At 72.2% G+C, this 43957-nt stretch carries 41 protein-coding genes and 5 pseudogenes; 17 read left to right on the top strand and 29 right to left on the bottom strand.

Annotated elements, in window-relative coordinates; translation table 11 throughout:
- The 3 genes from ACLU3S_RS15420 to ACLU3S_RS15410 form a co-directional block, all read right to left on the bottom strand.
- Positions 1-395 (bottom strand): hypothetical protein (locus tag ACLU3S_RS15420; RefSeq protein WP_413952404.1); only part of this gene is annotated, 395 nt, incomplete at its 3' end.
- 131 nt (positions 396-526) lie between these two features.
- Positions 527-1894 carry a S8 family serine peptidase gene (locus ACLU3S_RS15415; protein ID WP_413952403.1) on the bottom strand — a complete coding sequence of 456 codons (1368 nt, stop codon included), beginning with the start codon at positions 1892-1894 and terminating at the stop codon, positions 527-529.
- 134 nt (positions 1895-2028) lie between these two features.
- On the bottom strand, positions 2029-2901 hold the full coding sequence (locus ACLU3S_RS15410) for a helix-turn-helix transcriptional regulator (protein ID WP_413952402.1): 873 nt from the start codon (positions 2899-2901) through the stop codon (positions 2029-2031).
- Between the two features lie 101 nt (positions 2902-3002).
- Here ACLU3S_RS15410 and ACLU3S_RS15405 point away from each other — a divergent pair, with 101 nt between their 5' ends.
- From ACLU3S_RS15405 to ACLU3S_RS15395, 3 genes are all read left to right on the top strand, one after another.
- Positions 3003-4430: an MFS transporter gene (locus tag ACLU3S_RS15405; protein WP_413952401.1), complete on the top strand. Its 1428-nt coding sequence runs from the start codon at positions 3003-3005 to the stop codon at positions 4428-4430.
- A gap of 110 nt (positions 4431-4540) precedes the next feature.
- Entirely contained in the window at positions 4541-4765 is a 225-nt protein-coding gene (locus ACLU3S_RS15400; protein WP_413952400.1) for a hypothetical protein, read from the top strand.
- Positions 4766-4922: 157 nt separating this feature from the next.
- Positions 4923-5369, top strand: coding sequence for a hypothetical protein (locus ACLU3S_RS15395; RefSeq protein WP_413952399.1), 447 nt, complete (start codon positions 4923-4925; stop codon positions 5367-5369).
- Here the strand turns inward: ACLU3S_RS15395 and ACLU3S_RS15390 are convergent.
- The 3 genes from ACLU3S_RS15390 to ACLU3S_RS15380 form a co-directional block, all read right to left on the bottom strand.
- Positions 5356-5946 (bottom strand): TetR/AcrR family transcriptional regulator, encoded by a 591-nt coding sequence (locus ACLU3S_RS15390; RefSeq protein WP_413952398.1) that lies wholly within the window; start codon positions 5944-5946, stop codon positions 5356-5358. The genes ACLU3S_RS15395 and ACLU3S_RS15390 overlap by 14 nt on opposite strands.
- A 20-nt stretch (positions 5947-5966) precedes the next feature.
- Positions 5967-6977: an aldo/keto reductase gene (locus ACLU3S_RS15385; protein ID WP_413952406.1), complete on the bottom strand. Its 1011-nt coding sequence runs from the start codon at positions 6975-6977 to the stop codon at positions 5967-5969.
- 199 nt (positions 6978-7176) lie between these two features.
- Positions 7177-8559, bottom strand: coding sequence for a glycine--tRNA ligase (locus ACLU3S_RS15380; RefSeq protein ID WP_413952397.1), 1383 nt, complete (start codon positions 8557-8559; stop codon positions 7177-7179).
- A gap of 160 nt (positions 8560-8719) precedes the next feature.
- Here ACLU3S_RS15380 and ACLU3S_RS15375 point away from each other — a divergent pair, with 160 nt between their 5' ends.
- The 4 genes from ACLU3S_RS15375 to ACLU3S_RS15360 all read left to right on the top strand — a co-directional run bounded on the left by ACLU3S_RS15375 (position 8720) and on the right by ACLU3S_RS15360 (position 11830).
- Positions 8720-9679, top strand: a complete 960-nt coding sequence (locus tag ACLU3S_RS15375; RefSeq protein WP_413952396.1) for a metal ABC transporter substrate-binding protein — start codon at positions 8720-8722, stop codon at positions 9677-9679.
- 9 nt (positions 9680-9688) lie between these two features.
- Complete coding sequence (locus ACLU3S_RS15370) at positions 9689-10447, top strand: metal ABC transporter ATP-binding protein (RefSeq protein WP_413952395.1); 759 nt, start codon at positions 9689-9691, stop codon at positions 10445-10447.
- Between the two features lie 2 nt (positions 10448-10449).
- Positions 10450-11352, top strand: a complete 903-nt coding sequence (locus tag ACLU3S_RS15365; protein WP_413952394.1) for a metal ABC transporter permease — start codon at positions 10450-10452, stop codon at positions 11350-11352.
- Positions 11353-11413: 61 nt separating this feature from the next.
- Positions 11414-11830 (top strand): Fur family transcriptional regulator, encoded by a 417-nt coding sequence (locus ACLU3S_RS15360; protein WP_413952393.1) that lies wholly within the window; start codon positions 11414-11416, stop codon positions 11828-11830.
- A gap of 126 nt (positions 11831-11956) precedes the next feature.
- On the opposite strand, the gene ACLU3S_RS15355 is transcribed toward ACLU3S_RS15360, so the two are convergent.
- The 4 genes from ACLU3S_RS15355 to ACLU3S_RS15340 form a co-directional block, all read right to left on the bottom strand.
- Positions 11957-12808 (bottom strand): isoprenyl transferase, encoded by an 852-nt coding sequence (locus tag ACLU3S_RS15355; protein WP_413952392.1) that lies wholly within the window; start codon positions 12806-12808, stop codon positions 11957-11959.
- A gap of 18 nt (positions 12809-12826) precedes the next feature.
- Positions 12827-13573, bottom strand: coding sequence for a DNA repair protein RecO (gene recO, locus ACLU3S_RS15350; RefSeq protein WP_413952391.1), 747 nt, complete (start codon positions 13571-13573; stop codon positions 12827-12829).
- Positions 13574-13646: 73 nt separating this feature from the next.
- Positions 13647-13862 carry a hypothetical protein gene (locus tag ACLU3S_RS15345; RefSeq protein ID WP_413952390.1) on the bottom strand — a complete coding sequence of 72 codons (216 nt, stop codon included), beginning with the start codon at positions 13860-13862 and terminating at the stop codon, positions 13647-13649.
- The gene (locus tag ACLU3S_RS15340) at positions 13859-14077 is read right to left on the bottom strand and encodes a hypothetical protein (protein ID WP_413952389.1); all 219 of its coding nucleotides are present in this window, start codon (positions 14075-14077) and stop codon (positions 13859-13861) included. Before ACLU3S_RS15340 ends, ACLU3S_RS15345 begins: the two co-directional genes overlap by 4 nt.
- A gap of 115 nt (positions 14078-14192) precedes the next feature.
- Between ACLU3S_RS15340 and ACLU3S_RS15335 the strand changes: the two genes are divergently transcribed.
- Positions 14193-15026: a helix-turn-helix domain-containing protein gene (locus tag ACLU3S_RS15335; protein ID WP_413952388.1), complete on the top strand. Its 834-nt coding sequence runs from the start codon at positions 14193-14195 to the stop codon at positions 15024-15026.
- Positions 15008-15235, top strand: a complete 228-nt coding sequence (locus tag ACLU3S_RS15330; protein ID WP_413952387.1) for a DUF397 domain-containing protein — start codon at positions 15008-15010, stop codon at positions 15233-15235. Before ACLU3S_RS15335 ends, ACLU3S_RS15330 begins: the two co-directional genes overlap by 19 nt.
- 115 nt (positions 15236-15350) lie before the next feature.
- Here the strand turns inward: ACLU3S_RS15330 and ACLU3S_RS15325 are convergent, their stop codons facing one another.
- Positions 15351-16028 (bottom strand): hypothetical protein, encoded by a 678-nt coding sequence (locus ACLU3S_RS15325; protein WP_413952386.1) that lies wholly within the window; start codon positions 16026-16028, stop codon positions 15351-15353.
- Positions 16029-16404: 376 nt separating this feature from the next.
- On the opposite strand from ACLU3S_RS15325, the gene ACLU3S_RS15320 reads away from it, so the two are divergent.
- Positions 16405-17331, top strand: a complete 927-nt coding sequence (locus ACLU3S_RS15320; RefSeq protein ID WP_413952385.1) for a dihydrodipicolinate synthase family protein — start codon at positions 16405-16407, stop codon at positions 17329-17331.
- Positions 17332-17374: 43 nt separating this feature from the next.
- Here the strand turns inward: ACLU3S_RS15320 and ACLU3S_RS15315 are convergent, their stop codons facing one another.
- The 5 genes from ACLU3S_RS15315 to leuA form a co-directional block, all read right to left on the bottom strand.
- On the bottom strand, positions 17375-18049 hold the full coding sequence (locus tag ACLU3S_RS15315) for a response regulator (protein ID WP_413952384.1): 675 nt from the start codon (positions 18047-18049) through the stop codon (positions 17375-17377).
- Positions 18046-19269, bottom strand: coding sequence for a sensor histidine kinase (locus ACLU3S_RS15310; RefSeq protein WP_413952383.1), 1224 nt, complete (start codon positions 19267-19269; stop codon positions 18046-18048). Before ACLU3S_RS15310 ends, ACLU3S_RS15315 begins: the two co-directional genes overlap by 4 nt.
- A gap of 47 nt (positions 19270-19316) precedes the next feature.
- A complete protein-coding gene (locus tag ACLU3S_RS15305; RefSeq protein ID WP_413952382.1) occupies positions 19317-21389 on the bottom strand; it encodes an MMPL family transporter in 2073 nt (690 codons plus the stop codon).
- A gap of 143 nt (positions 21390-21532) precedes the next feature.
- Positions 21533-22228, bottom strand: a complete 696-nt coding sequence (locus ACLU3S_RS15300) for a TerB family tellurite resistance protein (protein WP_413952381.1) — start codon at positions 22226-22228, stop codon at positions 21533-21535.
- A gap of 195 nt (positions 22229-22423) precedes the next feature.
- Entirely contained in the window at positions 22424-24145 is a 1722-nt protein-coding gene (gene leuA / locus ACLU3S_RS15295; protein WP_413952380.1) for a 2-isopropylmalate synthase, read from the bottom strand.
- Between the two features lie 329 nt (positions 24146-24474).
- Here leuA and ACLU3S_RS15290 point away from each other — a divergent pair, with 329 nt between their 5' ends.
- The 3 genes and pseudogenes from ACLU3S_RS15290 (at position 24475) to ACLU3S_RS15280 (ending at position 27204) form a co-directional block, all read left to right on the top strand.
- Positions 24475-25545 carry a M4 family metallopeptidase gene (locus ACLU3S_RS15290; protein WP_413952379.1) on the top strand — a complete coding sequence of 357 codons (1071 nt, stop codon included), beginning with the start codon at positions 24475-24477 and terminating at the stop codon, positions 25543-25545.
- 21 nt (positions 25546-25566) lie between these two features.
- Positions 25567-25833: a protealysin inhibitor emfourin gene (locus tag ACLU3S_RS15285; RefSeq protein WP_413952378.1), complete on the top strand. Its 267-nt coding sequence runs from the start codon at positions 25567-25569 to the stop codon at positions 25831-25833.
- A gap of 58 nt (positions 25834-25891) precedes the next feature.
- Positions 25892-27204 (top strand): annotated as a pseudogene (locus ACLU3S_RS15280) (GH1 family beta-glucosidase).
- 159 nt (positions 27205-27363) lie between these two features.
- Here ACLU3S_RS15280 and ACLU3S_RS15275 read toward each other — a convergent pair.
- Positions 27364-27459 (bottom strand): annotated as a pseudogene (locus ACLU3S_RS15275) (NAD(P)-dependent oxidoreductase); the annotation flags it as partial.
- Between ACLU3S_RS15275 and ACLU3S_RS15270 the strand changes: the two are divergent.
- Positions 27458-28027 (top strand): annotated as a pseudogene (locus ACLU3S_RS15270) (transcriptional regulator); the annotation flags it as partial. The pseudogenes ACLU3S_RS15275 and ACLU3S_RS15270 overlap by 2 nt on opposite strands.
- A 25-nt stretch (positions 28028-28052) precedes the next feature.
- Here the strand turns inward: ACLU3S_RS15270 and era are convergent.
- A complete protein-coding gene (era, locus tag ACLU3S_RS15265; RefSeq protein ID WP_413952377.1) occupies positions 28053-29006 on the bottom strand; it encodes a GTPase Era in 954 nt (317 codons plus the stop codon).
- Between the two features lie 139 nt (positions 29007-29145).
- Here era and ACLU3S_RS15260 point away from each other — a divergent pair, with 139 nt between their 5' ends.
- Entirely contained in the window at positions 29146-30486 is a 1341-nt protein-coding gene (locus tag ACLU3S_RS15260; RefSeq protein WP_413952376.1) for an ammonium transporter, read from the top strand.
- A complete protein-coding gene (locus ACLU3S_RS15255; protein WP_413952375.1) occupies positions 30483-30821 on the top strand; it encodes a P-II family nitrogen regulator in 339 nt (112 codons plus the stop codon). Before ACLU3S_RS15260 ends, ACLU3S_RS15255 begins: the two co-directional genes overlap by 4 nt.
- On the opposite strand, the gene ACLU3S_RS15250 is transcribed toward ACLU3S_RS15255, so the two are convergent.
- The 11 genes and pseudogenes from ACLU3S_RS15250 to ACLU3S_RS15200 form a co-directional block, all read right to left on the bottom strand.
- Positions 30715-31746 carry a WxL protein peptidoglycan domain-containing protein gene (locus tag ACLU3S_RS15250; RefSeq protein WP_413952374.1) on the bottom strand — a complete coding sequence of 344 codons (1032 nt, stop codon included), beginning with the start codon at positions 31744-31746 and terminating at the stop codon, positions 30715-30717. The genes ACLU3S_RS15255 and ACLU3S_RS15250 overlap by 107 nt on opposite strands.
- A gap of 85 nt (positions 31747-31831) precedes the next feature.
- Positions 31832-33160, bottom strand: coding sequence for a beta-xylosidase (locus tag ACLU3S_RS15245; RefSeq protein WP_413952373.1), 1329 nt, complete (start codon positions 33158-33160; stop codon positions 31832-31834).
- A gap of 291 nt (positions 33161-33451) precedes the next feature.
- Positions 33452-33805 carry a cytidine deaminase gene (locus tag ACLU3S_RS15240; RefSeq protein WP_413952372.1) on the bottom strand — a complete coding sequence of 118 codons (354 nt, stop codon included), beginning with the start codon at positions 33803-33805 and terminating at the stop codon, positions 33452-33454.
- A 195-nt stretch (positions 33806-34000) separates the two neighbouring features.
- Complete coding sequence (locus ACLU3S_RS15235) at positions 34001-35020, bottom strand: S66 peptidase family protein (protein ID WP_413952371.1); 1020 nt, start codon at positions 35018-35020, stop codon at positions 34001-34003.
- A gap of 41 nt (positions 35021-35061) precedes the next feature.
- Positions 35062-35421: an MmcQ/YjbR family DNA-binding protein gene (locus tag ACLU3S_RS15230; protein WP_413952370.1), complete on the bottom strand. Its 360-nt coding sequence runs from the start codon at positions 35419-35421 to the stop codon at positions 35062-35064.
- Positions 35418-36719 (bottom strand): hemolysin family protein, encoded by a 1302-nt coding sequence (locus ACLU3S_RS15225; protein ID WP_413952369.1) that lies wholly within the window; start codon positions 36717-36719, stop codon positions 35418-35420. Before ACLU3S_RS15225 ends, ACLU3S_RS15230 begins: the two co-directional genes overlap by 4 nt.
- A gap of 7 nt (positions 36720-36726) precedes the next feature.
- The gene (gene ybeY / locus ACLU3S_RS15220; protein WP_413952368.1) at positions 36727-37224 is read right to left on the bottom strand and encodes an rRNA maturation RNase YbeY; all 498 of its coding nucleotides are present in this window, start codon (positions 37222-37224) and stop codon (positions 36727-36729) included.
- Between the two features lie 12 nt (positions 37225-37236).
- Positions 37237-39396, bottom strand: coding sequence for a PhoH family protein (locus ACLU3S_RS15215; RefSeq protein WP_413952367.1), 2160 nt, complete (start codon positions 39394-39396; stop codon positions 37237-37239).
- A 241-nt stretch (positions 39397-39637) separates the two neighbouring features.
- Positions 39638-40702 carry a carbohydrate kinase family protein gene (locus ACLU3S_RS15210; RefSeq protein WP_413952405.1) on the bottom strand — a complete coding sequence of 355 codons (1065 nt, stop codon included), beginning with the start codon at positions 40700-40702 and terminating at the stop codon, positions 39638-39640.
- Between the two features lie 154 nt (positions 40703-40856).
- Positions 40857-42197, bottom strand: a complete 1341-nt coding sequence (locus ACLU3S_RS15205; RefSeq protein WP_413952366.1) for a glucarate dehydratase family protein — start codon at positions 42195-42197, stop codon at positions 40857-40859.
- Positions 42194-43172 (bottom strand): annotated as a pseudogene (locus ACLU3S_RS15200) (5-dehydro-4-deoxyglucarate dehydratase). Before ACLU3S_RS15200 ends, ACLU3S_RS15205 begins: the two are co-directional and overlap by 4 nt.
- Before the next feature lie 284 nt (positions 43173-43456).
- On the opposite strand from ACLU3S_RS15200, the pseudogene ACLU3S_RS15195 reads away from it, so the two are divergent.
- A pseudogene (locus tag ACLU3S_RS15195) lies at positions 43457-43957 on the top strand (MFS transporter); the annotation flags it as partial.

The following is a 43957-nucleotide window of genomic DNA, read 5'->3' as shown; positions in this document are numbered from 1 at the left end:
CAGGCGAGGGCGGGTACGAAGCCGCCGCGGGCGGTGCCGGAGGCGAGCAGGGCGGACCAGTCGAGCGCTTCGGGGAGCGCGTCGAGGGACAGCACGAACGCGCCGCCCGCCTGCTCGGCGTCCGCGCACCAGTCGGCCATGGCGCCCGAGCCGGCGCTGCGCTCGGTTCCGTGGAGCACCGGCGCGACGAGGGCGGGTACGACCAGTCCGTGCTCGCCGGGGCCGTCCACGACGCACACGGTCAGCCGCGGGACGATGCTCCAACCCGCGCAGCGGGGCAGCTCGCCCTCGCTCGCGGTCAGGGCCGGCAGCGCGGCGTGGACGGGCGCGCCGGCCAGCAGCAGCACCGGCGTGGCACCGCGGACGAACAGGGTGTTCTCGGGATCCATGAGCACCGGACCACTGTCGCAGCCCCGCCGCCGGGCGAGGCGCCGGGGGTGCGCACGGCACCGCCGCCCGGGCACGTACCGGGAGGCGGCCCGGGGGAACCCGGGCCGCCTCGCCGCACAGCATCTGCTGCGCATGGTCAGCCGCGGCCGGCCTTGGCCAGGGCCGCGACGAAGCGGAGCGCGTCGACCGTGCCGACGCCGGTGGCCATGTCGTAGCCCCGGACGGCCTTGTAGCCGCTCACGCCCTGATAGCTGTTGTCCGTGCCGTCGCTGACGTCGACGACGCCGGAGCCCTTCCGCTTGCGGAGCTGGTACAGCGCCGCGTTGATGTCGCCCACGCGGTGGCCGGCCGCCTGGTCGGCGAGGGCCACGATGCCCGAGAACAGCGGGGAGGCCTCGCTGGTGCCGCCGGAGACGCCCCAGCCGGTGGCCGTCGGGTCGTAGCTGGAGTAGACCCAGGCGCCGCCGTTGACCGCGGCGGCCATCGAGATGTCCGGGGTGCCGCGGCGCGTGCCGACGACGTTCTTCACACCGTTCTGGAAGGAGGGCCGGGTGAAGACGTGGGACTGGCCGCCGCCGCTCGCGCCGTAGTCGTTGTACACGCTGTCCGGCTTGACGCGCCCGCCCTTGTCGTTCAGGTGGAGCTGCGTGCCGCCGATGGAGGTGACCAGCGGGTCCGACGACGGCCAGGAGTTGACGCGCTTCTTGTAGTACGTCGTGCCGTCCGCCTGCAGGTCCGTGGCGCCGCCGTCACCGGAGGAGGCGAGAACGGTCACGTGCTTGCGGTGGGCGTCCTCGAAGGCGTACCGCAGTTTCTTGATGCTGGTGAAGTCCCCCCTGCCGAAGCCGGGGAAGGTGTTCTCCGTGGCGCCGAAGCTCTGGCTGACGACGTCGCCGACCCCGTGGTCGATCAGGTACTTCTCGGCGCTCATCATCTCCGGCAGGCCGGTGGTGCCCTCGGTCTCGGACACCGCGGTCTCCACCAGGACGATCTTGGCGCCGGGCGCCACGGCGTGGGCCATCTCGACGTCCAGGGAGGTCTCGCCGGCCCAGCCGGTCATGTCGGAGTTCTTCGGGTCGAAGGCGGGCACCTTGCCCCACTTGACCACCTTCACCTTGGTGCTCGGCAGACCGAACTGCTTGCTGTAGACGTCGAGGTCGTGCTGGACCGTCGGAGAGCCGAACGAGTCGACGATGACGATCGTGCGCCCCTTGCCCGTGATGCCCCTGCGGTACAGCGCGTCCAGGTCGTACGCGGCGCGGTACTGGAGCGGGTTGTAGCAGTTGATGTGCCACTTGGCCTGGCACTGGCCGATGGGGAGCGGGCTGGCGACGCCGTGCACCAGGTTGTGCCCCACGACGGCCGGAACCGCCTTGGTGTGCGGTACGGCGGCGGACGCGGCGCTCGTGACGCCGGCCGGGGCGGCGGTCGCCAGTGCGGCGACGACGAGGGCGGCGGTGGCGGCGGACGCCGACACGCCTCGCCCGGTACGGGCTATGCGCATGAATTCCCCTGTGTGGTCGGGTGTCGACCGAAGTGGTCTCGCGCATCCCATCGAGTGAGTCATGCACCGGACAACCCTGTTGAACTCTAGATATCGAATCTTTTACCCAAAACCCACCTCTGCACGGGAGTTGCTCAGCTTCCCTGGGCCAGCCGGTACAGCTTCTCCAGCCGTTCGCGCGTCTCCTCGTTCCTGGGGGTGTACGTCACCATGCGCGCGCCCTGCTCCGGGCCCAGCCACAGGTCGGTGTGCTCCAGCGTGAGGTGTCCCACATGGGGGTTGAGGTACTCCTTGGTCTTCGACCGGTTGCCGACCACCTCGTAGCGCTCCCAGTTCTCGCGGAACGCCGGCGACTCCTCCAGCCGCTTGAGCAGCATCTTCCAGGCGGGCTCGCCGAGATGGTTGGCCATGGCGGCGCGCAGCCGCGCGGCCATCAGGCGCCGGGTCTCCTCCAGGTGCACGACCGCGGCCTGCCAGTCCGGGTTGGTGTGCACGAGGAGCAGGCAGTTGCGGTCCTCCGGCGGGATCGCGTCCAGGTCGCCCATGAGGCGGGCGTAGGTGCTGTTGTAGGCGAGGATGTCGTAGCGGCTGTTCTGGATGCAGGCCGGGATCGGGCCCAGCCGCTGCAGTGTCTCGCGCAGCGCCGGGGTCACGCTGGGGCAGTCCGCGGCGGGCGTCGGATCGGTGGCGCCGGCCAGCTGGAAGAGGTGGGCGCGCTCGCTGGCGTCCAGCCGCAGGGTGCGCGCGAGGGCGTCCAGGACCTGGACGGAGACCTGGATGTCGCGGGCCTGTTCCAGCCAGGTGTACCAGGTGACGCCGACCGCGGAGAGGTGGGCGACCTCCTCGCGCCGCAGCCCCGGCGTACGGCGGCGGGGGCCGCGTGGCAGCCCCACCTGCTCCGGGGCGATGCGCTCGCGGCGGCTGCGCAGAAAGGCGGCCAGCTCGTGCCGCCGGATCTCCGCGCCCCGGGCCGGCCGGGGGGCGGTCTCCTGAACCACGGTCGTCATTGTTCCAGGGTGCAGCCCCGGTCATCCTGTTTCCAGGTACTTCTGCTACCAGGATGAGGAGACTCTGGTACCCGTCTGGGCCGGGTCGCAGGCTCGAGGGCATGAGTGAGACCGTCATCACACCGGCCGTCCGCGCCCCGGCCGCGCCGCCCGCGCTCGGCGGCCCCGGGCTGTTCACCGTGCTGCTGGCCGCGGCGCTGCCGCTGGTCGACTTCTTCATCGTCAACGTGGCCCTGCCGACCATCGGCGCCGACCTCCATGCGGGCGAGGCCGTGCTGGAACTGGTCGTCGCGGGGTACGGGCTCGCCTACGCCGTGCTGCTGGTGCTCGGCGGGCGGCTCGGGGACCTGTTCGGGCGGCGCCGGATGTTCCTCGGCGGGGTGGCGGCCTTCGGGCTGACCTCGCTGGCCTGCGGGCTGGCGCCCGACGCGTGGAGCCTCGTCGGCGCGCGGGTCGCGCAGGGCGCCTCGGCCGCCGCGATGCTGCCGCAGGTGCTCGCCACCATCCAGGCCACCACCCGCGGCGCCCGCCGGGCGAGGGCCATGAGCCTGTACGGCGCCACGGCCGGGCTGTCCATGGTGGCCGGGCAGATCCTCGGCGGGGTGCTCGTCGCCGCCGACATCGCCGGGAGCGGGTGGCGGTCGGTGTTCCTCGTCAACGTGCCCGTGGTCGTGGCCGGCCTGTTCCTCGCCGTGCGGGTCGTGCCCGAGACCCGCTCCCAGCACCCGGAGCCCGTCGACGGGTTGGGCACCGTGCTGCTCGCGGCGTCCCTGCTGACCCTGCTCGCGCCGCTCACCGAGGGCCGGGCGGCGGGCTGGCCGCTGTGGACGTGGCCGGCGCTGGCCGCGTTCCCGTTCGCCGCCGGCGCCTTCTGGGCCGTGGAGCGGCGCAAGGACCGGGCGGGGCACACCCCGCTGGTGCCGCCGAGCCTGCTGGGGCTGGCCTCGCTGCGGCACGGACTGGCACTCATCGTCCCGTTCTCGATCGGCTTCAGCGGGTTCATGTTCGTGATCGCGCTGGCGCTGCAGGAGGGGGCCCGGCTGGGTCCGGTGCCGGCCGGGCTGGCGCTGGCCCCGATGGCCGTGGCGTTCCTGTTCGTCTCGCTCGCGGGGCCGCGGCTGATCGGCCGGTACGGCACCCGGGTGATCACCGCGGGGGCCGTCGTGCAGGGCGTGGGTGTGCTGCTGATCGCGCTGGCCGCGTGGCGGGACTGGCCGCGCCTGGACTTCGGCTCGCTGCTGCCGGGCGCGGCCGTGGCCGGTGCCGGGCAGGCGCTCCAACTGCCCAACGTGCTGCGGATCGTGATGTCCGAGGTGCCGCCCGCGCGGGCCGGTGTCGGCAGCGGTGTGATGGTCACCACCCAGCAGTCCGCGCTGGCGCTGGGCGTGGCCACGATCGGCACGCTGTTCCTCACGCTCGCACCGCACATGGGCATGCGGGACGCGCTGGTCATCACGCTGCTGGTGCAGCTGGCCGGGATCGTCCTGACCGGGCTGCTCAGCCTGCGCGCGCCCCGGACGGTGGGCTGACCGCACGCACTGCTCGGACAACTCCCCGTGAAGCTCCCCCCGTTGATGTTGGTCCTGCTGCACACTCCTTGCGGTCGGTTGGTGCGGGAGTCAGGGAGGCGGGAGCCGTCATGCCGCAGGAGAACAGCACGAGCAAGGTCAGCCGCTGGGACCGGCACGGCCGGGAGCACACCGTGCGGGTGCACCGCACCGGCGTGCAGCGCACGATCAGATGCGACACCTGCGGCTGGCGCCGAGGCGCCCAGTTCCTCCCCTGGCTGAAGGCGGAGGAACACCTGGCCGACGCACACCAGGCCACGATCGACCCCACGGCCGCCCGCCAGATGTCCCGCTGACCCGGGGTCGTCGCCGAGGCGGGCCGAAAACCGGGAAAGTGGGGCCTGGGCTGGGCAGACGCGGGGGTCGAGGGGTCGTTACGGAGCGTTTCGAGTGGCCGACGCAGCGGAGTCGGGTCAGCCTGGGATACGTCCGAACGAGCGACAGGAGATGACCATGAACTCCGCACTCCGCGACCACCGCTACGGCCGTGCACTGGGCGCCGGCGTCATGTCCGCGGCACTGCTCTCCGGCACTGCGGCCGGGGCCTCCGCCGCCACCAGCAAGCCGACCCCGAAGCCCGTCACCTCCTCGCCGACCATGAGGCCGCGCATGGTGGCGGCGGCGGGGTCGATCAGCGTCTCGGCCGACCACAAGGCCGTCAAGGCCGGGGACACCGTGGCGTTCACCGGCCGGGTCAAGGGCGTGAAGTCCGGCTCCACGCTGGTGCTGCAGCACCAGCACAACGGCAAGTGGACCACGCTCAGGACCACCGCGGTCGTGAACAAGAACGGCACCTACACGATCAAACGGAAGTTCACCGACAAGGGCACCGAGCAGGTGCGGGTGGCGACCAAGGACGGCACGTTCACCTCGTCGCCGGTCACCGTCAAGGTGAGCTGAGGCCCCGGACCAGCAGGTCCACGACGGCCGTGAACTCCTCGCCGACACCGGGACGGGTCCACTCCCGGGCGTAGCAGGGGTCGTGGAAGCGGCCGGTGGCATGGAAGACGGCCCTGGCCGCGGCGGCCGGGTCGGGCACCGCGAAGGCGCCCGACCCGGCCCCGTCCTCGATGATCCGGGTCAGCTGCGCCGTCAGGTCGGCTATGTGCTCACCGACCACCGCGCCGTTCTCGTCGGTCAGCACGGTGTAGGTCGCGAACAGCTCGGGATCGTCCCCCGCCTTGTGCCGCTTGGCCTCGAACAGCGCGGCGAGCCACTCCCGCAGCCGGTCCTCCGGATCGCGGTCCGCGGCGGCGATCACGGCGAGCCGCTGCGACGTCCGGTCCAGCCAGCGCTTGGTCACCGCCTCGCGCAGCGCGGCCTTCGTACGGAAGTGCCGGTAGACGCTGCCATGGCTGACGCCGAGCGCACGCGCCACGTCGACCACGGTGGCCTTGGCCGGGCCGTGGCGGCGCAGCACCTCCTCGGTCGCTTCGAGGATGCGCTCGGCGGTCAGGGTCTCGGTCGGCGGTGCCATGCCCTAGACCGTACCCGGCGTCACGGGCGGCGTTCGCTGTCGAGGTGTGCCATCTGCGCGGCCGGGTAGCGCTCGCCGGCCGCCGCGTGCGCCGGGACCGCCTCCTCGATCGCCGCGAGGTCGGCCTCGTCCAGGCTCACGTCCAGCGCGCCGAGCGACTCGGCCAGCCGCTCCCGGGTGCGGGCGCCGACCAGCGGCACGATGTCCTCGCCGCGGGAGAGGACCCACGCGATGGCGATCTGCGCCACCGTCACCCCCTTCTGCTCGGCGATCTTGCGCAGCGCCTCGACCAGGTCCAGGTTGTGCTGGAGGTTCTCGCCCTGGAAGCGGGGCGAGTGGGCGCGGAAGTCGTGGGCCGCCAGCTGCCGGTCGCGGCCGAAGTGGCCGGAGATCAGGCCGCGGGACAGCACGCCGTACGCCGTGACGCCGATGCCCAGCTCGCGGGTGGTCGGCAGGATGTCCCGCTCGATGTCCCGGCTGATCAGCGAGTACTCGATCTGCAGGTCGGCCACCGGGGCGGTGGCGGCGGCCCGCCGGATGGTCTCGGCGCCGACCTCGCTCAGTCCGACGTGCCGCACGTGCCCCTTCTCGACCAGCTCGGCGATCGCCCCGACGGTCTCCTCGATCGGCACGTCCGGGTCGAGGCGGGCGATCCGGTAGACGTCGATGTGGTCGACGCCCAGGCGCTGCAGGGAGTAGGCGGCGAAGTTCTTCACGGCGGCGGGGCGGCCGTCGTAGCCGCCCCAGTTGCCGTCCGGGTCGCGCAGGGCGCCGAACTTCACGCTGACCAGGGCCCGTTCACGGCTCGCGGCGGGCGCGGTGCGCAGGGCCTCGCCGATCAGCATCTCGTTGTGCCCCATGGCGTAGAAGTCGCCGGTGTCGAGGAGGGTGACGCCCGCGTCGAGGGCGGCGTGGATCGTCGCGATGGACTCGGCGCGGTCGGCGTCGCCGTACAGGGCGGACATGCCCATGCAGCCGAGGCCGAGGGCGGAGACCTGGGGTCCGGTGGTTCCGAGGGTTCGGGTTCGCATCGTCATGGCCCCACCCTGCCATGACAGATGACAGATTTCAATTTTTGTCATTCCAATCTCGCCGGCCGGCGCTCGACACGGGCCCTGTCGTGCGGGGAGGCCGGTGAAGGAAGCCCACGGCCGAACGCGAAAAAGCCCGCCCTCCAGCCGACCGGGTCGGTTGGAGGGCGGGCAGTGACCGGAAGGCCGGCCGCGGACGTCAGCAGCCGACGAGGCGCCCGGCGAGGTAGCCCTCGATCTGGTCCAGCGACACGCGCTCCTGCTTCATCGAGTCGCGCTCACGCACCGTCACCGCGTTGTCGTCGAGCGTGTCGAAGTCCACGGTCACGCAGTACGGCGTGCCGATCTCGTCCTGGCGACGGTAGCGGCGGCCGATGGCGCCGGCGTCGTCGAACTCGATGTTCCAGTTGCGGCGCAGGGCCTGGGCGAGGCCCTTGGCCTTCGGGGACAGTTCGGCGTTGCGGGAGAGCGGCAGCACGGCCACCTTCACCGGCGCGAGGCGCGGGTCGAGCCGCAGCACGGTGCGCTTCTCCAGCTTGCCCTTGGCGTTGGGCGCCTCGTCCTCGATGTAGGCGTCGAGCAGGAACGCAAGCATCGCGCGGCCGACACCGGCCGCCGGCTCGATGACGTACGGCGTCCAGCGCTCGCCGGCCTCCTGGTCGAAGTAGGAGAGGTCCTGGCCGGAGGCCTTGGCGTGGGCGGAGAGGTCGTAGTCGGTGCGGTTGGCGACACCCTCCAGCTCGCCCCACTCGCTGCCGCCGAAGTTGAAGCGGTACTCGATGTCAGCGGTGCGCTTGGAGTAGTGGGAGAGCTTCTCCTTCGGGTGCTCGTACCACCGCATGTTCTCCTCGCGCAGGCCGAGACCGGTGTACCAGTTCCAGCGCTGCTCCATCCAGTACTCCTGCCACTTCTCGTCCTCGCCCGGCTTGACGAAGAACTCCATCTCCATCTGCTCGAACTCGCGGGTGCGGAAGATGAAGTTGCCGGGCGTGATCTCGTTGCGGAAGGACTTGCCCATCTGGGCGATGCCGAACGGCGGCTTGCGGCGCGAGGTGGTCTGCACCTGGGCGAAGTTGGTGAAGATGCCCTGGGCGGTCTCGGGACGCAGGTAGGCGACGGAGCCGGAGTCCTGGGTCGGGCCGAGGTGCGTGGACAGCAGACCCGAGAACTGCTTGGGCTCGGTGAACTGGCCCTTGTTGCCGCAGTTCGGGCAGTTGATGTCGGCGAGGCCGTGCTCGGGGGCGTGCCCCTTCTTGGCCTCGTACGCCTCCTCCAGGTGGTCCGCGCGGAACCGCTTGTGGCAGGAGGTGCACTCGGTCAGCGGGTCCGTGAAGGTGGCGACGTGACCGGAGGCGACCCACACCTCGGGGGCGAGGATCACGGACGAGTCGATACCGACCACGTCCTCGCGCGACGTCACCATGTAACGCCACCACTGGCGCTTGAGGTTCTCCTTGAGCTCGACACCCAGCGGTCCGTAGTCCCAGGCGGCCTTCGTGCCGCCGTAGATCTCACTACTGGGGAAAACGAAGCCACGGCGCTTGCTCAGGCTGACGATGGTGTCGATCTTGTCGGCGGCCACGGTGCTCTCTTCATTACGACGACGGGCGTTGAAGCGAGATGCTTCCAGCGAATGATTCAGGTTACCGGCGCAGGCTCCCCCACGGCCAAATCGGCCCCCGCCCGGAGCCACGCAGGAGGCTTGTTGACAACGGTTTCCATGTTAGATGAAAATGAGTGTCATGAACAAACGACGCCTCATACCCGCCGCCGCGCTCACCGCGCTCACCGTGCTGGGAACCTGCAGTCTCTCCGCCTGCTCCGACGACCCGGCGGCAGCGGCCGGCACGGGCAGGTTCGACGTCGTCGCCTCCTTCTATCCGATGGCGTTCCTCGCCGAGCAGATCGGCGGCGGGCACGTCCACGTCACCAGTCTGACCTCCCCCGGCCAGGAACCGCACGACCTGGAGATCAGCCCCCGGCAGATCGCCATGCTCCAGGGCTCCGACGCGGTGCTGTACCTGAAGAACCTCCAGCCCTCCGTCGACGACGCGGTGGCCCAGTCCCCGGTGCGGACGAAGATCGACGCCGCCTCCCTCACCACGCTGGAACAGCACGGCAACGAGGTCGGCGGCCACGCGGCCGCGCACGACACGCAGCGCGGCGAGGAGCCGGCGGCGGGCAAGGACCCGCACATCTGGCTCGACCCGGTGCGCTACGCCCAGGTCGCCGAGGGTGTCGGCAGGGCCTTCGAGAAGGCCGACCCCCGGCACGCGGCCGACTACCGGAAGAACACCGCGAAGCTGGTCGGGAAGCTGGACGCCCTCGACCTCGAGTTCAGGCAGGGCCTCGCGCACCCGAGGACCCGGGTCTTCATCACCACGCACGCCGCCTTCGGCTACCTCGCCGAGCGCTACGGCCTCACCGAGGAGGCCGTCAACGGCCTCGACCCCGAGTCCGAACCGAGCGCCGCCCGCGTGCGGGAACTGGAGACCATGGCCCGGGCCGACGGCGTCTCCACCGTCTTCTACGAGACGCTCGTCAGCGACAGGACCGCGAAGACCATCGCGCACGACGCCGGCCTGACCACGGACGTCCTCGACCCGATCGAGGGCATCACCGCACGGTCCCGGGGCACGGACTACTTCTCCGTCCAGCAGGCCAACCTCAAGGCCCTCCAGCGGGCGCTCGGCGCCGAGTAGGGAGACGAGATGAGCAGCGAGCCCGTCCTGTCCCTGCGCACGGTCACCGCCGAACTCGGCGGGCGGCCCGTCCTGCGCGGCATCGACCTCACCGTCGGCCGCGGCGAGGTCGTCGCGCTGCTCGGCGCCAACGGCTCCGGCAAGTCCACGGCGATCCGCACGATCGTCGGCCAGGTGCCGGCCGGTGGCGCGATCGAGCTGTTCGGCACCCCGCGCCACGCCTTCCGCGACTGGGCGCGCGTGGGCTATGTACCGCAGCGGACGACGGCCGCGGGCGGGGTCCCGGCGACGGTGACCGAGATCGTCTCGTCGGGCCGCCTGGCGCGCTCCCGCTTCGGCGTCTTCCGCAGGGCCGACCGTGCGGCCGTACGCCACGCCCTGGAGCTGGTCCGCCTGGCCGACCGGGCCGGGGACGCGGTCGACGCCCTGTCCGGCGGCCAGCACCAGCGCGTGCTGATCGCCCGCGCGCTCGTCACCGAGCCCGAACTGCTCATCATGGACGAGCCGATGGCGGGCGTCGACCTGGCCAGCCAGGAGGTGCTGGCCCGCACGCTGGAGCAGCAGGTGACGGCGGGTGCCTCGGTCCTGCTGGTGCTGCACGAACTGGGCCCGCTGGAGCCGCTGATCGACCGGGCGGTCGTGCTGCGCGACGGCCGCGTCGTGCACGACGGCCCGCCGGCCGAGGCAGCGGGCGGGCACCCCCTGCCCGGCCACGACCACGTCCACCCGCACGCGGGCACACCGACACGCACAGGACTGCTGAACTGACGATGAACTTCCTCGACTACGCCTTCATGCAGCGCGCGCTCGTCGCCGCCGTCCTGGTCGGCATCACCGCGCCCGCGATCGGCATCTACCTCGTCCAGCGCCGCCAGCCCCTGATGGGCGACGGCATCGGGCACGTCGCCATGGCCGGCGTCGGCCTCGGCTTCCTGCTGAACGCCTCACCGGTGTGGATGGCCACGGCCGTCTCCGCGCTCGGCTCGGTCCTGATGGAACTGATCCGCTGGTACGGCAGGACGCGCGGCGACATCGCCCTCGCCATGCTCTTCTACGGCGGCATGGCCGGCGGCGTCATGTTCGTCAACCTCGCGCCGGGCGGCTCCACCGCGAACCTCATGTCGTACCTGTTCGGCTCGCTGTCGACGGTGGCCCCCTCGGACGTGACCGCGTTCTGCGTCCTCGCCGCCTTCGTCGTCGCGGTGACCCTCGGCCTGCGCCGCCAGCTGTTCGCGGTCAGCCAGGACGAGGAGTTCGCCCGGGTCACCGGGCTGCCCGTGCGGGCGCTGAACCTGCTGGTCGCGGTCACCGCGGCCGTCACGGTCACCGTGGCCATGCGCGTGGTCGGGCTGATCCTGGTCTCCGCGCTCATGGTCGTCCCCGTGGCGGCGGCGCAGCAGCTCGCCCGCAGCTTCGCCGCGACCTTCGCGATCGCCGTGGCCCTCGGCGTCACCGTGTCGGTCGGCGGCACGATCACGTCCTTCTACCGCGACGTCCCGCCCGGCGCGACGATCGTGCTGCTGACCATCGCCGCCTTCGTCGCGCTGACCGCCCTGGCCACCCCGCTGGCGCGCCGACGCGCCCGCGCGGCAGGCGCCGCGCGGCAGGCCGGGGACCCTGCGGAGCGCGCGATTCCGGCCGCGCGCGGGACCACGGACGAGATCACCGTCTGACCGCGCACAGCCCGGGCTGGCAGAATGGCCCGGGCAGAGGTGCAAGCTGAGGAGGCAACCGGTGACGACCGCTGGACCGCCCGTGAAGGGCCGCGCGACCCGCCAGCGGGCAGCCGTGGCGGCGGCCCTGGACGAGGTCGACGAGTTCCGCAGCGCGCAGGAGCTCCACGACATGCTCAAGCACAAGGGCGACTCGGTCGGCCTGACCACGGTCTACCGCACCCTGCAGTCCCTCGCCGAGGCCGGCGAGGTCGACGTCCTGCGCACCTCCGACGGCGAGTCCGTCTACCGCCGCTGCTCCTCCGGCGAACACCACCACCACCTGGTCTGCCGCACCTGCGGCAAGGCGGTCGAGGTCGAGGGCCCCGCGGTGGAGAAGTGGGCCGAGGCCATCGCCGCCGAACACGGCTACGTCAACGTGGCCCACACGGTGGAGATCTTCGGTACCTGCGCGGACTGCGCGGCGGCGAACGGCTGACCCAGAGGCGGGTGATGTGCCCGTCGAGCAGAGCCCGGAGGGCGTCCACGCCCCCGGGCTCTCGTATGCCCCGCTTGGGCAGCGCCGTGAGGCAGCAGGCGTCCTTGTCGCCGGTAGCGCCCGCGATCAGCTGCCCTCGGGCTCGCCCCTCATCGCGGCCTCCATGGCCAGCAGCTCCTCGTTCGGGATCGCGCCGCCGAAGCGGCGGTCGCGGGAGGCGAACTCCATGCAGGCCCGCCACAGGTCGCGGCGGTCGAAGTCGGGCCACAGCACGTCCTGGAAGACCATCTCGGCGTACGCGCTCTGCCAGAGCAGGTAGTTGGAGGTGCGCTGCTCGCCGCTCGGCCGCAGGAACAGGTCCACGTCCGGCATGTCCGGGTAGTACAGGTACTTCTGGATGGTCTTCTCGGTCACCTTGGACGGGTCCAGCCGCCCCGCCCGCACGTCCTCCGCCAACGCCTTGGCCGCGTCGGCGAGTTCGGCGCGCCCGCCGTAGTTCATGCAGAAGTACAGGGTGAGCAGGTCGTTGCCCTTGGTCTGCTCCTGGGCGACCTGCAGCTCCTTGGCGACCGACTTCCACAGCCTGGGCATGCGGCCCACCCAGCGCACCCGGACGCCCAGGTCGTCGAGCTGGTCGCGGGTCTTGCGGATGAAGTCGCGGTTGAAGTTCATCAGGAAGCGGACCTCGTCGGGCGAGCGCTTCCAGTTCTCGGTGGAGAAGGCGTACAGGGAGATGTTGCGGACGCCGATCTCGATGGAGCCCTGGAGCACGTCGAGCACCCGCTCGGCGCCGACCTTGTGCCCCTCGGTGCGCGGCAGCCCGCGTTCCTTGGCCCACCGGCCGTTGCCGTCCATGACGATCGCCACGTGGTTCGGGACCAGCTCACCCGGGAGCTTGGGCGGGCGGGCGCCGGACGGGTGCGGCTCCGGCGCCTTGTACTCGCGCCGCCGGCGCCCCAGGATGCCGCTTACCACCATGAGCCTCTCGTCTCCCTCTCACTTTTCCACGTACCGCAGCGAGCGCAGGCCGCGCTCCAGATGCCAGTGCAGATAGGCGGACACCAGCCCGCTGCCCTCCCGGACGTAGCGCGCCTCGCACGCGTCCGCCGTCTCCCAGTCTCCCGTAAGCAGCGCCCCGAGCAGCACCAGGGTCTGCGGGGAGGGTACGACGCTGCCGGGCACCCGGCAGTCGGCGCAGACGGAGCCGCCGGACGCCACCGAGAAGAAGCGGTTCGGGCCGGGCAGGCCGCACCTGGCGCAGTCGCCGAAGCTCGGCGCGTAGCCGTTCACGGCGAGGGAGCGCAGCAGGAAGGCGTCGAGGACGAGGTGCGGCGCGTGCTCCCCGCGCGCCAGCGTCCGCAGGGCGCCGACCAGCAGCAGGTACTGCTGCACGGCCGGCTCGCCCTCGTGGTCCGTGAACCGCTCGGCGGTCTCCAGCATGGCCGTGCCGGCGGTGTAGCGGGCGTAGTCGGTGACGATCCCGCCGCCGTACGGCGCGATGGTCTCGCTCTGGGTGCACAGCGGCAGCCCGCGCCCCACCAGCTCGCTCCCCCGCGCGAAGAACTGCACGTCCACGTGCGAGAACGGCTCCAGCCGGGCCCCGAACTTCGACTTGGTCCGCCGCACCCCGCGGGCCACGGCCCGCACCCGCCCGTGCCCCCGGGTGAGCAGCGTGATGATCCGGTCCGCCTCACCCAGCTTCTGGGTGCGCAGCACGATGCCGTCGTCGCGGAACAGACTCATGGTCCCCATTGTCGCCCATGCGGACGAGTGACCGGGGGCGAGCGGCCGACGGCGCGCGACCGACGGCGCGTGGCTAGGGCACCTCGCCGCGGCTGCGGGCGTTGGCGTGCGCCGTCGCCGCCCGCAGCCGCTCGGCGTCGGTCGCGCGCCGCACGGCGCCGGGCTCGGCGTCCCACTCCCGGCCGCCGCCGTACGGTCTGAGCTGGACGTACGGGCCCTCGTGCCCCATGACGATGCCCACCCTCCCGGTGCGCGTGTCCACGGCGTGGGTGCCGACGGGCAGGCTCACGGGGCCACCGCCCCGGCGAGCCGCCGCGCGGTCTCCACGGAACAGCGCCCGAGCTCGACGAGCGGACAGGGCGCCTCCCGGGCGACGCTCACCGGGTCGAGGCCCAGAGACGGCAGCACGATCCCGGCCTTTTCGAGAGCCGACCGCAATTCCTTCAAAGTCTCCTCCGCCTCTTCGACACACAGCGCCGAGTGTGAGGTTCGTCGTGCCTTCACGGTGCTCCCCTGCCTTGTCGAGTTTCACGCTTCGCACACCCACAGTGACGCTCCGCCTCTACAATCGGCAGCAGCCTGCGCCCTACAAGTACGAGGCAGGCCAAGGGGGTTGGCCATGGCCAACGGTTCACGTCAGGCGGTCTGGGAGTTCTTCGGCGCGGAACTCAAACGGCGCCGGGAGGACGCGGGAATCACCCAGGTGGAGCTGGGCGCACGGGTCTTCGTCTCCGGTGCCTACATCGGGCAGTTCGAGCAGGCCATCCGCAAACCCCAGCTGGACATCGCCCAGCGGATCGACGAGGTCCTGCAAACCGACGGTATTTTCGAGCGCCTGTGCCGGAAGCTGATCGACGACCGCCGCTACGCGGAGTACTTCGCGGAGGTCGTGGAGCTGGAGCGCGTGGCGACGCGGATCTGCGAGTTCGCGCCCGCGCTGGTGCCGGGCCTGCTCCAGACGGCCGGGTATGCGCGCGCGGTCACCCTCGCGATGAACCCGTTCGCGTCGGACGAGTACATCGAGGACAAGGTGTCGGGCCGACTGGAGCGCCAGCGCATCCTCGACGACGCCACCCGTCCCGTGTTCTGGGTGGTCCTGCACGAGAACGTGCTGCGCATCCCGGTCGGCGGACCCGCCGTCATGGCGAGCCAACTGGGGCACGTGGCCGCGCTGTCGCGGGAGCGGGCGGTGCTGGTGCAGGTGCTGCCGTACGGGGCCGGGGCGTACTCGCTCATGAACGGCATGCTGTCGCTCATGGAGTTCGAGGACGCGCCGCCAACGGCCTATACAGAGGCGGTGTATTCGGGAACCCTCCTGGACAATCCGGCTGTGGTGAAGCGCGCGTACGCGTCATACGATCTGCTCAGGGCCGCCGCGCTGGCGCCGGAGGCGTCCCGGGCCCTGATCGAATCGGCGGCGGAGGACTTCAGACGATGCGCGAGTACGACCTGAGCAACGCGCGCTGGCGCAAGAGCAGCTACAGCGACGGCAACGGCGGCAGCTGCGTCGAGGTGGCCGACACGGTCCCCGGCCTCGTCCCCGTCCGGGACAGCAAGGTGCCCGGAGGCGACGTGCTGGTCTTCGGATCGGCCGCGTGGGCGGAGTTCATCGACGTGCTGGGCTGTCCGGCCACGGCAGCGCATGCACGACGCATGCCGTAGCCGGACAATGGGCCGGCCGGGCCGGCCCCGGGGCGGCAACCCCGGGGGCGGATGACCCGGGCGGAGACCCCGGCCCGATTACGGCGGGCCGGGGGCTCCACGTGGGGCCGGCCGGTCAGTGGTTGTCGCCGCCCCAGTCGTCGCCGTGGTCGTCCCGGTCGCCGCGGTCGTCGCGGTCGTCGCGGTCGCGGTCGTGGAGCACCCGGAAGCTGGCCATGCAGGGAACGGTCGCGGTGGGGACGCAGGGAACGGGAGGCGTGCCCACGTTGGGCACCACGGCGAAGGCGGTGCTGTGCGGTCCGACCGTGGCGATGGGAGCCCCGTTGTCGCAGACCGGTCCGTTGAACACCTCGACGGTCCTGCGGCTGTCGTTGAAGATGTTCAGGCTGGTCGCGGGGAACAGGAGGGTCACCGCGACGCAGTCCCCCGGGCGGCTGGAGTAGCTGCGCTCGTTGACCTGGATCCGCCCCTCCTCCTCGTGGTGCCGGTGCCGGTGCCGCCGGGGCTGAGGCGGCGGCGGCACCGCGCCTCCGCCGGCCACCACCGCGGCGACACCCTCGTTGCCCTTGCTTGCCGTTCCGGGGTCGGCACCGGTGACGGGAGCGACCCCGACCCCCGGAACGGTGCCGGTACCGGTAGCGACGTAGGGCGCTCCGGCAGCCTCCGCCTGCCGGGCTGCCGACGCCTGGGCGGGCTCGGACGACGCCGAGGCGTAGGTGATGCCGCCCGCGGCCAGTGCCGCGGCGGCGGCGACCCCCGCGGTGACAGCGGTGGTGCGGCTGATTTTGAACATGCAACTTCTCCTGTCTGGCGAGAGACGAGCCGGGACGACCGGCATGTGATGAACGTACTAACCACCTGATTCGCTGTCATATCGGGCATCTCGACAGGGTCGCCCCAGTGGGCCGAACGAGCGACTTCGGACGCCCCACCGAGGCGCCGACATACGACCAATTCGTCCTGCAATGCGGCGACTTGATGCTGAATTAGCCTTTCAAGGTGATAATCTGATATATCGTCACCCTAAGAGCTGAGCGGCCGTCAGGATCGGATCCCCGGCACCCGCTGCCGGAGTCCCCGGCCGCGTCGCGGCCCGCGTTCCGCTCCCGGTGTCACCATCCTGTGCAGGAGGACCAGCCGAGCCGCGCCCCAGCACGCAGGAGCCGTGAATGACCTTCCCCGCCCCGCTCTCCGGTGTCGTACCGCCCGTCTGCACGCCCCTGACGCCCGAGCGGGAGGTGGATGTGCCCTCGCTGCTCCGGCTGGTCGACCACCTGGTGGGCGCGGGGGTGCACGGGCTGTTCGTGCTCGGCTCGACGTCCGAGGCGGCGTTCCTGACGGACCGGCAGCGCCGGCAGGTGGTCGAGGCGGTCGCCGGCCATGTGGGCGGCCGGCTGCCCGTCCTGGCCGGGGCCATCGACATGACCACCCCGCGCGTCCTCGACCACGTCCGCGCGGTCACGGCGGCGGGCGCGGACGCCGTCGTCGTCACCGCCCCGTTCTACGCCCGCACCCACCCCTCGGAGATCGTCCACCACTACCGCCGGATCGCGGCCGCGAGCCCGGTGCCGGTCATCGCCTACGACATCCCGGTCTCCGTGCACACCAAGCTCCCGGCGGACCTGCTGCTGGGCCTGGCCGGGGACGAGGTGCTGGCGGGCGTCAAGGACTCCAGCGGCGACCTCGCCGCCTTCCGCGAGCTGGTCACCGGCGCCCGCGCCCACCCCGGCTTCAGCGTCCTCACCGGCTCGGAACTGCTGGTCGACACCGCCCTAACCCTCGGCGCGGACGGCGCGGTGCCGGGGCTGGCCAACGTCGACCCGCACGGCTACGTCCGCCTCTACCGGCAGTGCCGCGCGGGCGACGGGGAGGGCGCCCGCGCCGAACAGGACCGGCTGTGCGCCCTGTTCGCCCTCACCCGGGCCGGCGACCCGGCCCGCATGGGCCCCGGCTCCTCGGCCCTGGGCGCCTTCAAGGCGGCCCTCCACCTGCGCGGCGTCATCGACTGCCCCGTCACCGCCGAACCGCAGGTACCGCTGTCGGGCGAGGAGACGGAGAAGGTCGCCAAGATCCTCGCCGCGGCGGGGCTCGTCTGAAGCCGGGCGGCTCGGCCGCCGCCGGTGGTGGCGCCCGGAAAGGTCACCCGGAGATGCGGCCCGGAGTCACCATCCCCGACTCGTAGGCCACGATGACCAGTTGGGCCCGGTCCCGCGCCCCCAGCTTGCCCATGATCCGGCTGACGTGGGTCTTCGCGGTGAGGGGGCTCAGTCCCAGCGCCTCGCCGATCTCGGTGTTGTTCAGGCCCCGCGCGACCAGGGTCAGCACCTCCCGTTCCCTCTCGGAGAGGCAGTCGGGGCCGCCCGTAGCCTCGACGGCGGCAGGGCTGCGCAGGAAGCGGGCGATGAGGCGCGCCGTGGGCCCCGGGGAGAGCAGGGAGTCGCCCGCGGCCACCGTCCGGACGGCGTCGAGCAGGTCGGCCGGGCGGGTGTCCTTCACCAGGAAGCCGGAGGCGCCGGCGCGCAGGGCCTCGACGACGTACTCGTCGGTGTCGTAGGTGGTCAGGACGAGGACCCTGACCCCGGCGAGGTCCTCGTCGGCGGCGATGAGCCGGGTGGCCTCGATGCCGTCGAGGTCGGGCATGCGGATGTCCATCAGGACGAGGTCGGCGCGCTCGCTGCGGGCCAGCGCGACGGCCTCGCGGCCGGTGCCGGCCTGCCCGACGACCTCCATGTCCTTGGCCGAGTCGATGAGCATCGCGAACGCGGCCCGCACCAGGGTCTGGTCGTCCGCGAGGAGGACGCGGACGGGGCTCATCGGGCCGCCTCCAGCGGGAGGACGGCGCTCACCTCGAAGCCCTGGCGGGGCAGTGGGCCCGCGTCCAGCGTCCCGCCGACGCTGCGGACCCGCTCCCGCATCCCGGCGAGGCCGAAGCCGGGGGCGCCGGCGGAGGCGCCCGCCCCGTCGTCGGTGACCCGGACCCGCAGCGCACCGTCGTGTTCGGTCACGCTGACGCGGACGGAGAGGTCGTCCCGGCCGCCGTGCCGGACCGCGTTGGTGAGGGCCTCCTGCACGATCCGGTAGGCCGCCGCGCCGACGGCGGGCGGCACCTCGTCGGCGCTCACGGTCAGGTCCACCTCGGCTCCGGCGGTCCGGGCGGTCTCCGCCAGGCCGGGCAGACCGTGCAGACCCGGCAGGGGCTCGCGGCTGTCGGGGCGGGCGGGGTCACGCAGGACCTCCAGGGTCGCCCGCAGTTCGCTGCGGGCGGCGCGGCAGGTCTCGGCGATGTCGTCGAGGGCGCGGGCCACGGCCGTGCGGTCCAGGCGGTCGGGGTCGGCGGCGAGGACGTGGGCGGCCACGGAGGTCTGGACGCCGATGACGGTGATGCTGTGGGCGAGCAGGTCGTGCAGGTCACGGGCGATGCGCAGGCGTTCCTCGGCGACCCGGCGGCGGGCCTCCTCCTCGCGGGTGCGTTCGGCGCGCGCGGCGCGTTCGACGATGGAGGCGACGTACTGGCGGTAGTAGCGGACGTCGACGCCGAAGAAGAGCACGGCGATGATCCAGCCGGACACCCGCAGCAGCTCCACGGCCTGGTGGGTGTTGACGGTGAGCATGATGGTCATGGAGACGATCAGCACGATGATGCCGGTCAGCACCGTGCGCAGCGGGCGGCCGGTGACGGCGACCGTGTACAGCGCGATGTAGGACGCCGGGGCGGGTGCGAGGTGGTTGTAGTCGAGCGCGTGGAACGGCACCGCGCAGGCCGCGACCGCCGCCAGGACGAGGACCGGGCGGGTGCGCCGCCACACGAGTGGCACATGGAGGGCGAGCAGCAGCGCCCAGCCGAGCGGGCCGGGGACGGGGTTCGCGTCGCCGAGGAGTGCGATGACGCCGGCGAGGACGGCGGCGGCGCAGGCCAGCAGGGCGTCGTTGCGCGTGCGGCGCGGCGCGGTGAGCGGGTCCCGGTTGATGGCCGCCATGATCCGCTCGGCTCGGCGGGGCGACTCGGCCGTCGTGGTGGTGGGCACGGGATACATCCTCCGACAGGCGGGCGCCCCTCCGGGAGGCAGGGGCGCCCGGCGCTTCACACGGGCTCCGGCAGCCGTTCGGGCCGTACCGGGTCGGACCTGCGGGACAGCCGCCCCGGCCACCAGACCCGGCGGCCGAGCGCGACGCTCGCGCTGGTGACCAGGTAGGTGCGGACGAGGAAGGTGTCGAGGAGCACTCCGACCGCGATGACGAAGCCGAGTTCGACGAGCTGGACGAGGCCCATGTTGGTCAGGACCGCGAAGGTGGCGGCCAGGACGAGCCCGGCGGACGCGATGACCCCGCCGGTGGTGCGCAGCGCGGACAGCGCCGCGGCGGCCGGTTCGGCGCCGTTCAGCGACTCCTCGCGCATGCGGTGCATGAGGAAGATGCCGTAGTCGACGCCGAGGGCGACCAGGAACACGAAGGACAGCAGACCGAGTCCGGGGTCCGTGCCCGCGAAGCCGAACAGCGGGCCGAACACCAGGCCGCCGATGCCGAGCGCGGCGCCCCACACAGCGACGACGGCGGCCATCAGGAGCAGCGGCGCGACGAGGGAGCGCAGCAGGGCGATCAGGATCAGCAGGACGGAGACGAGGACGATCGGGATGACGACGAGCCGGTCGCGGGAGTTGGTGTCCTTCAGGTCGATCTGCTGGGCGCTGGGGCCGCCGACATAGGAGCCGGCGAGTTCGTGCCGCAGTTGCTCGATGGTGGCGGTCTCGCCGGCGGACTGGGGCGGGTCGGAGGCGATCACGGAGATCTCGGTCCATCCGCCGCCGGTGCGGTCCGCGCGGGCGCTCGCGACGCCGTGCGTGCCGCGGACGGCGGCCAGGGTCGCGTCGGTCCGGCCGGCCGGGGTGATGACGTCGATGGGTTGCGCGGATCGCTCGGGGTAGGCCTTGGCGAGGGTCTCCAGCGCGGCGACGGACCCCGGCTTGTCGACGAAGGAGTCCTGCTGCTTGACGGTGCCCGGCAGGTTGAGGACGCCGAGGGCGAGTACGCCGAGCAGGGCGGCCCCGGAGGCGAGGACGGTCAGCGGGCGGCGCCCGGCGGAGTCGCCCATCGCCGCGAACAGCGAGCGGCCCGTCCTGGGCGCGCTGCCGTACGCGGGCACGAGCGGCCAGAACACCCGGCGGCCGAGCAGGACGAGCAGCGCGGGCAGCAGCGTCAGCATGGCGACGAGCGCGCACAAGACACCGACCGTGCCCAACGGGCCCATGCCGCGGCTGGAGTTGAGGTCGGCGGCGAGCAGGCACAGGAGCCCGGCGGCGACCGTGCCCGAGGACGCGAGCACGGCGGGCCCGCAGCCGCGCAGGGCCGCGCGCATCGCGTCGTACGGCCGCTCGTGGCGCCGCAGCTCCTCGCGGTAGCGGGAGACGATCAGCAGGGCGTAGTCGGTTCCGGCGCCGAAGACCAGGACGGTCATGATGCCGGTGCTCTGTCCCGAGACCTGGGTGCCGAAGGCCTGGTGGAGGCCGTAGGCGACGCCCGTGGACAGGTAGTCGGCCGTGCCGACGGCGACGAGCGGGACCAGCCACAGCAGCGGGCTGCGGTAGATGAGGACGAGCAGCACCGCGACGACGGCGACGGTCGTGTAGAGCAGGGGGCCGCCGAGGGACTGGTAGACGTCGGCGGCGTCGGTGGACAGGGCCGCGGGCCCGCCCACCTGGACGGTCAGCCCGCCCTGGTCGTGTGCGACGGAACGGACGTCGTCGACGAGGGCGTCGCGCTTCTTCTCGTCCGTGCCGGGCTCGTTGCTGGCGACCGGGTACATGACGGTGGTGCCGTCGCGGGACGGTACGGCCCGCGGGGCGGCGGTCAGCTCGTGCCGCCCGGCGACGGCCGCGACCTGCCGGGCGGCGGTCTGCCGGTCGGCGGCGGTGAGGCCGCCGTCGCGGTGGTAGACGAGGACCAGCTCGGTCGTCCGGCCGCCCGGCAACTGGTCCTGGATCCTGGCGACCTGGGTGGAGTCGGCGCTCGCGGGCAGGTAGTCGGTGATCCGGTCGTGCTGGACGTCGGCGAGCTTCGAGGCGAACGGCGAGACGACCGCCAGGACGCCGATCCACAGTGCGAGCAGCAGCCAGGGGATGGCGCGTCGTCGCGTATGTGTCTTTTCTGCGGCCCCCATGGATACGGGCCCTCCCTCCGGCGGAGTTGTCCGGTTGCGGGTCCAGACTTCCGGCGCGGAGGGCGGGAATCGTCGCGCGGGGGGACGAGTTCGGGGGTACTGCGCCGGGCGCTGGTCCGGGCGGGACTACTCCCCGGGGAGTATCAGGACGGCGTCCGGGCGGCCGCCAGCAGGCGGGTCACGTCGTCGGCGCAGATGGTCAGGGCCGCGCCGACCGTGGTGAGGGCGTCGCGTTCGGCGGGGGTGTAGGGGCCGTCGGCCAGGGCGATGCGGGCGCCCTGGAGCAGGATGCCCTCGCGGCCGGCCGCGGCGAGGTGCGGGGCGAGCGGGTCCAGGGCCTCGTGCAGCTCTATGGTCAGGCTCGCGCCGCAGGGCTCGCCCAGCACCCGGCCGGTGTCGGCGGCGAGGGCCTCGACCAGGGCGGCGAGCTGCTCCTCGGTGCAGTCGTCGAAGCCGGCCGCGCGGACCGCGGCGGCGGCCGTCTCCAGCGCCGTGCGGGAGCAGGTGCCGCCCGCGGCGAGCACGGCGAGGGCGACGGTGTGCACGGCGTCGCGCAGCATCGCGGAGAAGCGGCGGGTGGTGGGGTGGTCCAGGACGTCGGTGCCGTAGTGGCTGCGGCAGGCCGCGCACTCCACGACCGGGCCGGTCGCCCCGCGCGGCAGCACGGGCACCCCGAGCACGGTCAGCCGGCGGCGCCCGGTGAGCCGCTGGTAGTTGCGGTCGCCTCCGCAGCCGGGGCAGAAGAACTCGCCGTCGCCCACGGGCGTCCACGCGGTGCGGGTGCCCAGGATGTGCACAGCCCTGGCGGCACGGCCGTCTCGTCCCCGTACTGGCAGCACGTCGCACCTCCGTAACCGCACGGCAACATCGCCGCGCTGGCGTGATGTTAGCCACACCACGGAGGCTGAGTCAGTACCCCGTAAGAGACCTTTCTGTGACCTGGCCGCATCCTTGGCCGACAACCGACGGTGCCCCGGCCGCCGTTCGCAGCGGCCGGGGCACCGAAACTGCCGGTCAATCGCCGGTCAGGGGGGTCAGCGCGTCGCGCGGTTGACGGCGGAGACGACCGCCTTCAGCGAGGCACGCGTCGTGTTCGCGTCGATGCCGATGCCCCACAGGACCTTGCCGTCGATCGCGCATTCGATGTAGGAGGCGGCCTGCGCGGAGGCGCCCTCGCTCATCGTGTGCTCCTGGTAGTCCAGCAGGCGTACGTCGACGCCGATGGACTGCAGGGCGTCGAAGAAGGCCGAGATCGGACCGTTGCCGGAGCCGGTCAGGACGGTGTCCTCGCCGTCGACGGTGGCCTCGACGGTGAGGGTGTCCACGCCGTCCGTGTCCGTGGTGGACTGACCCGTCCGGACCTGGATGCGGCCCCACGGGTTGTCCGGGTTCGGCAGGTACTCGTCCTGGAAGACCGCCCAGATCTCCTTCGGCGTGATCTCGCCGCCCTCGGCGTCCGTCTTCGCCTGGATGAGCTTCGAGAACTCGATCTGCATCCGGCGCGGCAGGTCCAGCTTGTGGTCGTTCTTCAGGACGTAGGAGACACCGCCCTTGCCGGACTGGGAGTTGACGCGGATGACGGCCTCGTAGGAGCGGCCCACGTCCTTCGGGTCGATCGGCAGGTACGGCACCGCCCACTCGAGGTCGTCGACGGTGACGCCCCTGGCCGCCGCCTCGGCCTCCATGGCGTCGAAGCCCTTCTTGATGGCGTCCTGGTGGGAGCCGGAGAAGGACGTGTAGACCAGGTCGCCCACGTACGGGTGGCGCGGGTGGACCTCCATCTGGTTGCAGTACTCCCACGTACGGCGGATCTCGTCGATGTCGGAGAAGTCGATCTGCGGGTCGACGCCCTGGGAGAAGAGGTTCATGCCCAGGGTGACCAGGTCGACGTTGCCGGTGCGCTCGCCCTGCCCGAACAGGCAGCCCTCGACGCGGTCGGCGCCGGCCATGACCGCCAGCTCGGCCGCCGCCACGGCCGTGCCGCGGTCGTTGTGCGGGTGGGCGGACAGGCAGACGTACTCGCGGCGGGAGAGGTTGCGGTGCATCCACTCGAAGCGGTCCGCGTGCGTGGAGGGGGTCGAACGCTCCACCGTGGCGGGCAGGTTGAGGATGATCTCGCGGTCCGGACCGGGCTGCCAGACGTCCATGACCGCCTCGCAGACCTCCAGTGCGAAGTCCAGCTCGGTGTCGGTGAAGATCTCCGGCGAGTACTGGTAGCCGAACTCGGTCTCGGGGCCCAGCAGCTTCTCGGCGTACTCCATCACCAGCCGGGTGCCGTCGACGGCGATCTGCTTGATCTCGTCCTTGGAGCCGCGGAAGACGACCCGGCGGAAGACCGGGGCGGTGGCGTTGTACAGGTGGACGTTGGCCCGCTTCGCGCCCTTCAGGGACTCCACGGTCCGCTCGATCAGGTCCTCGCGGGCCTGGGTCAGCACGGAGATCGTGACGTCGTCCGGGATCGCGCCCTCTTCCTCGATGATGGAGCGCACGAAGTCGAAGTCGGTCTGGCCGGAGGCGGGGAAGCCGACCTCGATCTCCTTGTAGCCCATCTTGACCAGCTGGTCGAACATCCGGCGCTTGCGCTCGGGCGACATCGGGTCGATCAGGGCCTGGTTGCCGTCGCGCAGGTCGGTGGAGAGCCACCGGGGGGCGACGGTGATCCGCTGGTCGGGCCAGGTGCGGTCCGGGATGTCGACCTGCTCGTAGCGGCCGTACTTGTGGATCGGCATGCTGCTGGGCTGCTGGCGGTTGGCCATGATTGCGTGGGCTCCTCAGGATGTCCGGATGTCCGAGTGAACGGCCGACGACGCAACGCCAAGCTCCGCGGGGAGGGAGTCGGCCTCGACTACAGGCCCTCGCCGCGGCAGCTAAGGAGAAGCAGCCCGAAACGCATGATGCTTCGCAGCCTATCCGAGCCGTGATGGACGCGGGGACGCGTTCCAGTATGCGGGACCGCCGTCACGAAGGGGGACAAAAAGTGCGCCTTACCACATCGTCACGCAGCGTCGCGTTTCCTGTCCGGGTATTTCACCAATCATGGTGTCTCCTAGTGACACCGGAGTGACGCAGTGCAATGGTTCCGGGCATGACGACCAACGGGGGCTTCGAGCCCGTCTTCTGCACCATCGTGCCGCCCCATGTCCTCGACAAGCTCGCGCAGGCCGAGGACTCCGCCGTGTCCGGACCGGCCCGCCGGTCCCTGGAGCACGACGCCTACCAGCGCACCAAGCGCCGGCTGACCACCGTGATCGGCGCGCCTCCCACGGCCGTGCCAGCCGGCACCGGCGCCGACCGGCCGCACCGCACCGTCTACGACACCCACCACACCCAGGACCTGCCCGGCACCAAGGTCCGCGAGGAGGGCTCCGACCCCGGCGCCGACGCCACGGTCAACCGCGCCTACGCCGGGCTCGGCGCCACCTTCGAGCTGTATCTGAAGGCGTACGGCCGGCACTCCATCGACGACAACGGGCTGCCCCTGGACGCCACGGTGCACTTCGGCGAGGGCTACGACAACGCCTTCTGGAACGGCGAGCAGATGGTGTTCGGCGACGGTGACGGCGAGATGTTCCTCGACTTCACCATCCCGGTCGACGTCATCGGCCACGAGCTGACCCACGGCGTCACCCAGCACACCGCGAACCTGGACTACTTCGGCCAGTCCGGCGCGCTCAACGAGTCGCTCTCCGACGTCTTCGGCTCGCTGATCAAGCAGTACACGCTCGGCCAGACCGCCGCCGAGGCCGACTGGCTGATCGGCGCGGGCCTGCTCGCCCCGGGCGTCCGCGGCACCGCCCTGCGCTCGATGAAGGCCCCGGGCACCGCCTACGACGACCCGAACCTGGGCAAGGACCCGCAGCCGGCGACCATGGACCACTACGTCCGCACCGGCCGCGACAACGGCGGCGTGCACATCAACTCCGGCATCCCCAACCACGCCTTCTACCTCGTCGCCAGTGCCATCGGCGGCCACTCCTGGGAGAAGGCCGGGCAGATCTGGTACGACGTGCTGACCGGCGGCGAGCTGAAGAAGGACGCCCAGTTCGCCGACTTCGCCACGCTCAGCGTGCGGGCGGCGCGCGAGCGGTACGGCGCCGGGGACGAGCTCCAGGCCGTGCAGAAGGCGTGGGAGCAGGTCGGGGTGCGCACGCTCTAGTTCCGTACTAGACAGTCACCCATGCGTATTCGAGTACGGCGCACGGGCGGCTTCGCCGGGATCGAGCGCCGGGCCGAGGTGGACACCGCGGCCCGGCCCGACGCCGAGCGGTGGCGCACCCTGGCCGAACGCGCCCTCGCCTCCGGCCACCCCGCCCCGCCCCCGGGCGTCCCGGACGGCTTCCGCTACGAGATCACCGTGGACGGCCGCACGGTGTACGCGGCCGACCCCCGACTGACCGAGGAACAACGGGAGTTGATCTCACGGGTGCTGAAGGAGGGGGCGTAGCGAACCACTGCGCACCCGAGGATTGACTTCGGTTACCACGGGTAAGGATGATCCGCCCATGGCGACTGACGCAGGCGATCCCCTTCCCCGCTTCCCGGACGGCTTCCTGTGGGGCGTCTCGACCTCCGCCCACCAGATCGAGGGCGCGGCCGACGCGCGCGAGCGCTCCGTGTGGGACGTGTTCACCGCCGAGCCGGGGCGGGTGAAGGACGGCTCGACGGCGGCGGTGGCGTGCGACCACTACCACCGCTACCGGGAGGACGTGGCGCTCCTCGCCGGGCTCGGCGTGGACGCGTACCGCTTCTCGGTCTCGTGGCCGCGGGCCGGCTCGCCGGGCGGGCTGGACTTCTACGACCGGCTGGTGGACGAGCTGTGCGCGGCGGGCGTGCGGCCGGTCGTCACCCTCTTCCACTGGGACCTGCCCGCCTCGCTGGACTGGCTCGAGCGCGACACGGCAACCCGGTTCGCCGAGTACGTGACCGTGGTGGCCGAGCGGCTCGGCGACCGGGTCGCCAAGTGGATCACCCTCAACGAGCCCGCCGAGCACACGCTGCTCGGCCACGCCCTCGGCGCCCACGCGCCCGGCAGGCGGCTGCTCTTCGACGCCCTGCCGGTCGCCCACCACCAGCTCCTCGCGCACGGTCTCGCGGTGCGGGCGCTGCGCGCGTCCGGGGCGACGGACATCGGCATCGCCAACTCGCACGGGCCGGCCTGGCCCGCCTCCGCGGAGCCGGCCGACGTGGCGGCGGCGGGCTTCTACGGCCTGCTGCTCAACCGGCTGTTCGCCGAGCCGGTCCTGCTCGGCGCCTACCCGGACGGGCTCGGGGAGCTGATGCCCGGTGACGTGGCGGAGGACCTGAAGGTCATCGGCGAGCCGGTCGACTGGTACGGGATCAACTACTACGCGCCGACGCGCGTGGGCGCGCCGCAGGGCGCCGAGACCGAGTTCGGCGGTGTGACCATACCCGCCGAACTCCCCTTCTGGTACGGCCGATCGAGGGCCGCCCGGTGACCGACTTCGGCTGGCCGGTCGTCCCCGAGGGCCTCACCGAGCTGCTCACGGGCTTCCGCGACCGCTACGGCGACCGGCTCCCGCCCGTCGTCATCACCGAGAACGGCTGCTCCTACGAGGGCCTGGACGACCAGGACCGCATCGCCTACCTGGACGCCCACGTCCGCGCCCTGCACACCGCGCTGGAGGCGGGCGTGGACGTGCGCGGCTACTTCGTCTGGTCCCTGATGGACAACTTCGAGTGGGCCGAGGGCTACGCCCGCCGCTTCGGACTCGTCCACGTGGACTTCGGCACGCTCGAACGCACCCCCAAGGCCTCCTACCACTGGTTCCGGGACCTGCTGCGGTCGCAGAAGTGACCACGGGCCGCCGCCGCGCCGGGACCCACCCGGGCGGCCGCCGGGCGCTGTCCCGGCCGGCGGGGGCGTCCGGAGCGGCGGGGCGGATCGCAGGCGTCGGGCAGGGCGCCGGGCGCGGTCAGCGCGCGCGGCGTCGCGGGCGCTGCGCAGGGTCGGGAACTACGGCCGGTAGCCCAGCTCGCGGCGGATCCGGTCGGTGGAGGCGATGCCGTACCAGGGGTCGGGGTCGGGGCCGTCCGCCGGGATCTCGGCGCCGACGCACGTGCGCCCGGGTCTGCTGCTGGTCCTGGACCGGCTGTACGACACCCCGGCGCACGTGCAGACGGACTACGGCGAGGTGCCGGCGCGGAACGCGATGGCGAACGCCCTGATCGGCGACTCGTTCGCCCGCCCGCCCCGGTGGCGGAACCTCACCCGCCGCTTCTTCCTCGACCCGACGGCCCGCGCGCTGTTCCCGCCCGAGGACCTCCCCCGGCTGGCCCGCGCCCATGTGGCGAGTCTGCGCGCGGTGGCCGCCTCCCGCCCCGACGACCCGGCACCGGCCGCGCTGGTGGCCGAACTGCGCGCCTCCCGTGAGCAGTTCGCCCGGCTGTGGGACACCCACGAGGTGGCCGTGGGCTGGGGCGCCACGAAGCGGTTCGTGCACCCGGTGGTGGGCCTGCTGGAGCTGAACCGCGAGACGCTGCTGAGCCAGGAGCACCACCAGCTCCTGGTCATCCACACGGCCCGCCCCGGCACCGAGTCCCACGAACGGCTCCAGCTGCTCAGGGTGGTGGGCCTGCAGGACATGGTGCCCGGAGGGGCGACGGCCCTGCGCGAGTGAACCGGCCGGAACGCCTCGTCGTGGGTCAGAACCCCAGCCGGCGCAGCTGCTTGGGGTCCCGCTGCCAGTCCTTGGCCACCTTCACATGCAGGTCCAGGAAGACCGGCGTGCCCAGCAGCGCCTCGATGTGCTTGCGGGACTTGATGCCGACCTCCTTCAGGCGCTTGCCCTTGGGGCCGATGATGATGCCCTTCTGGCTGGGGCGCTCGATGTAGACGTTGGCGTGGATGTCGAGGAGGGGGCGGTCCGCGGGGCGGTCCTCGCGCGGGAGCATCTCCTCGACGACGACCGCGATGGAGTGGGGCAGTTCGTCCCGGACGCCCTCCAGGGCGGCCTCGCGGATCAGCTCGGCCACCATCACCTGCTCGGGCTCGTCCGTCAGGTCGCCCTCGGGGTAGAGCGCCGGGCCCTCGGGGAGCAGCGGGATCAGCAGATCGGCCAGCAGGTCGACCTGGCGGGCGCCCACCGCCGACACCGGGACGATCTCGGCCCACTCGATGCCCAGTTCCTTGCCCAGCGCGTCGATGGCGATCAGCTGCTCGGCGAGGGTCTTGGGGTCCACGAGGTCGGTCTTGGTGACGATCGCGACCTTGGGTGTCTTCCTGATCCCGGCCAGCTCCTTGGCGATGAAGCGGTCGCCCGGGCCGATCTTCTGGTCGGCCGGCAGGCAGAAGCCGATCACGTCGACCTCGGCCCACGTCGTGCGCACGACGTCGTTGAGGCGCTCGCCGAGCAGGGTGCGCGGCTTGTGGAGGCCGGGGGTGTCGACCAGGATGAGCTGGGCGTCGGGGCGGTGCACGATGCCCCGGACCGTGTGCCGGGTGGTCTGCGGGCGGTTGGAGGTGATCGCCACCTTCTGCCCGACCAGAGCGTTCGTGAGGGTGGACTTGCCCGCGTTGGGGCGGCCCACGAAGCAGGCGAAGCCGGCGCGGTGAACGGTCTCGGCCGGCTGCTCGGATGACTGGGTGCGAACGCTCATGCCGCCCATTCTCCCTGATCCACAAGGCCTCGCCGCACCGTGAGGTTCCGGTAACACTCAGGCAATGAAACGTCACGGAAACACACCCGTACGCGCCCCGAAACGCGCACCGGTGACCCTCTGACGAGCCCCCACACCGTTGGAGACGCCCGTGACCCTCGCCGCCGCCGCGCACGTGAACACCGGTGACACCGCCTGGCTGCTCGCCGCGACCGCCCTCGTCCTGCTGATGACCCCGGGCCTGGCCCTGTTCTACGGCGGCATGGTCCGCACGAAGAGCGTCCTCAACATGCTGATGATGAGCTTCGTGTCGATCGCCCTGGTCACGGTGGTCTGGCTGGCGGCCGGCTACTCGCTCGCCTTCGGCGACGACGTCGGCGGCGGCCTCATCGGGGGGTTGCGGCAGGCCGGCATGAGCGGCCTCGGGCCCGGCAGCGTGCACGGCACCGTGCCCACGCTGCTCTTCGCGACCTTCCAGCTGACCTTCGCGATCATCACGGCCGCCCTGGTCAGCGGCGCCGTCGCGGACCGGACGAAGTTCTCGGCCTGGCTGGTCTTCGTCCCGGTGTGGGCGCTGCTCGTATACGTTCCGGTCACCCACTGGGTGTGGGGCCCGGGCGGCTGGATCCACACCGGTCTGGGCGCGCTCGACTTCGCGGGCGGGCTGCCCGTCGAGATCACCTCCGGCGCCTCCGGTCTCGCCCTGTGCCTGGTCCTCGGGCCCCGGCTGGGCTTCAAGAAGGACGCGATGCGCCCGCACAACCTGCCCATGGTGGTCCTCGGCGCGGGCCTGCTCTGGTTCGGCTGGTTCGGTTTCAACGCGGGCTCCGCGCTCGGCGCCAACGGCCTCGCCGCGGCGGCCTTCCTGAACACCCTCGCCGCCGGCTGCACGGGCCTGCTCGGCTGGCTCTTCGTCGAGCACCGGCGCGACGGCCACCCCACCACCCTGGGCGCCGCCTCCGGCGCGGTGGCCGGCCTGGTCGCGATCACCCCGTCCTGCGGCACGGTCTCGCTGCTCGGCGCGCTGGTCGTGGGCCTCGCCGCCGGGGTCGTCTGCTCCTACGCGGTGAGCTGGAAGTTCAAGCTGAACTACGACGACTCCCTGGACGTCGTCGGCGTCCACCTGGTCGGCGGCATCATCGGCACCCTGCTGATCGGCCTGTTCGCCGAGAAGGCGATGACCGGCGGCACACGGGGGCTGTTCTACGGCGGCGGGCTCGCCCCGCTCGGCCGGCAGCTCCTGGCCGTGGTCGCCGTCGCGCTGTACGCCTTCGCGGTGACCTACGGCCTCGGCAGGCTGATCGGCAGGGTGATGGGCTTCCGGGCGAGCGAGGAGCAGGAGCACACCGGGCTGGACCTTACGGTGCACGCGGAGACGGCATACGATCACGGCGTCCTGGGCCACGGCGCCCCGGTCAGCTCCTCCGTCCTCGCCTCCGCGCACCAGGCCCCCACCCGGAAGGTCGACACCCAGGCATGAAGCTCATCACCGCGATCGTCAAGCCGTACCGGCTGGACGAGGTCAAGACCGCCCTGCAGGAGCTCGGCGTGCAGGGCCTGACCGTGACCGAGGCCAGCGGCTACGGCCGGCAGCGCGGCCACACCGAGGTGTACCGGGGGGCCGAGTACCGGGTCGACCTGGTGCCGAAGGTGCGCATCGAGGTCGTGGTGGCGGACGCGGACGCCGAGCCGGTGATCGACGCGATCGTCAGGGCCGCGCAGACGGGGAAGATCGGGGACGGGAAGGTGTGGGCCGTCCCCGTGGAGACGGTCGTGCGGGTGCGCACCGGCGAGCGCGGCCCCGACGCGCTCTGACCAGCAGCACCCCGGCCGCCACGGCCGCGGCGAGGACCAGCGCGGCGAGCAGCGGGGGCAGCGCGAGGTAGGAGGCCCCCGCCGACTGCCGGGTGCCGGGCGCGCTGACGGTCAACGTCACGGTCGCGCGATCGAGTTGGGGTGACCCGTGCCAGGGCTCGGAGAGCCGCACCGACTGCCCGGGCAGCAGTTCGGAGGGCACCCGGGTCAGCCGGCGGTCGAGCAGGGTGCGGTCGAAGAGCCCGCGCGCCCTGAGCTCCGCCTCGGGGTGGAGGGTGACGTTCCCCGTGTTGCGCAGGGTGTAGGAGACGGTGGCGGTGCTCTCGCCCAGGCCCGGGATCAGGGGCTGGTGGTGGCTGATGCGGACCTGCCCGACGGAGAGCGCGGGCAGCGCCGGACCGCCGACCCGGAGGTAGACGCGGGCGCCGACGGCCCGCTGCACGCCGAGCGCCAGTTGTCCGCCGCCGGGGTCCATCCGTTCGTCGAGCGCGACGATCGCGCCGGGGTGGTCGCCGGGTTCGGCGCCCTCGGGGACGCGCAGGGTGAACGGCACGGTGACGGTCCGGTGGCCCGGCACGGTGATGCGCGAGCGGGCCGGCCTGGCCCAGGCGCCCACGCCGTGCATGCGCTCCTTCAGGGTCCGTACCGCGAACCCGCCGTCGCGCGCGGTGTTGTAGGCGTCGGCCGCGTAGAGCCGGAAGGTGAGCGGGCGGCCGGTCCTGTTGGCGACGGCGACCTTGTCGGTGAGGGTCTGGCCGGGGTCGGCCGAGAGGGAGAAGTAGGGGCGCGCGGCGAGCTTCGAGGCGACCGGGTAGACGGACCAGCTGCCGTTGTCGGCGGCGCGTGCGGGCCCCGCGGTGATGCCGAGGAACAGGCCGAGGAACAGGCCGAGGAGGCTCAGGAGGAGGACGTACGGCTTGCGCATGGGTGCGGACCCCCCATGGGCTCGGACGGTGGTGGTCGGGCGGGTGCGGACCCGGTCGTACGACGGGGGCGCCCGGCCTGCGGTGTCAGGTGAGGGTGAGCGTCAGGACGCCGGAGTACGAGCCCGGAGGCGTGAACGCCGGTACGTCCAGGGAGAGGCCCGCGCCGACGGTGAACTCGCCGCCGGTGAGGGTGCCGTCGGAGGTCTGGGCGAGGGTCGCCCCCGAGGCGCCCACGACGCCGGTGGAACCGGCCGCGCAGGTGCTGGGGCTGCCCGCCTTGGCCGCGCAGGACGGGGTCCAGCTCAGCCGGCCCGCGTCGATCCTGCCGCCGGGACCGGTGAGGTCGGTGACCTTGCCGGTCAGGGACCAGCCCGCGGGCCCGCCGCGGAAGTCCTGGACCGTCACGGTCTGCAGCTTGCCGGTCGAGGCCCCGCCCGTGCCGAAGTCGACCGCCGACAGCGCGACGGCGTCCCCGGCCTGGGACATGGACAGGGTGCCCGCCCTGACGGTGGTGGTCACCTTCTGGCTGCCGGGCGGGACGGGCGTGGTGTCGTTGACGACGTAGGCCGCGGGACCCGCGCCCTTGTCGGCGCTCCAGGAGCCGCCCTCGTAGGCCACGATCCCGGTCGTCGTCCTGTCGTTGACGACGAGGGAACCGCTGAAGGAGCCCTGGGCGTTCGCGGTCACGGTCGCGGTGTCCGCGGTCTGGGTGTCCCCCGCGCGCCCGGCCAGGGTGACCGTCGCGCCCGGCGTGAAGTTGCTGCCGCTGACGGTGACACTGGCGCCCGGGTCACCGGACGCGGAACCCAGCGAGATGGCACGGGTGTTGGCCGGGGTGCCGTCGGTCGCCGTGAGGGTCTCGGAGGCCGGGGCGGGCGGGTTCGTCACCGTGCAGGGCGTGTCCAGCTCCAGGATGTAGCTGGTGTGGATGTTGTAGTCGCCCGGCGAGAGGGTGATCCGCCCGGCCTTGGTGACGGTGAACGTGCCGGTCATGGAGAAGGACGGGAAGGGCGCCTTCCCCGGCACCGGCGGGTTCTTCTTCGGCCCGGCGACGGTGACGTCCCCGGTCTGGGCGCCGCCGAGCGTCACCTTGCCGGTCGGGGTCATGATGTCGGCCGGCAGGGCCAGGTCGGTCGGGTTGCCGGCGGCGGCCGTGACCACCGTGTAGGTCACGGTGACGGTGTCGCCGACCTTGGGACTGGTGTTGTCAGCCGAGACGCTCGCGGTCGTGGTGCCGTCGATCGGCGGCAGCCCCGACACGGCGGGCGGGATGCAGTGCGTGGCGAAGTCCACGTTCGTGCCGGCGGCATCGGCCGGACAGGCGAGCGCGCCGCCCGCGGTGACCGCGAGGGCGGTCGCCCCGAGCAGTGACGCCCAGCGCCACCGTCGGGATCTTCGGGGTGTCGGACCCATGGGCCCCCTCCTGAGGGTTGTGGGCGCAGCGGCTCATCTGCGCCGACAGGGGGCATTGATGTGGAGCAGCCGTGAGAAGTCAATGGAGATGCCGCAGAAATCTGACGGGCCATCAGTTCCCGTCGGTTTCCGCGGCATCCGGAACGGATCGCTCGGTCGCACACGACCGGGCCGGGCGACCGCGGGCTACTCGCGGTGCGGGTCACGGCGACCCCGTGCCCCGGCCCTCGACCACACGAACCCACTGGCCCTCGACCTCGACCGAACGCACAGGGGCACCCCCGGCGCGCCTCAGCCGGCGACGACGGTGGCCCGTACGGCGCCGTCGGGACCGGCGAGCAGCACCGGCGTCCCGGGGCCGCCCAGGTCGGCGACGGCGGCCCGGTCCTCGTCGGGCAGGGAATCCGCCTCGGTCACCACCGCCGCCGCCTCCAGCGACGTCGCCCCGGACGCGACCGCCATGGCCACGGCGGTCCGCAGCGCGCTCAGCTTCAGCGAGGCGAGATCCACCGACCCGGCGACATAGGTCCGCCCGGTCTCGTCGCGTACGGCCGCCCCCTCGGGCACCCCGTTGCGGGCCCGCGCGGAACGGGCCAGGGTGACGATCTTGCGGTCCTCGGGATCCAGCGCGTTGCTCTCGGTCATGCCCCGAGCATACGAAGCCACCGCGGCCCCACCCCGCCACGGGGTGCGGGGCCCCGCGGGGAGGCCGGCCACGTCGGCCCGGCCGCGGGGTCCGCACGGTGCCGGCCGGGCGTCGCAGCCCCGCCCGGTGCGCCGCCGCCTCACGCCGGTGGCGACGCCGCTCCCGCTGAACGCCCGCACCCGCAAGGCGCGGGATCAGTCCAGCGTCTGAACGATCTCGCTGCGCTCGGCCGTGTGCACCACACGCCCGCGCGCACCGTTGACCAGCGGCAGGTACGGCGCCACATGCCCGCACTCGACCCCGGCCACGATCGGCACGCCCAGCGGGCCGAGGGCGTCCAGGACGGCCTCCTGCTGGGTGAGGGTGGGGCTGTCGGGGGCGTGGGTGCGGCCGACGAGGACGGCGGCCGCACGGTCGAAGAACCCGGCGAGCCGCATGCCGTGCAGCTGGCGGCAGATGGTGTAGGCGCCGTCCTCGCACGCCTCGACGTACACGAGCAGCGGCTCGTCCCCGGCGAACCGCGAGACGTCCAGGTACGGGGTGCCGGCCAGGTGCCCGATGGTCTCGATGCAGCCGCCGATCAGCCGGCCCTCCACGTCCACGTCCCCGTCGCCGTCGAGCCGGGTCCAGGCGCCCTCGGCGTCGAGGGTGAAGTCGCGGATCTCCGGGTTCCCGGCGAAGTCGTCGAAGCGGGCGGTCCGGTACCGGCCGGGCGGCTCCTGCGCGAACGGCTCCCCCTGCGGGGCCGTCACGACGTCCAGCCAGGACATGAGCCCCTTTGGCGTGCGGTAGGGGGTGTCCATCAGGTTGCTGCCGTGGACTGTGGCGACCCCTGTGAGCAGGGTCAGCGGGGCGATGAGCGTGGAGATGTCGGAGAAGCCGACCATCCAGGTCGGCTCGGCCCGCCCGATCGCCTCGAAGTCGAGCAGCGGCAGCAGGTCGATCGCCGTCTCACCGCCCCACGGCGGCACCACGGCCCGGATGTCCGGGTCGGTCAGCATCCCGGTCAGCTCGGCCGCGCGCTCGGCCCCCGGCGCGCTGATGTGCGTCGAGCCGTCCATGCACCGGCCGACGACCACCTCGTATCCGCGCTTCTCGAGGTCTCGTAGCGCCACGTCGAGACGGGCGCGCATCGTCCCGTCCACCCCGCTGGACGGGGAGGTCACGCCTATACGGTCGCCGGGGCGCAGCGGGCGCGGAAAGCGAAGGGTCATGCCCGATTCTGACAGCAGGCCGGCGGGCCCGGGCAACCCGATTACGGCCGGTCCAGCCGCAGCCGCTCCGCCCTCGGCAGCCCCGCGACGACGAGGTCGTACGAGTCCTCGATCAGCTCCTTCACCAGCCGGTCCGGCAGGCCGCCGTCCACCGTCACGGTGTTCCAGTGCCGCTTGTTCATGTGCCACCCCGGCACGATCAGACCCTCGTGGTCGGTGCGGAGCCGGACCGCGTCCTCCGGGTCGCACTTGAGGTTGACCGTCAGCGGCCGCCCGTCCAGGGCGGTGAGGGCGAACATCTTGCCCAGGACCTTGAAGACCGAGGTCTCCGGGGTGAACGGGAAGTCCTCCACGGCCGCGTTGAAGGACAGGCAGAAGGCGCGCAGCTCCCCGGGGGTCACTCGGCCGCCTCCTCCTCGGCGACCGGCACGGGCACCGGCTCCACCAGGACGGTGACGATCTTGTTCCGGCGTCCGGCCGCCGCCTCCGCGGTCAGCCTCAGCCGGCGCTCGTCGGGCAGCTCCACCTCCGCCGAGGCGCCGGCGATGGGCACCCGGCCGAGGGCCTTGGCGAGGAGCCCGCCGACGGTCTCCACGTCCTCGTCGTCGTACTCCTCCAGGTCGTACAGCTCGCCCAGGTCGGTGATGTTCAGGCGGGCGGTGACCCGGAAACGGCCGTCGCCGAGGTCCGCCACGGGCGGCAGCTCCCGGTCGTACTCGTCGGTGATCTCGCCGACGATCTCCTCCAGGATGTCCTCGATGGTGACGATGCCGGCGGTGCCGCCGTACTCGTCGATGACGACGGCGACGTGGTTGCGTTCCTTCTGCATCTCGCGCAGCAGGTCGCCGGCGTTCTTGGTGTCGGGCACGAAGACGGCGGGCCGCATGGCGGTCGACACCAGGTCGCTCTCCGCGTCACGGCTGATGTGCGTCTTGCGGACCAGGTCCTTCAGGTACACGATCCCGACGATGTCGTCCTCGCTCTCGCCGGTCACCGGGACCCGGGAGAACCCGGAGCGCAGCGCGAGCGTGAGGGCCTGGCGGATGGTCTTGAAGCGCTCGATGGTGACGAGGTCGGTCCTCGGCACCATGACCTCGCGCACCAGCGTGTCGCCCAGCTCGAAGACCGAGTGCACCATGCGGCGCTCCTCGTCCTCGATCAGCGACTCCTTCTCGGCCAGGTCGACCAGCGCGCGCAGCTCCGCCTCGGAGGCGAACGGGCCGCGCCTGAAGCCCTTGCCGGGCGTGAGGGCGTTGCCGATGAGGATCAGCAGCGACGGGATCGGCCCCATGATCCGGGCCAGCGGCAGCAGGACGTACGCCGCCACCGTGGCCGTGTTCAGCGGGTGCTGGCGGCCGATGGTGCGCGGGGAGACGCCCACGGCCACGTACGACACCAGGACCATGACCCCGATGGCGAGCAGCAGGGCCTCCCAGGTGGCGGTGAACTCCTCCAGGCAGGCGTACGTCACCAGGGCCGCGGCCGCCATCTCGCAGGCGACGCGGACCAGCAGGGCCACGTTGAGGTAGCGGGTGGGGTCGGCGGCGACCTGGGCGAGCCTGGCGCTGCCGCGCCGCCCGGACTTCACCGCCTCCTCGGCGCGGAAGCTGGAGATCCGGGCGATGCCGGCCTCCGCGCAGGCGGCGAGCCAGGCGACGACGACCAGCGCGACCGCGCCGACGACGATCTGCGCAGACATGGGGCGGTTACGCGACGGTCGGCGCCGGGGACGGCCCGGTCAGGCCGCGCTCGGCCCGCCACCCGTCCACGATGGCGGCCTGCAGGCCGAACATCTCGGCCTTCTCGTCGGGCTCCTCGTGGTCGTACCCCAGCAGGTGCAGCACCCCATGGACGGTGAGCAGCTGCAGCTCCTCGTCCATGGAGTGCTGGGTGGGCGCCTCGGCCCCCTGCTTGGCGGCGACCTCCGGGCACAGCACGATGTCGCCGAGCAGCCCCTGCGGGGGCTCGTCGTCGTCCTTGGACGGCGGCCGCAGCTCGTCCATCGGGAACGACATGACATCGGTCGGCCCGGGCAGGTCCATCCACTGCACGTGCAGCTGCGCCATGGCGTCGGCGTCCACGACGATCACCGAGAGCTCGGAGAGCGGGTGGATGCGCATCCGCGCGAGCGCGTAGCGGGCGATGTCGAGGATCGCCTGCTCGTCTACCTCGGTGCCGGACTCGTTGTTGACGTCGATCGACATGGTCGTGCTGGTCTACTTCCCCTTGGTGCCCTTGGCGCCGGACCCGCCACGACCGTGCTTGTGGGAGCCGTTCTCGGTGCCGTGCTTGCTGTCGTACTTCTCGTACGCGTCGACGATACGGCCCACCAGCTTGTGCCGTACGACATCGTGGGACGAGAGCAGGGAGAAGTGGACGTCCTCGACCCCTTCGAGGATCTCCTGCACCTGCCGCAGACCGCTCTTGGTGCCGTTCGGCAGGTCGACCTGGGTCACGTCACCGGTGATCACGATCTTCGAGTCGAAGCCGAGCCGGGTGAGGAACATCTTCATCTGCTCCGGGGAGGTGTTCTGGGCCTCGTCCAGGATGATGAAGGCGTCGTTCAGGGTGTTGTGGGTCAGCAGGTAGTCCTGGGTGACGTAGAGGGAGTCCTCGGCGGCCACCTGGATGCAGACGCACTCCTCCCTGCCCGCGGGCTCGATGCTGTCGATGAACCGCATCGGGCGTCCGCCGCCTCCGGCCGCGTGGTACTTGTCGCGCTTGCGGGCCAGGCGGAAGGGCTCGATGCCTTCGGGGAGGCGGATGTCGACGATGTGGGCGTCATGGCGGTGCACGACCTCCCGGCCCATGGCCAGACCAGGCGAACGCCCCTCAGCGCCCCGACGCCGTGTGTACGCGACGCCGCCGAGGGACTGCACCAAAGCGATCACGTCGTCACGGAGCATGATCGACGTTGTCGTGTACTGGATCCGACACGTCCGGTCCTTCTGTGTCACCGGGCCGCCGTCGGAGTCGAGCAACCCCTGCAGAACGGCCAACCGGACCTCAGCCGAATTGTGCAGGTAGTCATCGGGGATGAACTTGGTGTGCGACCGGGAGCCGATCAGGTCCAGTCGACGCAGCATTCCCGTGACCGGATTCTCCAACGTGACCACGTCACCAGGAAGCTTCACGCGGTTCAGAGCGTAGTTGGGCCCACCCCGGTGCCGCACTGCAACACCCGGAAGCGCCGACTCAAGCGCCACCGCCAGTTCCGGATCCTCCGTGGCGAAGGAAGGCGTGGTGGATCCGGTCAGGCAGCCGTCGCCCAGCAGCAGACCGAGCGCGTACGGGTCCATCGGAACCTCACGCTCCGGGAAACACACCGGCGCCGTGAGCAGTGGCAGCTCGTACCGGCGTGCGTGAGCCGCACGCAGGTTGCCGATCATCTCCTGTGTCTCGAGCACCCGCCACGGCTTGTCACGGCGAACGTCGGCACGGGTTCTGACCGTCCACAGGTGCTCGCCACAGCACAGCGTCCAGGAGCCGTCCTGGGCCGAGACACGATAGATGTCCTTCTCGCCCTGCGGATAGACGCCGAGCACCGGTGTCGGCTCGCCGTTCGAGCCAATGACCAGATCACCGACCTGAAGGTCGCCGATGGGGCGCCAGCCGTCCGGCGTGAGGACGTTGGTGAAGGTCGGTTGGGCGCGACCCCTCATGTACGCCAGCGGCGCCACCTCGATCGTCCCCGCCGCCATCAGCCGGGGGATCGAGTCCGGGTCGAGCATGTCGTGCAGCGCGTCGTACAGCGGGCGCAGGTACGGGTCGATCTTCTCGTAGAGCGTGCCGGGCAGGAAGCCCAGCCGCTCCCCCGCCTCCACGGCGGGGCGGGTGAGGATGATCCGGTTGACCTGCTTGGACTGCAGGGCCTGCACCGCCTTGGCCATGGCCAGGTAGGTCTTGCCGGTACCGGCGGGGCCGATGCCGAAGACGATCGTGTGCTTGTCGATCGCGTCGACGTACCGCTTCTGGTTGAGGGTCTTGGGGCGGATGGTGCGGCCGCGCGAGGACAGGATGTTCTGTGTCAGCACCTGTGCCGGGGTCTCGGGGCCGTCGCTCGTCCCGTTCTCGCTCGCCTTGAGCATGGCGATCGAGCGTTCCACTGCGTCCTCCGTCATCGGTTGCCCGGTGCGGAGCACCAGCATCATCTCGTCGAACACGCGCGAGATCAGGGCGACGTCGGTGGGGTCGCCGACCGCGCTGATCTCATTGCCCCGGACGTGGATGTCGGCCGCCGGGAAGGCCTTCTCGATCACACGCAGAAGGGAGTCGCCGGATCCCAGCACGGTCACCATGGGGTGCTGGGCGGGGACGGTGAACTGCGCTCTCGCCTGCTCCTGCGCAGGGGTGTGAGCTGTGGGTGTCTGTGTCATGGGCCGGCGCTGAAGGCCTGCGCTTCCTCCTCGTCACGGCCGCATGGCTGAGGGCGGCCTCGCACAGTCCAGAGTACGACGGGGGGCGGACAACGCCGTAGGACTTTTCCGCGGGGGCGGGCGGGGACGGAGGATCACGACTGCGCATACCGGCAGAACCCGTCAGGAACGGCACCGGCGCACCCGGGCCGCCCCGTGCCGTGCACCCTGGCGCACGGGCCGCCGCCCGGCCGCGTGGGGGTCAGCGCGTGGGGCGGAAGCCGATGGTCGGCACCGCGCGTCTGCGGGGCCAGACCTCGGCGCCCTCCTCCACGGGCGCCAGGAGGGTGTCGAGGAAGGCGTAGCGGCGCAGTGCGGCCGGATCCTGTTCCGGCGCCGGCAGGGACTGCACCTTCCGCCACCAGGCGGCCAGTTCCGACCACCCGGGCGCGGACAGCGATCCCCCGAACTCCTGCACGGACAGGGCCGCGGTGAGCCCGGCGAAGGCCAGCCGGTCGGCGAGGGGCCACCCGGCGAGGGAGCCGGTCACGAACCCGGCGACGAACACGTCCCCCGCGCCGGTCGGATCCAGTGCCGCCACGGCGATCGCGGGCACCTCCGCGGCCTCCCCCGTGCGCCGGTCCACCGCGTACGCGCCCTCCGGGCCGAGGGTCACCACCGCCACCGGCACGTGCTCGGTCAGGGCGTGTGCCGCCCGGCGCGGGCAGTCGGCGCCGGTGTACCGCTTCGCCTCCTCCGCGTTGGGCAGGAACGCCTCGCAGTACCGCAGGTCGGGCAGCCCGGCGAGGTCCCAGGCGCCGGTGTCGTCCCAGCCGACGTCGGCGAAGATCCGGGTGCCCTTGCGGGCGGCCTCGGCGATCCACGGCGCCCGCCGGCCGGGCGTGAGGGAGGCCACGGCGGCACGCGCGCGGGGCGGGCAGTCGGGGGCCGGCTCCTCCGGCGGCGGCTCGTGGCCGTGGGAGACCATGGTCCGCTCGCCCTCGTACGCCATGGAGACCGTGACCGGCGAGTGCCAGCCGGGCACCACGCGGGACGCGGTGAGGTCGATGCCCTCGCCCTGCTCCAGCGCGTCCCAGCAGTACTCGCCGTAGTGGTCGTCGCCGAAGGCCGCGGCGAGGGCCGTCTTCAGGCCGAGGCGGGCGAGCGCGGTGGCCATGTTGGCGACCCCGCCGGGGCTGGAGCCCATGCCGCGGGCCCAGGTCTCGGTGCCGCGCACGGGCGCCGAGTCCAGGCCGGTGAAGACGATGTCGAGGAAGACCGTGCCCGTGAGGTAGACGTCCCAGGGCGGATCGCCGGGTGTGCGCAGCGCGGCGAGCGGGTCGACCTGCGCCCGGCAGCGCCCCGACGGCGTGAGGTGTTCCGGTTCCTCTCCGGCGACGGTGTGCGACGAGGTCACGGTGCGCTCCCTGAGGTGGTGCGGATCTGGCCAGTGTGCACCACCCCGCGCACCGTGCAGGGGCTTACCAGCGGGGCATCACCGGCGTGCGCCAGCCCGGTTGGGCGACCCGCATCGCCGCCGCGTCGTCGCGGTCCCGCAGCGAGCCGTCGTCGTCGGCCCACCGCCGGTGCAGCCGGGCCAGTTCGTCCCGGTCCAGCTCGACGCCGAGGCCGGGGGTGTCGGAGACCGTGAGGCGTCCGCCGTCGAAGACCAGCCGCTCGGTGAGGACGTCCTCGGACTGCCAGGGATAGTGGGAGTCGCAGGCGTGGTGCAGGTTCGGCACGGTGGACGCCACGTGGGTCATGGCGGCGAGGCTGACGCCCAGGTGGGTGTTGGAGTGCATGGACACCCCGACCCCGAACGCGGCGCACAGGGCGGCGAGGTGCTGGGTGTTGCGCAGCCCGCCCCAGTAGTGGTGGTCGGACAGGACGACCTGCACGGCGTCCTTCGTGAACGCCTCCTTGATCTCGCCGAACGTGGTCACGCACATGTTGGTGGCGAGCGGCAGGCCGGCCCGTCGCCCGTCACCGCCCTGGTCCGAGGCGGTGCGCGCCGCTCTCCTCAGCCCGGCGGACACCTCGGCCATCGCGGGCGTGCCCAGCGTCGGGTCCTCCAGGTACTCCAGGACGTCCTCGAGTTCCCGCGCCACCTTCAGCGAGGTCTCGACCGACCAGGCGCCGTTGGGGTCGAGGCGCAGCGGTTGCCCGGGGAAGGCCTCGGCGAGGGCGCGTACGGCGGCGGCCTCCTCCTGCGGCGGGAAGACCCCGCCCTTGAGCTTGAACGAGCCGAACCCGTACCGCCGCTGCATCTCCCGTGCCTGGGCCACGACTCCGGCCGGGTCGAGCGCGGCCCCCCACTCGTCCGGTTCGGCCGGGACGCCCGCCGGGTGGGCGGCCCACTTGTAGAAGAGGTAGGCGCTGTACTCGACGGCGTCGCGCACCCTGCCGCCGAGCAGCGCGTGCACGGGCAGTCCCAGCGCCCTGCCCTGGGCGTCGAGACAGGCGACCTCGAAGGCGGACAGCACGGACAGCCGGAGCTTGTCGGCGCTCTGCACCCCGCGCAGCCCGCCCGCGTCGACCTGCCCGGTGATCCGGGACTCGTCCACGCCGAGCTCGATGCCGAACAGGCTGTTCACGTCCGTGACCGACCGGCCGGTGAGGTGCTCGGCGAGCGGCCGGGCGAGTTCCAGGTACTTGGTGTCGCCGTAGGTCTCGCCGAGCCCGGTGATCCCGTCGGCGGTGACGACCTCCACGATCAGCCGCGGGGTGTAGGGCTGGTGCACGCCCTGGGTGTTGAGCAGCGGCGGGTCGGCGACCAGGATCGGCGTCAGCCGCACCTCGGTGATGGTCAGGTCACGGGTCACAGGGAGGCTCCTACGAGGTCGAGTCCGGCGGTGAGGAGGGCCTTGAGGTCGGCGAGGTCGGCGGGCGCGGGGTCGGCGAGCGGTGCGCGCACGGGGCCCACGCGCTGCCCGCGCAGCCGGGCCGCCGCCTTCACCAGGGACACGGCGTATCCGGGCGCGCGGTCGCGGAGTTCGACGAACGGGACGTAGAAGCCGCGCAGCAGCTTGTCGACGCCGCCGTGGTCGCCGCCTTGGAGCGCGGTGAAGAAGGCGCCGGCGATCTCGGGCGCGAAGGCGTGCACGGCGGAGGAGTAGGCGGGGACGCCGACGGCGGCGTAGGCGCGGGCCTGGATCTCGGCGGTGGCGGCGCCGTTGAAGAACAGGAAGTCGTCGGGGGCGGCGAGGGTGAGGCGCTGGAGGCGGTCGAGGTCGCTGTGGCCGTCCTTGAGGCCGATGACGTTCGGGATGCGCGCGATGCGCCCGCAACGAGTGAGCCGTATAGGCGACTTGGCCGCGCTGGTAGGCGATCAGCGGCAGCCGGGTGCGGGCGGCGAGCCGCTCCAGCTGGGCGGCGAGGCCGTCCTGCGGGGCGTCGACGAGGTAGTGCGGCAGGACGAGCAGCGCGTCGGCGCCGGCCTCCTCGGCGATCCGGGCGAACCGGGTGGCCTGCGCCCAGCCGTACCCGGTGCCGGCCACGACCGGCGTCCGGCCGGCCGCCTCCTCGACGGTGACGCGCACGACCGTGCGGTACTCCTCCTCGTCCAGCGAGAAGAACTCCCCGGTGCCGCAGGCCGGGAAGACCGCCCCGGGCCCGGCGGCGAGCCGGTCCGCGACATGCGCGCGCAGGCCGTCGGGGTCGAGGGCTCCGTCGTCGCGGAAGGCGGTCAGCGGAAAGGACAGCACGCCGCGCGCCATCCCGTCCCGCAGCCGCCGCGCCACATCCCCCGGACTCCGGTCGCCGCCCACCTGACATCTCCCCTTATGAATACTGTCCATGTATGAGAACAGAGGCTAGATAACCGCCTGCGCACAGTCAACGGCGGCGCGAGGGCGGACGATCGCAGACGAGCCGGAATCGGTGCAGGCAGGGGCACGAAAGGGCCCGCCCTATACCCCCTCCCACAGATCACAAACGCGGCCGTGAGCCGAATCACAACTTCCGGCCTTCTTCCCGGAACCGCGTGCTTGATACAACTTCTCCGCGCGCCCCTGTCCGTCGACGGTCGTCGCCCCACACCCTCCATCCTGAGCCGCTCCTTCCGTCTGCCCTGGGAACGCCCGTGTCCGCCCCCCGCACCCTGCCCTGGCCCCTCGTCGCCCTCTTCACGGCCGGATACCTCGCCTCCTATCTGCTGCCGACCACCGTCGGGCGGCTCGACAGCGGACTTCCGCTCACCGCCACCCAGGCCGGCGCCATCGGCAGTGCACTGCTGCTGAGTTCGGCGTCGGCGGGCCTGCTGCTCGCCTCCCGCGTCGACCGGATCGGCCCCCGCGCCCTCGCCCGCGCCGGCCTCGCGCTCGCCGTCCTCGGCTACGGCGCCGCGGCGCTCACCGCGGCCGTACCGGCCGTGGTCGCGGGCGCGGTCGTCGGCGGGTTCGGATCCGGCACGGTCACCGTGGTCGCCGCGAGCGGCATCGCCGCCCACCGCGATCCGCACCGCGTCACCACCCTCGGCCTGCTCGGAGTCTCCGCGCTCGCCGGCGCCCTCTACCTGACGATCCCCCACCTGGGCCCCGGACACGGCCTCCCGCCGGCCGCGATCGCGCTGACCGCGCTCGCC

This window comes from Streptomyces sp. AF1A (assembly GCF_047340315.1).
Lineage (GTDB): Bacteria > Actinomycetota > Actinomycetes > Streptomycetales > Streptomycetaceae > Streptomyces.
The sequence above is the reverse complement of the archived record's forward strand: the minus strand, read 5'-3'. Positions and strand labels throughout refer to the sequence as shown.

Bases quoted from the DNA above. Each gene is read 5' to 3' on its own strand.
- ACLU3S_RS15415 (WP_413952403.1), bottom strand. From the start codon at position 1,894: ATGCGCATAGCCCGTACCGGGCGAGGCGTGTCGGCGTCCGCCGCCACC.
- ACLU3S_RS15410 (WP_413952402.1), bottom strand. From the start codon at position 2,901: ATGACGACCGTGGTTCAGGAGACCGCCCCCCGGCCGGCCCGGGGCGCG.
- ACLU3S_RS15405 (WP_413952401.1), top strand. From the start codon at position 3,003: ATGAGTGAGACCGTCATCACACCGGCCGTCCGCGCCCCGGCCGCGCCG.
- ACLU3S_RS15400 (WP_413952400.1), top strand. From the start codon at position 4,541: ATGCCGCAGGAGAACAGCACGAGCAAGGTCAGCCGCTGGGACCGGCAC.
- ACLU3S_RS15395 (WP_413952399.1), top strand. From the start codon at position 4,923: ATGAACTCCGCACTCCGCGACCACCGCTACGGCCGTGCACTGGGCGCC.
- ACLU3S_RS15390 (WP_413952398.1), bottom strand. From the start codon at position 5,946: ATGGCACCGCCGACCGAGACCCTGACCGCCGAGCGCATCCTCGAAGCG.
- ACLU3S_RS15385 (WP_413952406.1), bottom strand. From the start codon at position 6,977: ATGCGAACCCGAACCCTCGGAACCACCGGACCCCAGGTCTCCGCCCTC.
- ACLU3S_RS15375 (WP_413952396.1), top strand. From the start codon at position 8,720: ATGAACAAACGACGCCTCATACCCGCCGCCGCGCTCACCGCGCTCACC.
- ACLU3S_RS15370 (WP_413952395.1), top strand. From the start codon at position 9,689: ATGAGCAGCGAGCCCGTCCTGTCCCTGCGCACGGTCACCGCCGAACTC.
- ACLU3S_RS15365 (WP_413952394.1), top strand. From the start codon at position 10,450: ATGAACTTCCTCGACTACGCCTTCATGCAGCGCGCGCTCGTCGCCGCC.
- ACLU3S_RS15355 (WP_413952392.1), bottom strand. From the start codon at position 12,808: ATGGTGGTAAGCGGCATCCTGGGGCGCCGGCGGCGCGAGTACAAGGCG.
- recO (WP_413952391.1), bottom strand. From the start codon at position 13,573: ATGAGTCTGTTCCGCGACGACGGCATCGTGCTGCGCACCCAGAAGCTG.
- ACLU3S_RS15335 (WP_413952388.1), top strand. From the start codon at position 14,193: ATGGCCAACGGTTCACGTCAGGCGGTCTGGGAGTTCTTCGGCGCGGAA.
- ACLU3S_RS15330 (WP_413952387.1), top strand. From the start codon at position 15,008: ATGCGCGAGTACGACCTGAGCAACGCGCGCTGGCGCAAGAGCAGCTAC.
- ACLU3S_RS15325 (WP_413952386.1), bottom strand. From the start codon at position 16,028: ATGTTCAAAATCAGCCGCACCACCGCTGTCACCGCGGGGGTCGCCGCC.
- ACLU3S_RS15320 (WP_413952385.1), top strand. From the start codon at position 16,405: ATGACCTTCCCCGCCCCGCTCTCCGGTGTCGTACCGCCCGTCTGCACG.
- ACLU3S_RS15315 (WP_413952384.1), bottom strand. From the start codon at position 18,049: ATGAGCCCCGTCCGCGTCCTCCTCGCGGACGACCAGACCCTGGTGCGG.
- ACLU3S_RS15310 (WP_413952383.1), bottom strand. From the start codon at position 19,269: ATGTATCCCGTGCCCACCACCACGACGGCCGAGTCGCCCCGCCGAGCC.
- ACLU3S_RS15305 (WP_413952382.1), bottom strand. From the start codon at position 21,389: ATGGGGGCCGCAGAAAAGACACATACGCGACGACGCGCCATCCCCTGG.
- leuA (WP_413952380.1), bottom strand. From the start codon at position 24,145: ATGGCCAACCGCCAGCAGCCCAGCAGCATGCCGATCCACAAGTACGGC.
- ACLU3S_RS15290 (WP_413952379.1), top strand. From the start codon at position 24,475: ATGACGACCAACGGGGGCTTCGAGCCCGTCTTCTGCACCATCGTGCCG.
- ACLU3S_RS15285 (WP_413952378.1), top strand. From the start codon at position 25,567: ATGCGTATTCGAGTACGGCGCACGGGCGGCTTCGCCGGGATCGAGCGC.
- era (WP_413952377.1), bottom strand. From the start codon at position 29,006: ATGAGCGTTCGCACCCAGTCATCCGAGCAGCCGGCCGAGACCGTTCAC.
- ACLU3S_RS15255 (WP_413952375.1), top strand. From the start codon at position 30,483: ATGAAGCTCATCACCGCGATCGTCAAGCCGTACCGGCTGGACGAGGTC.
- ACLU3S_RS15250 (WP_413952374.1), bottom strand. From the start codon at position 31,746: ATGCGCAAGCCGTACGTCCTCCTCCTGAGCCTCCTCGGCCTGTTCCTC.
- ACLU3S_RS15245 (WP_413952373.1), bottom strand. From the start codon at position 33,160: ATGGGTCCGACACCCCGAAGATCCCGACGGTGGCGCTGGGCGTCACTG.
- ACLU3S_RS15240 (WP_413952372.1), bottom strand. From the start codon at position 33,805: ATGACCGAGAGCAACGCGCTGGATCCCGAGGACCGCAAGATCGTCACC.
- ACLU3S_RS15235 (WP_413952371.1), bottom strand. From the start codon at position 35,020: ATGACCCTTCGCTTTCCGCGCCCGCTGCGCCCCGGCGACCGTATAGGC.
- ACLU3S_RS15225 (WP_413952369.1), bottom strand. From the start codon at position 36,719: ATGTCTGCGCAGATCGTCGTCGGCGCGGTCGCGCTGGTCGTCGTCGCC.
- ybeY (WP_413952368.1), bottom strand. From the start codon at position 37,224: ATGTCGATCGACGTCAACAACGAGTCCGGCACCGAGGTAGACGAGCAG.
- ACLU3S_RS15215 (WP_413952367.1), bottom strand. From the start codon at position 39,396: ATGACACAGACACCCACAGCTCACACCCCTGCGCAGGAGCAGGCGAGA.